Annotated in this window: 51 protein-coding genes, 1 tRNA gene and 1 pseudogene (2 of these 53 cut by a window edge); 28 read left to right on the plus strand and 25 right to left on the minus strand. The window is 67.4% G+C overall.

The window, feature by feature from the left end; genetic code table 11:
• The 7 genes from hpnH to CupriaWKF_RS18660 form a co-directional block, all read left to right on the plus strand.
• Positions 1-577, plus strand: the end of a protein-coding gene (gene hpnH, locus CupriaWKF_RS18630) for an adenosyl-hopene transferase HpnH (protein ID WP_276102245.1). The gene continues 584 nt to the left of window position 1, outside the view; the window shows 577 of its 1,161 coding nt (coding positions 585-1,161); its start codon lies off the left edge, out of view; it ends in the stop codon at positions 575-577.
• Between the two features lie 27 nt (positions 578-604).
• Entirely contained in the window at positions 605-1,708 is a 1,104-nt protein-coding gene (gene hpnI / locus CupriaWKF_RS18635; RefSeq protein ID WP_276102247.1) for a bacteriohopanetetrol glucosamine biosynthesis glycosyltransferase HpnI, read from the plus strand.
• A gap of 66 nt (positions 1,709-1,774) precedes the next feature.
• Positions 1,775-2,401, plus strand: a complete 627-nt coding sequence (locus tag CupriaWKF_RS18640) for a nucleotidyltransferase domain-containing protein (RefSeq protein ID WP_276102249.1) — start codon at positions 1,775-1,777, stop codon at positions 2,399-2,401.
• Positions 2,346-2,783, plus strand: a complete 438-nt coding sequence (locus CupriaWKF_RS18645; protein WP_276102250.1) for a DNA-binding protein — start codon at positions 2,346-2,348, stop codon at positions 2,781-2,783. The genes CupriaWKF_RS18640 and CupriaWKF_RS18645 overlap by 56 nt, the downstream gene beginning before the upstream one ends.
• Positions 2,784-2,804: 21 nt before the next feature.
• The gene (gene hpnJ / locus CupriaWKF_RS18650; RefSeq protein ID WP_276102251.1) at positions 2,805-4,229 is read left to right on the plus strand and encodes a hopanoid biosynthesis associated radical SAM protein HpnJ; all 1,425 of its coding nucleotides are present in this window, start codon (positions 2,805-2,807) and stop codon (positions 4,227-4,229) included.
• A 53-nt stretch (positions 4,230-4,282) separates the two neighbouring features.
• Positions 4,283-5,089 (plus strand): hopanoid biosynthesis-associated protein HpnK, encoded by an 807-nt coding sequence (gene hpnK, locus CupriaWKF_RS18655; RefSeq protein ID WP_276103314.1) that lies wholly within the window; start codon positions 4,283-4,285, stop codon positions 5,087-5,089.
• Positions 5,090-5,099: 10 nt separating this feature from the next.
• On the plus strand, positions 5,100-6,101 hold the full coding sequence (locus tag CupriaWKF_RS18660) for a lysylphosphatidylglycerol synthase domain-containing protein (RefSeq protein ID WP_276102253.1): 1,002 nt from the start codon (positions 5,100-5,102) through the stop codon (positions 6,099-6,101).
• Positions 6,102-6,133: 32 nt separating this feature from the next.
• Here the strand turns inward: CupriaWKF_RS18660 and CupriaWKF_RS18665 are convergent, their stop codons facing one another.
• Positions 6,134-6,772, minus strand: a complete 639-nt coding sequence (locus CupriaWKF_RS18665) for an ABC transporter substrate-binding protein (RefSeq protein ID WP_276102255.1) — start codon at positions 6,770-6,772, stop codon at positions 6,134-6,136.
• 196 nt (positions 6,773-6,968) lie between these two features.
• Between CupriaWKF_RS18665 and CupriaWKF_RS18670 the strand changes: the two genes are divergently transcribed.
• Both CupriaWKF_RS18670 and CupriaWKF_RS18675 read left to right on the plus strand, forming a co-directional pair.
• On the plus strand, positions 6,969-9,602 hold the full coding sequence (locus tag CupriaWKF_RS18670) for an MMPL family transporter (RefSeq protein WP_276102256.1): 2,634 nt from the start codon (positions 6,969-6,971) through the stop codon (positions 9,600-9,602).
• A 30-nt stretch (positions 9,603-9,632) separates the two neighbouring features.
• Positions 9,633-10,472, plus strand: a complete 840-nt coding sequence (locus tag CupriaWKF_RS18675) for a VacJ family lipoprotein (protein WP_276102257.1) — start codon at positions 9,633-9,635, stop codon at positions 10,470-10,472.
• A 19-nt stretch (positions 10,473-10,491) separates the two neighbouring features.
• Here the strand turns inward: CupriaWKF_RS18675 and CupriaWKF_RS18680 are convergent, their stop codons facing one another.
• Both CupriaWKF_RS18680 and ilvA read right to left on the minus strand, forming a co-directional pair.
• Positions 10,492-10,938 carry an FKBP-type peptidyl-prolyl cis-trans isomerase gene (locus tag CupriaWKF_RS18680; protein WP_276102258.1) on the minus strand — a complete coding sequence of 149 codons (447 nt, stop codon included), beginning with the start codon at positions 10,936-10,938 and terminating at the stop codon, positions 10,492-10,494.
• 85 nt (positions 10,939-11,023) lie between these two features.
• Entirely contained in the window at positions 11,024-12,607 is a 1,584-nt protein-coding gene (gene ilvA, locus CupriaWKF_RS18685) for a threonine ammonia-lyase, biosynthetic (RefSeq protein WP_276102259.1), read from the minus strand.
• A 669-nt stretch (positions 12,608-13,276) separates the two neighbouring features.
• Here ilvA and CupriaWKF_RS18690 point away from each other — a divergent pair.
• Together CupriaWKF_RS18690 and CupriaWKF_RS18695 are read left to right on the plus strand one after the other, a co-directional pair.
• Positions 13,277-13,648 (plus strand): hypothetical protein, encoded by a 372-nt coding sequence (locus CupriaWKF_RS18690; RefSeq protein WP_276102260.1) that lies wholly within the window; start codon positions 13,277-13,279, stop codon positions 13,646-13,648.
• Positions 13,649-13,738: 90 nt separating this feature from the next.
• Positions 13,739-13,825: transfer RNA gene (locus CupriaWKF_RS18695), tRNA-Leu, on the plus strand.
• 111 nt (positions 13,826-13,936) lie between these two features.
• Here CupriaWKF_RS18695 and CupriaWKF_RS18700 read toward each other — a convergent pair.
• Positions 13,937-14,512, minus strand: coding sequence for a recombinase family protein (locus tag CupriaWKF_RS18700; RefSeq protein WP_276102261.1), 576 nt, complete (start codon positions 14,510-14,512; stop codon positions 13,937-13,939).
• Positions 14,513-14,694: 182 nt separating this feature from the next.
• Here CupriaWKF_RS18700 and CupriaWKF_RS18705 point away from each other — a divergent pair, with 182 nt between their 5' ends.
• Positions 14,695-15,219, plus strand: coding sequence for a hypothetical protein (locus CupriaWKF_RS18705; protein WP_276102263.1), 525 nt, complete (start codon positions 14,695-14,697; stop codon positions 15,217-15,219).
• A 91-nt stretch (positions 15,220-15,310) separates the two neighbouring features.
• Here CupriaWKF_RS18705 and CupriaWKF_RS18710 read toward each other — a convergent pair whose 3' ends face one another.
• On the minus strand, positions 15,311-19,378 hold the full coding sequence (locus tag CupriaWKF_RS18710; RefSeq protein ID WP_276102265.1) for a CheR family methyltransferase: 4,068 nt from the start codon (positions 19,376-19,378) through the stop codon (positions 15,311-15,313).
• A gap of 379 nt (positions 19,379-19,757) precedes the next feature.
• On the opposite strand from CupriaWKF_RS18710, the gene CupriaWKF_RS18715 reads away from it, so the two are divergent.
• Positions 19,758-20,189: a PRC-barrel domain-containing protein gene (locus tag CupriaWKF_RS18715; RefSeq protein WP_276102266.1), complete on the plus strand. Its 432-nt coding sequence runs from the start codon at positions 19,758-19,760 to the stop codon at positions 20,187-20,189.
• Positions 20,190-20,351: 162 nt separating this feature from the next.
• Positions 20,352-20,864, plus strand: coding sequence for a DUF4142 domain-containing protein (locus CupriaWKF_RS18720; protein ID WP_276102268.1), 513 nt, complete (start codon positions 20,352-20,354; stop codon positions 20,862-20,864).
• Positions 20,865-21,037: 173 nt separating this feature from the next.
• Here CupriaWKF_RS18720 and CupriaWKF_RS18725 read toward each other — a convergent pair whose 3' ends face one another.
• The 4 genes from CupriaWKF_RS18725 to CupriaWKF_RS18740 all read right to left on the minus strand — a co-directional run bounded on the left by CupriaWKF_RS18725 (position 21,038) and on the right by CupriaWKF_RS18740 (position 22,899).
• The gene (locus tag CupriaWKF_RS18725) at positions 21,038-21,247 is read right to left on the minus strand and encodes a DUF2188 domain-containing protein (RefSeq protein ID WP_276102269.1); all 210 of its coding nucleotides are present in this window, start codon (positions 21,245-21,247) and stop codon (positions 21,038-21,040) included.
• A 293-nt stretch (positions 21,248-21,540) separates the two neighbouring features.
• Positions 21,541-21,798 (minus strand): hypothetical protein, encoded by a 258-nt coding sequence (locus tag CupriaWKF_RS18730; protein WP_276102270.1) that lies wholly within the window; start codon positions 21,796-21,798, stop codon positions 21,541-21,543.
• Positions 21,799-21,809: 11 nt separating this feature from the next.
• A complete protein-coding gene (locus CupriaWKF_RS18735) occupies positions 21,810-21,971 on the minus strand; it encodes a hypothetical protein (RefSeq protein ID WP_276102271.1) in 162 nt (53 codons plus the stop codon).
• Between the two features lie 358 nt (positions 21,972-22,329).
• Entirely contained in the window at positions 22,330-22,899 is a 570-nt protein-coding gene (locus CupriaWKF_RS18740; protein ID WP_276102273.1) for a phasin family protein, read from the minus strand.
• Positions 22,900-23,261: 362 nt separating this feature from the next.
• Here CupriaWKF_RS18740 and CupriaWKF_RS18745 point away from each other — a divergent pair, with 362 nt between their 5' ends.
• The 8 genes from CupriaWKF_RS18745 to mdcH all read left to right on the plus strand — a co-directional run bounded on the left by CupriaWKF_RS18745 (position 23,262) and on the right by mdcH (position 30,448).
• A complete protein-coding gene (locus tag CupriaWKF_RS18745) occupies positions 23,262-24,179 on the plus strand; it encodes a LysR substrate-binding domain-containing protein (protein ID WP_276102274.1) in 918 nt (305 codons plus the stop codon).
• Positions 24,180-24,288: 109 nt separating this feature from the next.
• A complete protein-coding gene (mdcA, locus tag CupriaWKF_RS18750; protein ID WP_276102275.1) occupies positions 24,289-25,947 on the plus strand; it encodes a malonate decarboxylase subunit alpha in 1,659 nt (552 codons plus the stop codon).
• Positions 25,947-26,870 carry a triphosphoribosyl-dephospho-CoA synthase gene (locus CupriaWKF_RS18755; protein WP_276102276.1) on the plus strand — a complete coding sequence of 308 codons (924 nt, stop codon included), beginning with the start codon at positions 25,947-25,949 and terminating at the stop codon, positions 26,868-26,870. The genes mdcA and CupriaWKF_RS18755 overlap by 1 nt, the downstream gene beginning before the upstream one ends.
• 9 nt (positions 26,871-26,879) lie before the next feature.
• Complete coding sequence (locus CupriaWKF_RS18760) at positions 26,880-27,197, plus strand: malonate decarboxylase subunit delta (RefSeq protein ID WP_276102277.1); 318 nt, start codon at positions 26,880-26,882, stop codon at positions 27,195-27,197.
• Positions 27,194-28,054 carry a biotin-independent malonate decarboxylase subunit beta gene (locus CupriaWKF_RS18765; RefSeq protein ID WP_276102278.1) on the plus strand — a complete coding sequence of 287 codons (861 nt, stop codon included), beginning with the start codon at positions 27,194-27,196 and terminating at the stop codon, positions 28,052-28,054. The genes CupriaWKF_RS18760 and CupriaWKF_RS18765 overlap by 4 nt, the downstream gene beginning before the upstream one ends.
• Positions 28,051-28,887, plus strand: coding sequence for a biotin-independent malonate decarboxylase subunit gamma (mdcE, locus tag CupriaWKF_RS18770; protein WP_276102279.1), 837 nt, complete (start codon positions 28,051-28,053; stop codon positions 28,885-28,887). Before CupriaWKF_RS18765 ends, mdcE begins: the two co-directional genes overlap by 4 nt.
• Complete coding sequence (locus CupriaWKF_RS18775) at positions 28,875-29,519, plus strand: malonate decarboxylase holo-ACP synthase (RefSeq protein ID WP_276102280.1); 645 nt, start codon at positions 28,875-28,877, stop codon at positions 29,517-29,519. The genes mdcE and CupriaWKF_RS18775 overlap by 13 nt, the downstream gene beginning before the upstream one ends.
• Complete coding sequence (gene mdcH / locus CupriaWKF_RS18780) at positions 29,516-30,448, plus strand: malonate decarboxylase subunit epsilon (protein ID WP_276103316.1); 933 nt, start codon at positions 29,516-29,518, stop codon at positions 30,446-30,448. The genes CupriaWKF_RS18775 and mdcH overlap by 4 nt, the downstream gene beginning before the upstream one ends.
• Before the next feature lie 10 nt (positions 30,449-30,458).
• Here the strand turns inward: mdcH and CupriaWKF_RS18785 are convergent, their stop codons facing one another.
• On the minus strand, positions 30,459-31,184 hold the full coding sequence (locus CupriaWKF_RS18785) for a Coq4 family protein (RefSeq protein WP_276102281.1): 726 nt from the start codon (positions 31,182-31,184) through the stop codon (positions 30,459-30,461).
• A 132-nt stretch (positions 31,185-31,316) separates the two neighbouring features.
• On the opposite strand from CupriaWKF_RS18785, the gene CupriaWKF_RS18790 reads away from it, so the two are divergent.
• A complete protein-coding gene (locus tag CupriaWKF_RS18790) occupies positions 31,317-31,703 on the plus strand; it encodes a hypothetical protein (RefSeq protein ID WP_276102283.1) in 387 nt (128 codons plus the stop codon).
• 35 nt (positions 31,704-31,738) lie between these two features.
• Here the strand turns inward: CupriaWKF_RS18790 and CupriaWKF_RS18795 are convergent, their stop codons facing one another.
• The gene (locus tag CupriaWKF_RS18795; RefSeq protein ID WP_276102284.1) at positions 31,739-32,701 is read right to left on the minus strand and encodes an alpha/beta fold hydrolase; all 963 of its coding nucleotides are present in this window, start codon (positions 32,699-32,701) and stop codon (positions 31,739-31,741) included.
• Positions 32,698-34,239, minus strand: coding sequence for an NAD(P)/FAD-dependent oxidoreductase (locus CupriaWKF_RS18800; RefSeq protein WP_276102286.1), 1,542 nt, complete (start codon positions 34,237-34,239; stop codon positions 32,698-32,700). Before CupriaWKF_RS18800 ends, CupriaWKF_RS18795 begins: the two co-directional genes overlap by 4 nt.
• A gap of 82 nt (positions 34,240-34,321) precedes the next feature.
• Between CupriaWKF_RS18800 and CupriaWKF_RS18805 the strand changes: the two genes are divergently transcribed.
• Positions 34,322-34,960 carry a TetR/AcrR family transcriptional regulator gene (locus CupriaWKF_RS18805; RefSeq protein WP_276102287.1) on the plus strand — a complete coding sequence of 213 codons (639 nt, stop codon included), beginning with the start codon at positions 34,322-34,324 and terminating at the stop codon, positions 34,958-34,960.
• A gap of 48 nt (positions 34,961-35,008) precedes the next feature.
• Here the strand turns inward: CupriaWKF_RS18805 and CupriaWKF_RS18810 are convergent.
• The 12 genes and pseudogenes from CupriaWKF_RS18810 to wecB form a co-directional block, all read right to left on the minus strand.
• Positions 35,009-35,524: pseudogene (locus tag CupriaWKF_RS18810) on the minus strand (tripartite tricarboxylate transporter substrate-binding protein); the annotation flags it as partial.
• A 562-nt stretch (positions 35,525-36,086) separates the two neighbouring features.
• Positions 36,087-36,566, minus strand: coding sequence for a PaaI family thioesterase (locus CupriaWKF_RS18815; protein WP_276102288.1), 480 nt, complete (start codon positions 36,564-36,566; stop codon positions 36,087-36,089).
• Between the two features lie 247 nt (positions 36,567-36,813).
• Entirely contained in the window at positions 36,814-39,207 is a 2,394-nt protein-coding gene (locus CupriaWKF_RS18820) for a CHASE2 and HATPase_c domain-containing protein (RefSeq protein WP_276102290.1), read from the minus strand.
• Positions 39,182-40,834: a FecR domain-containing protein gene (locus CupriaWKF_RS18825; protein ID WP_276102291.1), complete on the minus strand. Its 1,653-nt coding sequence runs from the start codon at positions 40,832-40,834 to the stop codon at positions 39,182-39,184. The genes CupriaWKF_RS18820 and CupriaWKF_RS18825 overlap by 26 nt, the downstream gene beginning before the upstream one ends.
• Before the next feature lie 22 nt (positions 40,835-40,856).
• Positions 40,857-41,567 carry a response regulator transcription factor gene (locus CupriaWKF_RS18830; RefSeq protein ID WP_276102292.1) on the minus strand — a complete coding sequence of 237 codons (711 nt, stop codon included), beginning with the start codon at positions 41,565-41,567 and terminating at the stop codon, positions 40,857-40,859.
• A gap of 188 nt (positions 41,568-41,755) precedes the next feature.
• A complete protein-coding gene (locus tag CupriaWKF_RS18835; RefSeq protein ID WP_276102293.1) occupies positions 41,756-42,583 on the minus strand; it encodes a hypothetical protein in 828 nt (275 codons plus the stop codon).
• Positions 42,580-43,497 (minus strand): YaiO family outer membrane beta-barrel protein, encoded by a 918-nt coding sequence (locus CupriaWKF_RS18840; protein WP_276102294.1) that lies wholly within the window; start codon positions 43,495-43,497, stop codon positions 42,580-42,582. Before CupriaWKF_RS18840 ends, CupriaWKF_RS18835 begins: the two co-directional genes overlap by 4 nt.
• A 69-nt stretch (positions 43,498-43,566) precedes the next feature.
• On the minus strand, positions 43,567-45,411 hold the full coding sequence (locus CupriaWKF_RS18845) for a polysaccharide deacetylase family protein (protein ID WP_276102295.1): 1,845 nt from the start codon (positions 45,409-45,411) through the stop codon (positions 43,567-43,569).
• Between the two features lie 8 nt (positions 45,412-45,419).
• On the minus strand, positions 45,420-46,484 hold the full coding sequence (locus CupriaWKF_RS18850) for a hypothetical protein (RefSeq protein ID WP_276102297.1): 1,065 nt from the start codon (positions 46,482-46,484) through the stop codon (positions 45,420-45,422).
• An 11-nt stretch (positions 46,485-46,495) separates the two neighbouring features.
• On the minus strand, positions 46,496-47,542 hold the full coding sequence (locus CupriaWKF_RS18855) for a polymer-forming cytoskeletal protein (RefSeq protein ID WP_276102298.1): 1,047 nt from the start codon (positions 47,540-47,542) through the stop codon (positions 46,496-46,498).
• A complete protein-coding gene (locus CupriaWKF_RS18860) occupies positions 47,539-48,876 on the minus strand; it encodes a glycosyltransferase family 2 protein (protein ID WP_276102299.1) in 1,338 nt (445 codons plus the stop codon). Before CupriaWKF_RS18860 ends, CupriaWKF_RS18855 begins: the two co-directional genes overlap by 4 nt.
• A gap of 52 nt (positions 48,877-48,928) precedes the next feature.
• Positions 48,929-50,080 carry a UDP-N-acetylglucosamine 2-epimerase (non-hydrolyzing) gene (wecB, locus tag CupriaWKF_RS18865; RefSeq protein WP_276103317.1) on the minus strand — a complete coding sequence of 384 codons (1,152 nt, stop codon included), beginning with the start codon at positions 50,078-50,080 and terminating at the stop codon, positions 48,929-48,931.
• 959 nt (positions 50,081-51,039) lie between these two features.
• On the opposite strand from wecB, the gene CupriaWKF_RS18870 reads away from it, so the two are divergent.
• From CupriaWKF_RS18870 to CupriaWKF_RS18885, 4 genes are all read left to right on the plus strand, one after another.
• Positions 51,040-51,243: a cold-shock protein gene (locus tag CupriaWKF_RS18870; RefSeq protein ID WP_011301065.1), complete on the plus strand. Its 204-nt coding sequence runs from the start codon at positions 51,040-51,042 to the stop codon at positions 51,241-51,243.
• A gap of 386 nt (positions 51,244-51,629) precedes the next feature.
• Complete coding sequence (gene hpnD, locus CupriaWKF_RS18875) at positions 51,630-52,496, plus strand: presqualene diphosphate synthase HpnD (RefSeq protein ID WP_276102300.1); 867 nt, start codon at positions 51,630-51,632, stop codon at positions 52,494-52,496.
• Between the two features lie 142 nt (positions 52,497-52,638).
• A complete protein-coding gene (gene shc / locus CupriaWKF_RS18880) occupies positions 52,639-54,609 on the plus strand; it encodes a squalene--hopene cyclase (protein ID WP_276103319.1) in 1,971 nt (656 codons plus the stop codon).
• Between the two features lie 56 nt (positions 54,610-54,665).
• Positions 54,666-55,316, plus strand: a complete 651-nt coding sequence (locus CupriaWKF_RS18885) for a phosphorylase (protein ID WP_276103320.1) — start codon at positions 54,666-54,668, stop codon at positions 55,314-55,316.
• A 58-nt stretch (positions 55,317-55,374) separates the two neighbouring features.
• Here the strand turns inward: CupriaWKF_RS18885 and CupriaWKF_RS18890 are convergent, their stop codons facing one another.
• On the minus strand, positions 55,375-56,235 hold the 3' portion of the coding sequence (locus tag CupriaWKF_RS18890) for an Hsp70 family protein (protein WP_276102301.1). Its footprint extends 396 nt past the window's final position; the window shows 861 of its 1,257 coding nt (coding positions 397-1,257); its start codon lies beyond the right edge, outside the window; it ends in the stop codon at positions 55,375-55,377.

Here is a 56,235-nt window from a genome sequence, read left to right on the forward strand (position 1 = left end):
CACGGTCTCGCCGGGCTACGCCTACGAGCGCGCGCCGGACCAGCAGCACTTCCTGAACCGCGGCAAGACCAAGCAGCTGTTCCGCGACATTCTGAGCCGCGGCCGCGGCAAGAACTGGTCGTTCAGCCAGTCGACCATGTTCCTCGACTTCCTGGCCGGCAACCAGACCTACCACTGCACGCCCTGGGGCAACCCGGCGCGCACGGTCTTTGGCTGGCAGCGGCCCTGCTACCTCGTCGGCGAAGGCTATGTGCAGACCTTCAAGGAGCTGATGGAAGAGACCGACTGGGACGCCTACGGCACCGGCAACTACGAGAAGTGCGCCGACTGCATGGTCCACAGCGGCTACGAGGCCACGGCCGTGGCCGACACGTTCGCGCATCCGCTCAAGGCGCTTGGCGTGAGCCTGCGCGGCGTAAAGACCGAGGGCGCGATGGCCCCGGACATCCCGCTCGACAAGCAACGTCCTGCCGATTACGTGTTCTCGCGCCACGTAGAGATCAAGCTGGCCGAGATCGGCCGGGCCCAGCCGCGCAAGGAACAGCCGGCCAGGGCGGAGACCACGGCGGCCCACTGAACACCGATGCCCGCGGAAGCTGCGGCCATGGCCGCGACCCTGCTTGGCAGTGCGCTGACCTGCGTGTCGGCGGGCTATGCCGTGGCCGCCGCCATGCTGACGCGGCGCGCGGCCGTGCGTCCTGATCTTCCCGCTACCGGCGGCGAAGTCCGCGCCAGCGTGCTCAAGCCGCTGTGCGGGGCCGAGCCGCGCCTGTACGACAACCTGGCCACGCTGTGCCGGCAATCAGTGACCGGCTACCAGATCGTATGCGGCGTACGCGATCCGGACGATCCCGCCATTGCCGTCGTGCGGCGCCTGCAGCAGGACTTCCCGGGCACGGACATCACACTGGTCATCGACCCGCGCGTGCATGGCAGCAACCTCAAGGTCAGCAACCTGATCAACCTGGCCGCGCAGGCGCGCCATGACCTGCTGGTCGTGGCCGACAGCGATATCGCCGTGCCGCCCGACTACCTGGTGCGCGTCACCGCGCCGCTGGCCGACCCCGGCGTCGGCATCGTCACCTGCCTGTACCGCGGGCGCCCCGTCGGCGCCTTCTGGGCGAAGCTCGGCGCGCAGTTCATCGACGACTGGTTCGCGCCGTCCGTACGCATTGCGCATGCGGGCGGTTCGCGCCGCTTCGCCTTCGGCGCGACCATCGCGCTGCGCCGCGACACCTTGACGCAGATCGGCGGCTTCGCGTCGCTGTCCGACCGGCTCGCCGACGACTTCTGGCTCGGCGAGCTGACCCGGCAGGCCGGGCTGCGCACAGTGCTATCCGACGTGGTCGTCACCACCGACGTGACCGAGACGCGGCTGGCCGAACTGTGGACGCATGAACTGCGCTGGCTGCGCACCATCCGCTCGCTGAACCCGGCGGGCTTTGCTTTTACCTTCATCACCTTTACGTGGCCGATGCTGGTGCTCGGCGTGGCGTTGTCGCCGACCCCGGCGATGCTGGCGGTTGCCCTGGCGGGACTGGTGGCGCGCTGCACATTGGCCGGATCCCTGTCGGCCGCGGTCAGGTCGCCGCTGCGCGACGTGCTGTTGCTGGCTGGATGGGGCAGTGCGCTGGCGGGCAGGCAAGTGCGCTGGCGCGATCGGATTCTCCCGGTGCGCGATCCAGTTCAGGATGGCAAGGTATTGTGATCACAACACCACCCGCACGCGGTCCTGTTGTCAATGAAGCTTTTTTAGCTACAATCGTAGCCATAAATGCTTCAATCACTCTCCGATACCCTCTTTGGCGAATATCGCCGCCGCGTGCTGGGTCTGCTCCTGTTGCATCCGGAGGCGTCCTATCACGTGCGCGAGATCGCGCGGCTGACGGACACCGCGCCGGGAACGCTTCACAAGGAACTGAGCAAGCTGGCACAAGCAGGCATCCTGATCCGGGAACCGCGCGGCAACCAGCTCGCATACCGCGCCAATCGAGCGTCGCCGGTGTTCGAGGAGCTGTCCAGCATCATGAGGAAGACTTCTGGGCTGGCAGACGTGCTGACCCAGGCGCTGCAACCTTGCGCGCACGAGATCGACGCCGCTTTCATCTACGGCTCGACAGCAAGCGGACGCGAGACGGCGCAGAGCGACGTGGATATCATGCTGATCGGCGACATTGGCTTCGCGCGGGCTGTACAGCTGCTGTACCCGGCGCAGGCCTCCCTGGCGCGGGAGATCAATCCGAAGGTGCTCTCCCGCCAAGAATGGCGCGCGGGGCTGGCGAACAACGACGCGTTTCTGCGCGGCGTGCTGGCCAAGCCGAAGTTATTCGTGATCGGAAGCGACCATGACCTTGGAGAACTTGCTGGGAATCAGCCTGGACGCAATCCAGCCGGATCGTGAACAGATCGCGCGCCTGCTCGCAGCGGCCGAACGCAATCTGAGCGACGCCGGCATCGAAGCGCTTAGCCATGAGAACCGGTTTGATGCAGCCTATAAGGCGATCATGCAAGCCGCGCTCGCGGCACTGCATGCCAATGGCTACCGGACGCTGACCAGCCGGCCCGACCATCACCAGACAACCTTGCAGTCCCTGACGAAGACGATCGGCTGGCCAGCCGACCGCATGATCCTGCTCGACGCCCTGCGCGAGCAGCGCAATCTTTCCGACTATTCCGGCGACCTCGTGCCGGCTTCGGCCGTACGCGAGTGCATTGCCAATGCCACCGCACTGATCGCTGACGTCAAGGCGTGGCTCCATGCCAACAAGCCGCAGCTGATCTGACCTGACAAAATCAAGGCCGCTATGAAAAAAACCCTCTTCCTCCAGGCCCCCTCCTTCGACGGCTTTGACGGCGGCGCCGGTTCGCGCTACCAGGCCAAGCGCGAGATCAAGTCGTTCTGGTATCCGACCTGGCTGGCGCAGCCGGCCGCGCTGGTGCCCGGCAGCCGCGTGCTCGACGCGCCCGCCGATGAACTGACGCCGCAGCAGACGCTCGATATCGCCGTCGACTACGACCTGGTCATCATCCACACCAGCACGCCGTCGTTCCCGACCGATGCCAAGTTCGCCGAGGAGCTCAAGAAGCGCAAGCCCGGCGTGATGATCGGCATGGTCGGCGCCAAGCCGGCAGTCGACCCCGGCGGCACGCTCGGCGCCAGCGACGCGATCGACTTCGTCTGCCGCGAGGAATTCGACTACACCTGCCAGGACGTAGCCGCGGGCAAGCCCCTCAAGGACATTCTCGGGCTGTCGTACCGCCTGCCCGATGGCTCGCTCGAGCACAACGGCCAGCGCCCGATGATCGAGAACATGGACGAGCTGCCCTTCGTGGCCCCCGTCTACCAGCGCGACCTGAAGATCGAGAACTACTTCATCGGCTACCTGAAGCACCCGTACGTGTCGATCTACACGGGGCGCGGCTGCCGTTCGCGCTGCACTTTCTGCCTGTGGCCGCAGACGGTCGGCGGACACCGCTACCGCACGCGCTCGGCCGAGAGCGTGATCGCCGAGGTGAAATGGATCAAGGAGAACATGCCCGAGGTGAAGGAGATCATGTTCGACGACGACACCTTCACCGATTTCAAGCCGCGCGTGGAGGAAATCGCGCGCGGGCTCGGCAAGCTCGGCGTGACGTGGTCGTGCAATGCCAAGGCCAACGTGCCGTACAGCACGCTCAAGATCATGAAGGAGAACGGCCTGCGCCTGCTGCTGGTCGGCTATGAATCGGGCGACGACCAGATCCTGCTGAACATCAAGAAGGGCCTGCGCACGGATATCGCGCGCCGCTTCACCGAAGATTGCCGCAAGCTCGGCATCCAGATCCACGGCACCTTCATCCTGGGCCTGCCCGGCGAAACGCAGGAGACCATCGAGAAGACCATCGCCTACGCCAAGGAGATCAATCCGCACACCATCCAGGTGTCGCTGGCGGCGCCCTACCCCGGCACCACGCTGTACCAGCAGGCGGTCGACAATGGCTGGCTCGAAGAGAACAAGGTCATCAACCTCGTCAATGACAAGGGCGTGCAGCTCGCGGCAATCAGCTATCCGCACCTGTCGAAGGAAGAGATCTACCGCGGCGTGGAGCGCTTCTATAAGCAGTTCTACTTCCGTCCCGGCAAGATCTGGGAGATCGTGCGCGAGATGCTGGGCAGCTGGGACATGATGAAGCGGCGCCTGCGCGAAGGCGTGGAGTTCTTCCGCTTCCTGAGTTCACGCGAGGCCTGATCCTGCCGTCCCATAGCACCACCGCCGCCTCCGCCACGCGTCGCGCGCGCGGCCTGATCATCACCGCCGACGACTTCGGCCTGCATACCGCCGTCAACGAGGCGGTGGAACTTGCGCATCGCGACGGCGTGCTCAACGCGGCCAGCCTGATGGTGTCCGCGCCCGAAGCCGGCGACGCGGTCGCGCGCGCGAGACGGCTGCCATCGCTGCGCGTAGGACTGCATGTCGTGCTGGCCGATGGTCCGGCAATGCTGCCGCGCGCGGCCATTCCCGATCTCGTCGATGCGCAGGGCCGCTTCGGCTCGGCCATGGCGCGCGACGGCTGCCGCTTCTTCTTCCTGCCGCATGTACGGCGCCAGCTCGCCGCGGAGATCCGCGCGCAGTTCGAGGCATTCGCCGCGACCGGCCTGCCGCTGGATCACGTCAATACGCACAAGCACTTCCACCTGCATCCGACCGTGCTGTCGCTGATCCTGTCGATCGGTCGCGAGTTCGGCCTGCGCGCCGTGCGGCTGCCGCTGGAATCCGACGCTCCGCTGCTGCTGCGCCCGTGGCTGGCGCTGCTGCGCCGGCGGCTGCGGCGTGCCGGCATCGCGCACAACGACTACGTGGTCGGCATCGCAAACAGCGGCGCCATGGATGAAGCCGTGCTGCTGGCCGCGCTCGCGAAGCTGCCCGACGGCATCGGTGAAATCTACCTGCATCCGGCGGTCACGTCGGGCGCGGCCATCGCGCCGACCATGGCAGGCTACCGCCACGCCGACGAACTGGCCGCGCTGCTGTCGCCGCGTGTGCGCGCCGCCCTCGATGCGGCCGGCGTGCGGCGCGGCGGCTTTGCCGACGTGCTGGCGACGGCCTGAGCCCACTCACATGAAACGCATTGCCTACCTGACCGGCCTGCTGGGCCTGCTCGCGCTCACCGCCCTTGTCGTCCATGAGGGCATTGGCGACATCGCCACCGTGATGGCGCAGGGCGGCTGGCTCCTGCTCCTGCTGGTGCCGCTGCACGCGCTGCCCCTGCTGCTCGATGCGCAGGGCTGGCGGGTGCTGCTGACCTCCGCCGACCCCGAAGAAAATGCCGGCCTCGGCTTCCTGACGTGGGTAGCCGCCGTGCGCGAAGGCGTGAACCGCCTGCTGCCGACCATGAGCATTGGCGGCGAACTGGTCGGCATGCGGCTGAGCCGGCTGCGCATCCGCGACACCACGGCGGTCACCGCCACCATCGTCGTCGAGGTCATGATCACGCTGTTCGCCCAGTACCTGTTCTCGGCGCTCGGCGTGCTGATGCTCGTCGCCGCGCTGCAGGACAGCGGCCAGGCCTGGGTCATCCTGACCGGGCTGGTGCTGTCGCTGCCGGTGCCCATAGCATTCGCGCTGTCGCTGCGCCACGCGGCGCTGTTCGAGAAGCTGGAAGGTGCCGCGCGCAAGCTGTTCGGCGAGGACCACCGCATCGTCGCCATGATCGACGGCGCACGGCTCGATGCCGAGATCCGCGCGCTCAACCGGCGCCCGCGCGAACTGCTGGCGGCGATGGGCTGGCAACTGGCAGGGATGGTCAGCGGCACGCTAGAAGTCTGGTTCGCGCTGATGCTGCTGGGCCACCCGGTGCCGTTCTGGCAAGCCATGGCCATCGAAGCACTCACGCAGGCTGTGCGCCACATGGCCTTCTTCGTGCCCGCCGGCCTCGGCGTGCAGGAGGCCGTGGTGATGCTGCTTGGCCAGGCACTGGGCATGGACGCCCATGTGTCGCTGGCCCTGGCACTGGTCAAGCGCGCGCGGGAAGTCCTGTTCGGCGTGCCCGCGCTGCTGTCGTGGCAATGGTTGGAACTGCGCCGCTGGCGGCGCGGGACAACGGGCGAGGTTGCACCGTGAGATAAGGCAAGATAAGGCCCGCCGCCCTGGGCCTAGCCTGCCTGCCGCGCGTTATGGTCGACGAGGTACTTCACCAGCCCATCGACGCCGCCACGCGAAACGATATCGGCAAACTGCTTGCGGTACACCTCGATCAGCCACGCGCCCATCATATTGATGTCATAGATCTTCCAGCCGCCGGGCGTGCGCTGCAGGCGGTAGTCGATCTGCATCTCCTCGCCGTTGTTGAGCACGCGCGATTCCACCACCACGTCGCCGGAACCGCCCCCGGCCTGCGCCGGCTTGAAGCGGAACTTCACATTCTGCTCGCGCAGCTGCGACAGGGACACGGCATAGCTGCGCACGAGCAGCGTCGTGAACTGTTCGTTGAGCTGCTTCTGCTGTTCCGGCGTGGCATTGCGCCATGCGCTGCCGACCGCCAGCCGCGTGGTGCGGCTGAAATCCGTATAGGGCAGGAACTGCTTCTGGACCACCGCGGTGATCTTCGCGAGGTCGCCGCCGCGGGTTTCGGGGGTGGTCTGGATGGTCGTGATCACGCCTTCCACGGCCGCCTGCACCAGGCGTTCCGGCGCTGCCTTGAGGTCGCCGGGCTGCACCGTCTGTGCCTGCGCCGTCGCTATCATGGCCACCGCCGCAACGGGCGCAAGGGAAATCAAACCGAATCTGTTCATGCCGATGTCTGCTGCAAGATGCGTTTGAAAATGGCCCCGGGGCCCGCTGCGCGTGGCGCCCGGGATGCCGGGCCAGTATAGCGGAACGCGACTTGCCGACCGGGTGCGGCGGCGGGTGCGGCTAGTGCGCCACGCAAGCAGGCCGATCCCGCGCCAGCCGGTATACTCGCGGATCGAGCCCTGTCCCGAGCACCCCATGCTGACTTCGCTGTTGACCCGCCTCGTCAGGCTCGCCACGACCCGCGCCTGGCTGGTGATCGTGGCGGCCCTGCTGCTCACCGCCGCCAGCGGCTTCTATGTGGCGCGGCACTTCGCCATCAACACGGATATCAATCGCCTGCTCGAATCCGATGCCCCGTGGGCCCGGCGCGACGCAGCCATCGGCAAGGCCTTTCCCCAGCGCGGGCAGATGGTCCTGGCCGTGGTGCAGGCCCCCGCGTCGGAACTGGCCGATGCCGCGGCCAACGAACTCGCCGAAGCGCTGCGGCGCCATCCGGAGCACTTCCGCTCGGTCAGCCAGCCGGGCGCGGGCGAATTCTTTGCCCGCAACGGCCTGCTGTTCGCGCGCACGACCGAAGTCGATGAGATCACGCAGCAGCTCGTCCAGGCACGCCCGCTGCTCAACCAGCTGGCGCACGACCCGACCCTGCGCGGGCTTTCCGACACGCTTTCCGTCACGCTCGGCCTGCCGCTGACGATGGGCCAGGTCAAGCTGGCCGATATGGACAGCCTGCTGGGCGCCAGCGCGGGCGCGCTGGAGCGTGTCCTGGCCGGCAAGCCGGCCGCGATGTCATGGGTGGGCCTGCTCGACGACAGCGTCAAGCCGGACAAGGAGGGGCGCGTCTTCAGCTTCATCTCGGTCAGCCCGGTGCTCGACTACAGCGACCTGCAGGCCGGCGCCGCCGCCGCCGACGCCATCCGCGCCGCGGCCGCCGAACTGAAACTGGCCCAGCGCTACCAGGCCAGCGTGCGCCTGACGGGGCCGCAGCCGCTGGCCGACGACGAATTTGCCTCGGTCAGCGAGGGCGCCGCGCTCAATGGCCTGCTGACAGTGCTGGTAGTGGTGCTGATCCTCTGGATGGCATTGCGCTCCATTCGCCTGATCCTGTCGGTGCTGGCCAGCCTGTTCACGGGCCTGCTGGTCACCGCGGCACTGGGCCTGGCCATGGTGGGCGCGCTGAACATGATCTCGGTCGCGTTCGCGGTGCTGTTCGTCGGCCTGGGCGTGGACTTCGGCATCCAGTTCGGCGTGCGCTATCGCGCCGAACGCCATGACCGCGGCCATATTACCGAGGCGCTGGAACACGCCGCGCAGGCTACCGCGATGCCGCTGTCGCTGGCGGCCGCGGCCACGGCGGCCGCGTTCTTCTGCTTCCTGCCGACCGATTTCCGCGGCGTCGCGGAACTGGGCCAGATTGCCGGCGTCGGCATGATGGTGGCGTTCCTGACGACGTTCACGATGCTGCCCGCGCTGATCCAGGTCCTGCAACCGCGCGGCGAAGCGGAGGCGCCGGGATTTGGCTGGCTGGCCCCGGCCGATGCGTTCTTCGAGCGCTACCGCAGGCCGGTGCTGCTGGCCACCTGCGCGGCGATCCTGCTTGGATCGCCGCTGTTGCTGCGCCTGCGCTTTGACTTCGATCCGCTGCACCTGAAGGACCCGCATTCGGAATCGATGGCGACGCTGCTGGCGCTCAAGGATGCGCCGGAAGCCGGCACCGACGATGTCACGGTGCTGGCGCCGTCGCTCGATGCCGCGCGCGGGATCGCAGCCAAGGTATCGCCGCTGCCCGAAGTGGCGCGCGTCGTCACGCTGCAGACTTTCATTCCCGACGACCAGCCGGCCAAGCTTGCGGCCATCGGCACGGCCCGCACCGCGCTGATGCCCGTGCTCACGCAGCAGACCGCCACGCCGGCCAGCGATATGGCGCGCGTCAACGCGCTGCGCAATGCCGCGCGCCAGCTCGCCATCGCGGCCGATGAGCACCCTGAGGTCGGCGCGGCGCAGGCCACACGCCTGTCAAAGGTACTGAAGCAGCTTGCGGACGCGGATGCCGCCACGCGCGACCGCGCCGAACAGGCCATTGCGCTGCCGCTGCGCCTCGCTCTGGGCCGCCTGCGCCAGATGCTCGACGCGCGCCCGGTCACGCAGCAATCCCTGCCGCCCGAGATCACGCGCGACTGGCTGGCGCAGGACGGACGCGCGCTGGTCAGCATCACTCCACGGCTGCCGCAAGAGGACGGCATCGAGCGCGAAGCCGCGCTCAACCTGTTCATGGACGCGGTGCTGCGCGTGGAGCCCGATGCCACGGGCGGCCCGATCGCCATTCGCGGCTCGGCCGACACGATCATGGGCGCCTTTGCGCAGGCGGGCGCCTGGGCCGTGCTGTCCATCACCGTCCTGTTGTGGATTGCCCTGCGCCGCTTTGGCGATGTGCTGCGCACGCTGATCCCGCTGCTGGTGTCGGCCATTGTCACGCTCGAACTGTGCGCGGCGTTCGGCATCGCTCTGAACTTCGCCAACGTGATCGCGCTGCCGCTGCTGCTGGGCATCGGCGTCGCCTTCAAGATCTATTACGTGATTGCGTGGCGCCACGGCAAGACCAAGCTGCTGCAGTCCAGCCTGACGCACGCCGTGCTCTACAGCGCCGCCACCACCGCCACGGCATTCGGCAGCCTGTGGCTGTCGCAGCATCCGGGCACCGCGAGCATGGGCAAGCTGCTGGCGCTGGCGCTCCTGTGCACGCTGGTAGGCGCCGTGTTCTTCCAGCCGATCCTGATGGGCCGCCCGCGCGAAGGCGCGCACCGGCCCCACGCCACACCCGCTGAATAACGATAACCACCCCGACTCAACCGTTGCACCATGTCGCTCCCCCCTCTGACACGCCGACCCGCGCGGCTGGCTTTGCTTGCTCCCGCAGTGCTGCTTGCGGCCGGCTGCGCCACCGGGCCGCAGGCCAATCCCGACGACCCGCTCGAACCGATGAACCGCGTCGTCTTCAAGGTCAACGACAAGCTCGACCAGTACGTCGCCACCCCGGTCGCAAAGGGCTACAAGGCGGTCACGCCGCAGCCCGTGCGCACCGCGGTGACCAACTTCTATTCGAATATCGCGGACGTCGGCAACTTCGCCAATAACCTGCTGCAGGGCAAGGGCGTGGACGCGGCCGAGAGCCTGATGCGGGTGGCGATCAATTCCGTGCTGGGGATTGGCGGGCTGATCGACATAGCCACGCCGGCCGGCCTGCAGAAGCATTCGCAGGACTTCGGGCTGACGCTGGGAACGTGGGGCGTGCCATCGGGGCCCTACCTGGTGCTGCCGTTTTTCGGCCCGAGCTCGTTCCGGGATGGCGTAGGCCTGTATGTAAATTTCCAGTTCGACCCGACCACCTACATGGATCCGGCCTGGCGTAATTCGCTGTTTGCCATGAACGTGGTGGACGTGCGCACCAACCTGCTGGGCGCGACCGACCTGCTCTCGCTGGCGGCGCTGGACAAGTACGCGTTCGTGCGTGACGCCTATGTGCAGCGCCGGCGCTACTTGCTGGATGGCGGCAGCAGCAAGCTGCCCAACTATGGCGACGACGAGGAAACGGAAGGCGCCGCCATGCCATCGCCATCGCCATCGCCGGCACCGGCATCCGCTCCGGCGGCGGAACCGGCAGTGCCTGTGGCGCCCGCCTCCGGGGCGCCGCAGCAGTAAGGCTCAGGAACGCAGGAACTCAGCCGCCGATGCCAAGCAGCACCACCTCGAACGTGAGCGTGGCGTTCGGCGGAATGGTGCCCGGCACGCCGCGCGCACCGTAGGCGGTGGCCGCCGGGCACGTCAGCTTGGCCTTGCCGCCCACCTGCATGGTCTGCACGCCTTCGGTCCAGCACGGGATGACGCGGTTCAGCGGAAACGAGATCGGCTGGCCGCGCTTGTACGAACTGTCGAACTCCGTGCCGTCGGCAAGCGTGCCGCGGTAATGCACCTGGACCGTGTCGGTGGCCTTGGGCGACGGACCGGTGCCCTTGACCAGGTGCTGGATGGTCATGCCCGAAGGCAGCGTCTGCGGCGCTGCGGCCGCCGGTGCCGGTGCCGGTGCCGGTGCCGAGGCACCCGGCGCGGCCGCCACGGCGGCACAGGCGAAGGTCATGGCGCTGAGGAGCAGAGCGATTCGTTTCATGGAGAATCCGGTTGCAGCGGCGTAGTGGAAAGAGCGGGCAGTGTAACCGACGCCCGCACCTGCGGCGCCTGCCCGGTCCACAGGCTTACGCCAGGAACAGCCGGTAGGCCGGACTTGCGCTCTCGTCCCAGTGCGGATAGCCGAGTCCGGCCAGCACGCTGTCACAGGTCGGCCGTGCGGCCTCGGGTACCTGGATGCCGACCAGCACCGAGGCCGCATCGCCGCCATCGTTGCGATAGTGGAAGAGGCTGATGTTCCAGTCTTCCGGCAACGCGCGCAGGAAGGTCATCAGCGCACCGGGCCGCTCCGGGAACGCAAAGCGGAACAGGCGCTCGCCGCCAGCCAGCGCGGAACGCCCGCCCACCATATGCCGCAGGTGCTGCTTGGCCAGTTCATCGCCAGTGAGATTGACCGTGGCAAAACCCTGCGCGCTGAACGCGCCGGCGATCTGCGCGGACTCGGCCCGGTCACGGATGCGCATGCCGACGAACACATGCGCAGTATGTGCATCGGCAATGCGGTAGCTGAACTCGGTGATGCTGCGGGTGCCCGCCAGGTCGCAGAAGCGCAGGAAGCTGCCGCGCGCCTCGGGCATCGTCACCGCGAACACGGCCTCGCGCGCATCGCCGATCTCGGCACGCTCAGCGACAAAGCGCAAGCGTTCGAAGTTGATATTGGCGCCCGATGTCACGGCCACCAGCGTCCCGCCCTGCATGCCACGCTGTTGCGCGTATTGCTTGGCCGCGGCGACTGCCAGCGCGCCGGCGGGCTCCAGTACGCTGCGCGTGTCCTCGAACACGTCCTTGATGGCCGCGCATACGGCATCGGTGCTCACGGTCATGACATCGTCGAGATACTGGCGGCACAGGCGGAAGGTTTCTTCGCCGACCAGTTTCACTGCGGTGCCGTCCGAGAACAGGCCAACCTCATCGAGCTCCACGCGCCGGCCGGCACGCAGCGATTGCGCCATCGCGCACGAGTCCTGCGTCTGCACCCCGATCACGCGGACTTCCGGGCGCACCGCCTTGACGTAAGTGGCAACGCCGGCGGCAAGGCTGCCGCCGCCGATCGGTACGAAGATCGCATCCAGCGGCCCGCGATGGCGCGCGAGGATCTCCGCGCCCACGGTGCCCTGCCCCGCGATCACGTCCGGATCGTCGAAGGCCGGGATAAAGGTCAGGCCCAGCTCCTTCTGCAGGTGCATGGCGTGACGCCACGCATCGGTGTAGGACGCGCCCGCCTGGACCACCTCGACCGTGGGCCCGCCATGCGCGCGCACGGCATCGACCTTGACCTGCGGTGCCGTGGTCGGCACCACGATCACCGCGCGCACGCCCAGGTGCGCCGCCGACAGCGCCACGCCCTGCGCGTGGTTGCCCGCCGACGCGGTGATCACGCCTCGCTGCAGCGCCTGCGCATCCAGGTTTGCCATCCGGTTGTATGCGCCGCGGATCTTGAACGAGAACACCGGCTGGTTGTCTTCGCGCTTGAGCCAGATGGCGTTGCCGGTGCGCGCGGACAGGTTGTGCGCAAGCTCGAGCTCGGTTTCGCGCGCAACGTCGTAGACGCGTGCGTTCAGGATGCGCTTGAGATAGCTGTTCTGGTCGGGAACGCCTGGTGAAAAAACATCGCGATGTTCGTTGGCGGGCTCGACGGCGTGTACGGACATGACGGGACTCCTGTGCTGGATTCGTGCCCAGGAGGCGGAAACGAAAAACCCGCCTCAGGGGCGGGTTTTGCGGAAACTGATCTAAGGACGCGCGCTAACCCACCATTCCAGGAATGGTGATAATAATCAGCGCGATGTCGTTGTGACGGCGGTCCATAGACGAAAGCTTGTCGGACCCGGGGCGATTTGTCAATCTTGCGATCCGGCGAGTGACGAGGCGTGACGCGGTGAATGGCCCGCGGCTGAACGTGCGGGCCGGTCAGAGACTCAGGTAATGATGTTGAAGACCAGGCCCAGCGCAATCGCTGCGCCGATTGTTTCCACTGCTGCCAGCGCGATCAGGTTCTTCACAATGAAGGCGTCTTCCTGCTTGGTCACCATGTTGTAGTCTCCGTAGGAATCCATATCCGACCGGGAGGCGATGGGCCAACACCAACACTAAACACTTGCAGCCCGATCTTCCGTCCAGCCACGTCTTGTGCGCGATTCCAGTAGACTCCAATGCCACCGCCGGCGAAAGCTGGCACAAACCCGAATATTGCGACGTCGCGAATGGGCGGAAAGTAAGGTGTTGCCGCAGGACGCTCGGCTTCAGTAAATTGCCGGAAGAACCGTAACTGTATAAGGCAGGCCCTGGCCTTTGTTTGCATCTTTTCCGAATTGACCGGCATGGAACCCATCTCATTTGAATTCGTCTCCGTGGAGGAAGCGAAGCAGATCCTGGACGGCGCACCACCCGCGCAGGCCGAGCCGGACTGGCCCAGCCTGCGGCGACCCGTGCCGCCCGACACGATGTCACTGACCCCCACGGCAATACGCTGGCTGGCCGCGCTGCCGCCTGAAGCCCGGCCGCTGGAACTGTGCCGCCGCTTTCCGCGCATCGGCAACCAGCTCGCTGCGTTGTGGAGCCACCCCGACGGCATCCTTGCGTACCTGGAAGACCTGCTGATCGACAAGCGCGGAGGCCGCCAGGGTTTTCCGGACGGCATCGCACTGGAGCTCTCCCGGCTGCAGGAACACCTGCGGCCGCCCCAGTCCTAGCGCGATATGGGTCTTAGGGGGTCTCAGCGGAGTCTTGGCGGCGCATCGCTTGCATTCTGCGAATCCTCTGGTACAATGCGCAGCTCACTTGCCCAGGTGGCGGAATTGGTAGACGCACTAGGTTCAGGTCCTAGCGGTGGCAACACTGTGGAGGTTCGAGTCCTCTCCTGGGCACCAAGATTTGAAAAAGGCTTGCTTCGGCAAGCCTTTTTTCATTGGCGCACAGGAAACACCTATGGAAGCGTCAAACGCCAATGACGTGCGCGGAGGGCAGAACCCGCGCGGTACTCATGACCAGCCGTCACGGATCCGCATGATGGTCTGGCGCGACACGCGCAGCGTACGGGCCAGTTCGCTGATCGGTGTGCCGACGCGAATCGCGGCACGGATTTCCTCGTGCGTGTGAGGCTCGAGCAAAGGCTTGCGGCCCAGCCGGGCACCGCGACTGACGGCTTCCTGCGCGCTCTGCTTCATGCGCGCGCTGCGCCCTTGCCGCTCCAGCCCGTCAACCGCTTGCAGCGTCCGCAGCACTGCGGAGCCGGGTGCACTCAGGTCTTCATCACCCACTTCCACGCAATGTACCCGGACGCCCAACTCATGGCAGCGCTGCGCCGTGGCAATGACGTCGCGCAGATTGCAGCCCAGGCTCGCGAGCGTCGCGGTCACGATAGTGTCTCCGGCGCGCAAGCGCTGCAGTAGCTGCAGGAATGCGGGCCGCTGCACGGCCGGGCCCGTCCCGGATGCGCGCTCCCACCAGGCGTTGCCGATATTGACCACGTAACCCGCGGCATCGAGCGCCATGCATTCGCTTTCGAATTCGCCAAGGCTGCCTGCCTGGTTCGTATAGAGATACACGGACGGCATTTGATCTCCTTGCCGCTTCCGGGCGGCACGCTACTGTCCGGAATCGTAGCATTCCTGACAGCTCGCTGATATGCCGGCGCCGATAACCTTCCTTACCATCTCTTCATCGAGCAGAAATAAATACAAGGCCCCTTTGCACCCATGCATGCGGGCCAACTGCCACTGGAGACAGAAAAGTGCCGATGACGACGCAACAGTACTACAACCATATCGTCGAAGGTTCCGCGACATTGCTGTCCGACGATACCTGGCAAGGGGCAGGTAGCGTGGTGCAAGCAGGCGCTGTGCTTGTGCAGTCGGGCACCCTGGGCCTCTTCCGGACCCGTGAACGCGCCCAGGCCCAGGGGCTGGCGTGGGCGAAGAGCTGGATCGACACGCACTCCGACTCGCCAGCCGCCTCGCCCGCTCCTTCCGGCAGCGACCATTCCGGTACGCCGGAGCCGAAAGCCACCCCCAGCACGCGCACAGCCCCAGACTGTGCGGCCAGGCAACTACTGGACATCGAAAGACATATCTGCGAAGTGCGCGGCAACCTCCGCAGGCAAATTCGTTTCGCGCGACAGCTTCGCGCGGATGGCCTGCCGACGGAGTTCACCGAGATGCTATTGCACACCTTGTGCCAGACCGTGACGTCGTTGCGCAAGCAGCGCAACCGTCTGCGGCAGCAGCTTGCCACCGCTTCGCGGTCCCGGCCGCGAAGCCGCTAGGCAGGGCGGCAGGGAGAGGAAAACAGATCGAGGCGTGGAACCAGCCCGAAGAGACCCGAAGTGCGGGCTGGTTCCAGACGCCGTGACAGCTTCAGCCCTTGCGAAGCCGCATCAGCGTGGTCAGCAAGGTGTCCAGCACGATGGGCTTGGACACATGGGCATCAAAGCCCGCTTGCAGCGCCGCGTCGACGTCGCGCTGTTGCCCGTAGCCGCTGAGCGCGACTGCGGTCAGGTTTGCCAGGCCAGAAAGCTGGCGGGCTGCTCGCAGAAGTTCGTAGCCGTCCATGCCGGGCATGCCGAGATCGGACAGCAGCAGGTCCGGCGGATTCGACTCCATTTCCCTGAGCGCCGCCTGGGCGTCCGTGGCAACCTGGACAACGGCGCCTTCCGATTCGAGCAGCATCCGGAACGTCTCGACCGTGGGCGCATCGTCGTCCACGAGCATCACGCGCATGCCGCGCAGCAATGACGCGGTCACCGGCGCCTCGCCATCGTCGGGTCGCAGGCTGGCACCTGCCGGCAACGCTACGGTAAAAGTGGCACCAAGGCCAACGCCGGCGGAATCCGCGCTGACCGTGCCGCCATGCAGTGTCACCAGTTCCTTGACCAGCGACAGCCCGATGCCAAGACCGGATTGCCGGCCGCGCGGGCCGCCCCCCTGGTGGAACATGTCAAAGATATGGGGCAACGCCTGCGGCTCGATGCCATGACCGCTGTCCCGCACGATGAGCCTGGCGCGCTCGCCCTCGTTCTCCAGCTTGACGTCGACCTTGCCGCCGTCACGCGTGAACTTGAGCGCATTGCTGATCAGGTTCCAGACCACCTGCTCGATGCGCGTGACATCCGCATGGATCCACACAGGCGTCTTGGGCAGTTCGCAGTGCAGCGTCAGGTGCTTGCGCGCCGCGTCATCGGACACGGCCTCGCACACGCGCTGCACGACTTCGCGCCAGTCCAGCGCCTCCCGCGTGAGCGAGAGCTTGCCGGTGCGCACGCGCGACATATCGAGCAGGTCGTCGATGATCTGCGCCTGGTTCTGCACCGTGCGCTGGATCGTCGCCGTGGCACGCGCAATCAGCGGATTGCGCCGGGCCTCCGTCGAGCGCGAGATCAGTTCGCTGCTCGCGCTGATCAGGTTCAGGGGGTGCTTGAGCTCGTGCGAAACCACGGCCAGGAATTCGTCGCGCCGCGCCTGGTCTTCGTCGTGCCGCCAGGCCGACTCATTGCGCGGCGCGCCCTGCGGCAGCGCCTCGTCGAGGTCACGCGCGATCTTGGCGTAACCGCTGATGCCGCCGCCTTCCAGCCGCGACAGCACGCCGCTGGAGCGAAAGCGCGTGCCGTCCTTGCGCACGTGCCAGCGGTCTTCCTCGACACGCCCGTACTTGCGGGCCTGCGCCATTTCCTCTGCCGGCACGCGTTCTTCACGGTCCCCGGGCGTGTACAGGACATCAGCCGCCCTGCCCAGCATCTCCGCCTCGTCGTAGCCGAAGATGCGCTGCGCGCCGACATTCCAGCTCGTGACGCGACCGTCGTCGTCGAACGTGATGATGGCGTAGTCGCGCGTGCTTTCCGCGACGATGCGCATGCGCTGCTCGCCATCGCGAAGACGCTCCTCCGCGGCACGGCGAGACGTGATGTCGATGAACGACAGCACGGCGCCGTCGATACGGTCCTCGGTGGTCCGGTAGGGCAGAAAACGCGCCAGATACCAGCGGCCGTCGCTGCTGCGCACCTCGCGCTCGATCAGCCGCAGCGAATCGAAGGCTTCGGCGGCATCGTCCGACAGCTTGTCGTACTCGAGCCGGTGCGTAATGTCGAGCAACGACCGTCCGATATCCGACGGGATGATGCTGAACACATCCGTGGCCCGAGGCGTATAGCGCTTGATGCGGATATTGCGGTCCACGAAGATCGTGCCGATGTCGTTGACCGTGATCAGGTTCTGCAGGTCGTCGTTGATCTTGCTGGTTTCCTCGACCTTCGACTTGAGCTCGGCATTGACGGTCGTAAGCTCCTCGTTGATCGATTGCAGCTCTTCCTTGCTGGTCTCGAGTTCTTCCGTGGCGGAACGCAGTTCCTCGTTAATGGCCTGCAGTTCCTCGTTCGACGCCTTGAGTTCCTCGGTCGAGGTCTCCGACTGCTCGATCGTGGCCTGCAGCTGCTCCTTGGTACGCTGCAGCTCGCTTTCCAGCTGGCTGACCATCGGGTCGCGCTGCGGCTTTGACGCGGTGGCGTCCGCCTCGGCCATGCTGTCCTCGACCTCATCGAACAGGATCAGCACGAAGTCCGCGTTGGCTTCGACATCATGGACGGGCCGCGCGATCATGTTCACGTAGAAGGACCGGCCATCGCGCTGGAGTTGCACGCGGCGCGCTTCCACGCTGTGGTTCGCCTGCAGGGCCTGGAAGATCGCGGTACGCAGCTCCAGCCTCAACTCCGGGCGCACCGCCGCGATGATGTTGTGCGACGGTTCACCGCCCGCATACTGCAGGAAACGGCCGGCACGGTCCGACAGGTGAACGATGTTCGACTCGCGGCTGACCAGCACGCTGGGCGGCGCATGCTGCTCGATCACGCGCTGGTGCAGGTCGCCGAACGAGAACTTGCGCCGCCCCGCGTAAGGCGCGACCATCATCGGCAGGCTGGAGACCATGGTCGCCGGCGCCTGCGGCATGGGCGCTTCGGCGCGCACCGCCACGTTGGCGCGATAGATCCGAGCCTTCTTGTCGACCACGCTGAACAGGTTGCCGACGCTGTCCGCGGCCTCCGAACCGCCCAGGAAAAGGTAGCCGCCCGGGCGCAACGCAAAATGGAAGGTGCGCAGCACCTCGAGCTGGGCCTCCCGGTCGAGGTAGATCAGCATGTTGCGGCAGCACACCATGTCCAGCCGCGAGAATGGCGGATCGCGCAACACATTGTGCAACGCGAACAGTACATGCTCGCGCAGCTCCTTCTTGACCCGGTAGTGCCCGGCATCCCGCGCCAGGAACTGGCGCATGCGGCCGGCATCGACGTCGGCAAGGATGGATTCCGGATACAGCCCGGAACGTGCCACTGCGATAGCCCGCTCATCGATGTCGGTCGCGAAGACCTGGTACGGCACGGCTTCCCCCGCGTCTGCGCTCGCCTCCTGCAGCAGCATGGCGAGCGAGTAGGCTTCCTCGCCGGTGGCGCAACCCGCGCTCCAGACGCGAATCGGATCGCCCTCGGCACGCTGGCGCTCGATGATCTGCGGCAGCACCTCCATACGCAGCGCATCGAAGGCCTCGCGGTCGCGGAAGAAATTGGTCACGCTGATCAGCATGTCCTGCAGCAGCAGCGGCGTTTCGTCGGGATTCGCGTGCAGGAAGTCGCGGTACTCGGCAAGCTCGCTGAGCCCGTTCACCTGCATGCGCCGCTCGATGCGGCGCAGGACGGTGGCGCGCTTGTACTGGCGGAAGTCATGCGAGGTGCGCGTGCGCAGGATCACCATGATCTCGCGCAGGACGTGCTCGGTATCGGGGGCAGCCGCCGCCACGCTGTCGCCCGAGCCCTCATCCGACGTCAAGTGGATGCGGTTGACGTTGGACCAGAACTCCATGAGCTTCTGCGGCATCTCCGGTACCGGCAGGATGATGTCGACGTGCCCGGTACTGACTGCCGCACGCGGCATGCTGGGAAACGCCGCATCCTCGGGCTGCTGCGCCAGCACGATGCCCCCCAGCTCCTTCACGCGCGTGATGCCGACCGATCCATCGGCCCCCGCTCCCGACAGCACGATGGCCGCGGCACGTTCGTGATGGGCCTCGGCCAGCGAACGGAAGAACAGGTCGATGGCGGCGCGGCGGCTGCCTTGCTGCGCTTCCGATTCGACGCGGAGGTAGCCATCGACCATCAACAACGTCTTGGACGGCGCAATGATGTAAACATTGTTGGGTTCGATGGCCGTGACGTCGCTCACTTGCAATACCGGCATCGAAGTCACGGCGCCGATCATTGCGGGCAGATGGCTCGCGTGATCGGGAGCGAGGTGTACCACGATCACGTAGGCCGCGCCGGTGCGCCCCGGCAAGGCCTCGAAAAATGTCTTGAGCGCTTCGATGCCGCCGGCCGACGCACCAATGCCGACAACGGGAAAGGAAAGCTGGCTTGGAAGCGACTTCACTTCGGAAGGTGCCATTGGTGCGTGAGTTCTTGCTGAAAATGGTGGGTAGAAGGAAATATTACTACGCTGATCCCTCGCCGGCGCATCCCGCGTGGCACCGCCAGCGCGGTGAAGCGGGACGCGGCATGGCGTGGCGCCAAAGAGCCTTGGCGCGGCAGCGAGGCAGGCGCGCGGGCCGCACTGCGCGACACGCCGCACCATTTCCCCCATTTTCCGCATTTCCCGCCTTGGCATTGATACGCGGCTGCGGCGTCATTACCGGCGGTTGTAGTTTCTTCCGCTCACACCAGCATGCCGGACGCCTGCGCACCGCATCGCGATGTCAAACCGGTGGCATGGCAGGCGGGCATGCGGGTTGCTCCACGAATGCACCTGCAACCGTACGGAGACTGCAATGGATCCCAATCTCACCTCGAATCAGGGCGCCGCCATCGTTGGCAGCGGTATCGGCGAAGGCCCCGGCCCCGAAGTCATGGCGGCATCGAGCCTGGACGACACCAAGGTCTATTCGTCCGACGACCAGCACGTCGGCGAGATCAAGGAGATCATGATCGACGTCCCGCGCGGCCGGGTGGCCTACGCGGTCCTCACGACTGGCGGGTTCCTCGGCATGGGCGATACGCTGCACGCGATCCCGTGGGGGGCGCTGGTCATGGACACGGACGCGAAATGCTTCCGCCTGGGCCTGACCGCAGACCGCATCAAGAACGCGCCGGGCTTCAACAAGAACAGCTGGCCCAGCATGGCCGACCCGCAATGGGCGACCGAAGTGCATCGCTACTACGAGCGCGAGCCGTACTGGATTGGCAATCCGCCGCTGTTGTGAGCCCTGTTGACGGCATGCCTGGCGTTGCACCCGGGGCCGTGGCGGGCGCCATGGGCCCTGGCTGCGATGCCAGGCACCGCGGCATCGCCACGGCGCGGCGGCCAGGGGCATGAAGCTTGCACAGGCATTGCATCCCGCCCGATGGCACTACAGGAGCTTGCCGTGACCGCTACCCGTTTCCCAGGACATCTCGCCGCCGCCATGGTGTTCTTCGTCGTCATCCCCGCACACGCCGCGCCATCTGCGTCCGACACCGAATTCATGAAGAAAGCCGCCCAGGCCGGGACCATGGAGATCGATGCCAGCAGGCTGGCCCAGCAGAAGGCCAATGACAGTTCAGTCAAGGACTTTGCGGCCCGGATGATAAAGGACCATCAGGCCGCGGCGGATGAACTCAAGCAGCTTGCCAGCCGCAAGCAGGTGGCGCTCCCGGCGGCGCCGGACACCTCGGACAGCGCAACGCTGGACGCGCTCAAGGGCCTGAACGGCGCGGCATTCGACCGCCGCTATACGGACAGCGTTGGCGTACAGGCGCACATGCAAGCCGTGGAGTTGTTCCGCCGGGCTTCCCAGACCGCTACCGATAGCGACGTCAAGTCCTTCGCGACAAAGACGCTGCCGACCCTCGAACACCACCTCGACATGGCGCGCAACCTGGCGGCGAAAAGCAAGTGAACGCGTGAGCAGCGCCCCGGTGCGCCATGGCCCCCCGGTGCGCCATGGCCATGTCCGGTCCGCGCGCCGGGTCATCTTCCGGATCAGCTCCCTGCTTCCTCTTCCGTGTAGTGGCTGACGTACTCGTCAGCACCGTGTAGCAGGGTGCGCCGAAGCGGCGGAATCCGACGCCGCTAATGAATCGACTCCGTGCCGGTACATTCGTCGCCAAGTCCCTCGATCAGCAGTACCGACTCGTTCTGCAGCGCGAGCCGGACGCCGGCAGCAATCGCAGCACTCCGGCATGCGAAGGTTTCGGTCTTCATGGTCTTGCCATCGTCCATCATGGCGACTGCCCACATCATGCCCGTCATCGGGATCACCTTTACGACACCGTCCGCCATCTTCAACTCCTCGGATGAAGCCACCCTCGCCTGGCCGGGCTGCCGCTATGCGGCCCTTCTGTAAGCGGATGATTGCTTGCCGCTGGCACCGGCTTCTGCAGCTGACTATTGCCGTGCATGCTCCATGCCACCGCTGCACGGGCATCCGGAGCGAGGCATGTCGGCCGCCCAATACCCCGTGCGGGCGGCACGCAAGAATGGTTGGCAAGGCCTGAAAGAATTACTGTGGTGCCGCGCAGCGAAAGCGGTCAGCGATCAGCGGCCATACGGGCGTGCGGGCGTGCGGCGCCAGCTCAGACCTGGCGCTTCTCGACTTCGGGGGCGTTCAGCGTGTAGGCTCGCCACGCGCCGATTGTCCAGCGCGTCCAGTGCTCGGGGGCAAAGGCCATTTCGTCATAGCCAGGCAGCCGGCTGTAAAGGACATCGCGGAGTTCCGGCTCCGCCATGAAGGCGGCCCGGATGCGGTAGATCGCAAAAACGCGTGCAAGCAGCACCAGGCCCGTAATGGCAAGCGCAACGCACCAAAGCTCCAGCGAACTCATCGAACTCATGTCGTGCCTCGCTACGCCCTGCCGGGCCGCGTCGAACTCAAGCGAACCTCCAGCGCCGCCAGCGCACGCTCAAGACTCGCAAGCATCTCGGCGGCCTTCATGGACTCGGCGGCATCCGTCAGTCGCGCGGCACGCTGCTGTTGCAGATGGATCTCGGCCTTCAGTTCGTTCATGTAGCGATCCAGAATGACCAGTTCGCGAAATCTTCCTGGCGTCATGGCGGTATCCGGAGTTGGCAGCAGTTGATTGCATGCTATGAAAACCAAGGGGAATCGTCATGGGCGGCTTTATGTTCGGAATGCAAAGATTTCGGACATCACAAAGCTTGGGTCGTGCCTGGCGCTTGGCCGCCAAGCAGCGTCGATTCCCGATGGTTGCCCGCTTGAGAGATTGAGCGGGCTCTTTTTTGTTCTTTGATGAAGCCGGGATGAGGCAATGAGGGGGGCAATGATGATTGCCTGGGCCCCTACGGCCAAGCCGATTTACCATCCAGGTGCGCTAGAGGCCAAGGCACAGGTGCAAGATCCCTCGCTACCTCTTGGCGACCGCCCTTTCCGACTGCGAGTTCCCCTTATGCGCGGCGGCCGCGGCCGCCGCGGCAACGTTCGCCACCTGGCTCTCCGCCAGCTCCACCGCCTGTCTCGTCGACGCCTGCATCGATTCGCACAGCGTGATACCGGAAGCCATGGCCGCCTGCCATGCGTTCAGTGCGCCATCCGAGCCACCCGGTGCCGTCAGCGCGATCTTGTCGAAGATCTCTTGCCACGCGCGCTTGTTCGCTTCGAGTTGCGCAGCTGCCACCTTCTGAAACTCCTCTCGCGTGGCGGCCGCAATTTCCTGGACCTGCTGGAAGTACGCCCGCGCCTTTTCGGCCGCGGGTTCGGCCGCGGTGGCCTGCAGCGCAAACAGATCCTGCGGATTCCTGGCGGCAAGTGCCTGGCGCACCGCCTCCTGGCTGTCGACGATCGTCCCCTTCATGGTCTGCATGCCGAGTTCAGTGAGCTTCTGGCAGGCGTCCAGGGTCTTTGTCGTCATGCCGAACACGATATCCATGGCTGCTGCCTGTGCTGCATATACGGGCTGCAGATTGACTTCTGGCATGGTGGTCTCCTTGAGGATGAGTCGCCACGGACCTGGCTGGCGACTGGTTGACGAGGCCGATGGGGTCGGCTTGTGCGTCGTGGAAAGAACGAGACTAGTGAAGTTCCGCGCGAAGCGATAGCGGGAAGCTTAGTCCGAAAGAGCCCGTTTATGGACAGCCTATTTTCGAAGAGAAGGTTGACTTGTCGTATTTACTGACGCACGCTGCAACGCTTACCGCACTTCGCCCTGTTCGAAGAATGCGCTAAAGGCCGCATCGGGTGGCCCATGCGCCGCACCATCGCCTGCCTGTTCGCGGTCATTGTCACGCTGTGGGCCCGCGCACGGCTAAGATGAGGGGCCTCGTCCTCACTACGCCCCCAATGAGAATCCGCATCGGCGAAGAGATCACCTTCCGCAAGCTCGAAGCGCTGCTGGCGTTCATGGAATCCGGCAACCTGGCCAAGGCGGCCGAGATCCTGGAAACCAGCACGGTCAGCGTCCACCGCGCGCTGCACTCGCTCGAGGAAGGCACGAGTTGCGCGCTGTTCCGGCACGAAGGTCGCAACCTGATCCCGACCGATGCGGCCCATGTGCTGGCGGACACGGCCCGCGAAGTGCTCAAGGCCATGGCCGACGGCATCCGCGCGACGCGCGAGGCCGCCGGCTACCTGGCCGACCATCTCAAGATCGGCTCGCTGTATTCGCTGACGGCGCAGACGGTGCCGCGAATCGTCATCGACCTCAAGGCCCGGCGGCCGGACCTGCAGACCGAGCTCGTGCTGGGCTCGAACGCCGACCTGCTGCAGATGCTCAAGCAGGGCGCCACCGACGCCACCCTGATGGCCACGCCCGAGCCGGACCCCGAGATTGAATCCATCCCCCTGTTCGAAGACGAGATATTTTTCGCGGCGCCGGCCGACTCGCGCTACGCAGCGATGCCGGCCGTGGACCTGCGTACCTGCCGGGACGAGCCGTTCGTGTCGCTGAGCGAAGGGTTCGCCACCTCGCGCGGCTTTACCGAGGCGTTCCGGATCGCGGATTTCCAGCCCAATCTCGTCATGAAGGTCGGCGATATCTTTTCGCTGATGAACCTGGTCGGCGGCGGCGTCGGGTACACCCTGCTGCCCGGCCGCGTGAAGGGCGTTTCGCCGCGCAATGTGGCATTCGTGCCACTTGCCGCCGACTACGACTCCATCCGCCAGACCATCGGCCTGAGCTTCCTGCGCCGCCGCGAGCGCGACCCCAACCTGCTGGCGCTGGCAGCCGTCTGCCGCATGGCCATGCGCGAAGGACAGTAGCCCCCAGCTCGCTTTCGCCAAGCGTAACGATCCTGCCGCCCGCGTGATTGTTCCGCGGTCTCCGCCTGTTTATGGTTGACGCCATCAGACAGACCTAGCCGGAGACACGATGACCAGCACCACCCCGGGGCGTCAGTGGAATACCCGCAGAGAAGCCAAGGCGCGGCGCAAGCAGCAAGGCGCCGCTATCGCGCAGGGCAAGCGCATACCGACCGGCGACATCGTGGCCTTCCTGGAGGCCGTGCTGCTCCCGGGCGATCGCGTGGTGGTCGAAGGCAACAACCAGAAGCAGGCGGATTTCCTGTCGCGCTCGCTGGCGCAGGTCAGCCCCGGGCGCGTCAACGGCCTGCACATGATCATCCCGAGCGTCAGCCGCGTGGAGCATCTGGACCTGTTCGAGCGCGGCATCGCGCGCAAGCTCGACTTCTCGTATGCGGGCGCGCAGAGCATCCGGATCTCGCAGTTCCTGGAAGACGGCCTGCTTGAAGTCGGCGCGATCCACACCTACATCGAACTGTACGCGCGCCTGTATGTGGACCTGGTGCCCAACGTCGTGCTGATCGCCGGCTACAAGGCGGACCGCGACGGCAACCTCTACACCGGCCCGAGCACCGAGGATACGCCCGCGCTGGTGGAGGCCGCCGCGTTCCGCGACGGCCTCGTGATCGCGCAGGTCAACGAGATCGTCGACGACCCGGCCGGCCTGCCGCGCGTGGATGTGCCGGGCTCCTGGGTCGACTACGTGGTGCAGGCCGACCAGCCGTTCTTCTGCGAGCCGCTGTTCACGCGCGACCCGCGCCTGATCAAGCCCGTGCACGTGCTGATGGCGATGATGGCGATCCGCGGCATCTACGAACGCCACCAGGTGCAGTCGCTGAACCACGGCATCGGTTTCAACACGGCTGCCATCGAACTGATCCTGCCGACCTACGGCGAGTCGCTGGGGCTGAAGGGCAAGATCTGCAAGTACTGGACCCTTAACCCGCACCCCACGCTGATCCCGGCGATCGAGACCGGCTGGGTCGAAAGCGTGCACAGCTTCGGCAGCGAACTGGGCATGGAGCCATACGTCGCGGCGCGGCCCGATATCTTCTTCACCGGCGCGGACGGCTCGATGCGCTCGAACCGCGCGTTCTGCCAGCTTGCGGGCCAGTATGCGGTGGACCTCTTCATCGGCTCGACGCTGCAGATCGACGGCGACGGTCACTCGTCCACGGTGACCCGCGGCCGGCTGTCCGGCTTTGGCGGCGCGCCGAACATGGGCCACAACCCGGGGGGCCGCCGCCACCCCACGCCCGCGTGGCTCGACCTGATCGAGACCGACGATCCGCTCGCACGCGGCCGCAAGCTCGTGGTGCAGATGGTCGAGACCTTCCAGGCCGGCGGCAAGCCGACCTTCGTCGAATCGATGGACGCCGTGGACGTCGCGCGCGAAAGCGGCATGCCGCTGGCGCCGGTCATGATCTACGGCGACGACGTCACGCACGTGCTGACCGAGGAAGGCATCGCCTACCTCTACAAGGCGCAATCGCTCGAAGAGCGGCGCCGGATGATCGCCGCCGTGGCCGGCGTGACCCCGATCGGCCTGAAGCACGATCCCGCACAGACGCGCCGCATGCGCAGCGACGGCCTGATCGCGCTGCCCGAGGACCTTGGCGTGCAGCGCAGCCAGGCCACGCGCAGCCTGCTCGCGGCCAAGAGCATGGCCGACCTGGTTGAATGGTCTGGTGGCCTGTACGCGCCGCCGGCACGCTTCCGGAGCTGGTAATGGGCGGCGCAGCGGCAAGCACCATATGGGCCGGAAATAATGCGGCCCCTGCGATCGGTGGCCCGTCCACGCATGCGCAGTTGCTGGCCGGCCTGGCGGTCGACGCCATCGTCGAAGAAGCACGGTTGTCGCCCAAGCCCGGGCTGGTCGACAGCCGCGGCAGCGGCGCGCATGCCGACCTGACGCTGGCGCTGATGCTGCGCTCCGCGCAGGCGCTGGGGCCATCGTTCGCCTCCATGGCAATGGCCGGCGCGCGCGCGGCACGCGTCGGCTACGCGCTGCGCGAGCGGCTCGGCGCGCTCGGGCGTGAAGCCGAAGCAGCCATGCTGGCCGCCACCGGCGGCGTGAACACGCACCGCGGCGCCATCTGGTGCCTCGGCCTGCTGGTCGGCGCGGCCGCGCAGCTCGCAGCCGCCGGCGAGCGGGCCAGCGCCAGCGCGGTCAGCGATGCCGCCGGCGCCATTGCGCGGCTGGCTGACCGGCATCGCCCCGCCATCACCGGCAACAAGGGCGAGCTGGCCTGCCTGGCGTATGGCGTGGGCGGTGCCAGGGCGCAGGCGCGCGCGGGCTTTCCGCATGTCATGCGGCGCGCATTGCCGGTCCTGCAGCACAGCCGCGCGCGCGGCGACAGCGAATCCGCGGCCCGCCTGAACGCCTTGCTCGCGCTGATGAGCGGGCTGGACGATACCTGCGTGCTGGCCCGCACGGGCCGCGCGGGGCTGGCCTATATGCAGGCCGGTGCGCAGGCCGTACTGGCGGCGGGCGGCACCGGCACGGTCGCGGGACGGCGCCTGCTGCGCGAACTCGACGCCGGCATGCTGGCCCGGCGCGCATCGCCGGGCGGCGCGGCGGACCTGCTGGCCGCGACGATCTTCCTCGACCGGCTGGCACGGGTGTCCGGCTCCGGCACGGGGCAAATCTAGGAGACCTCCATGGAACAACTGCGTTTTGAATTTCCGGCGGGACCGCCTGCCGCGGCCCGCGTGCTCGTCGGCGTCGTGGGCTCGGGCGATCTCGAAGTCCTGGTCGAACCCGGCACCGGCGGCGTCACCACCGTGGATGTCACCACTTCCGTCAACGGCTACGCGCGCGTCTGGGACGCGCAGCTCGCGCGCGTGTTCGCGGCGGAACCGCGAGCATCCATGCAGATCCGCATTCATGATTTCGGCGCCACGCCAGGGGTGGTCGGCATGCGGCTGGCCGAAGCCTTCGAAGCGCTCGGTGCGCACGGACAACCGGAGCAGCCATGAGCACCGCATCCTTGCTGAACCGCGACAGCTTCATCGAACTGGGCGCGCGCGAACGTGCCCGCGCCCTGCTGGACGCCGGCACCTTCCGCGAGCTTGCGGGGCCGTTCGACGGCCTGCATTCGCCATGGCTTGCGCGCCAGGGCATCGTGCCGCAAAGCGATGACGGCGTGATCGTGGCAAAGGGGCAGATCGACGGGCAGCCAGCCGTGGTGCTCGCAATCGAGGGCGCCTTCCAGGGCGGCAGTCTCGGCGAGGTCGGCGGCGCCAAGCTTGCCGGCGCGCTGGAGCTGGCCGCCGAGGACAACCGGCGCGGCGTGCCGACACGCGCCGTGCTGCTGCTCGAAACCGGCGGCGTGCGGCTGCAGGAGGCCAACCTGGGGCTGGCGGCGATTGCCGACATCCACGCGGCCATCGTCGACCTGCGCCGCTACCAGCCAGTGGTCGGCGTCATCGCCGGGCAGGTCGGATGTTTCGGCGGCATGTCGATCGCCGCCGGTCTCTGTACGTCGCTGGTGATGACGCAGGAGGGTCGCCTAGGCCTGAACGGACCCGCCGTGATCGAACAGGAGGCCGGCATCGCGGAATACGATTCGCGCGACCGGCCGTTCATCTGGTCCTTTACCGGCGGGGCGCAGCGCGTGGCCACGGGTTTCGCTGACGTCTACGTCGCCGACGACTGCGCCGCCATGCGCGACGCCGTCGCACGCGAGCTTCGCGCCGCGGCAGCGGCCACGCCCCGCAGCGAGCGCTGCCGCGAAATGCTGGGCGTGCTGCAGGATTATGACGCCGGCACCCAGCCTACGCCGGCTGGCGTGCAGCGCCTCCTTGGCCGTTTCCATCGGGAGTCTGACGCATGAACACCACCGTACAAACCCTGCCGGAGCAGGACGTGAGCCGTGGCGCGCGCTGGATGCGTGCCCTGGCGCCAGCCGCGTCGTATCGCGATGGCTTCCCGCGCTCCGTGACGGTCGCCGATGGCGAACTGGCCGGCACGCCGGTCCGCTGGATCGCCGTGGTGCCCGATGCGCAGAACCGCTTCCCACGCGCGCGTAATGGCGAAGTCGGGCTGGTCGAGGGCTGGTCGCTGGCCCAGGCCGTACGCGAAGTGGTGGAAGCGGATCGCGATGCCGCGGCCAAGCGCGCCATCGTCGCGGTGGTCGATACGCCGAGCCAGGCCTATGGCCGGCGCGAGGAAGCACTGGGCATCCACCAGTCGCTGGCCGCCGCGGCCGCCGCGTATGCGCAGGCGCGCCTGGCCGGGCATCCGGTGGTGGCGCTGATCGTCGGTAAAGCCATGTCGGGCGCGTTCCTCGCGCATGGCTACCAGGCCAACCGCATCATCGCGCTGCGCGACAGCGGCGTGCTCGTGCACGCCATGGGCAAGGACGCCGCGGCGCGCATCACCATGCGCACGGTCGAGGACCTGGAGGCGCTGGCCGCCACCGTGCCGCCGATGGCCTACGACATCGAAAATTTCGCCACGCTCGGCATCCTGTGGCGGCTGATCGACGTGGCATCGGCCGACGCGCCTCAGCCCGCGGACATCCATCTCGCGCGCGATGCCATCCTGGCAGCACTCGCGGATATCGGGCGCGACAGTGCGCGTGACCTCTCCGGCCGGCAAAACGGCGAAAATCGCCAGGCGTCGCGCGCGGTGCGCGACTGCCTGCGGCGGCAATGGCAAGCCTGAGCACGGCCCGCCCGGCGCCGCACGACCTGCTCTGGCTGGCCGATCCCCGGCGCAGCCTGGCAGGCGTCGCACTGCCGGACTGGGTGTCGCTGGCTGCGCTGGCCACCACGCCGGTGGTCGTGCGCCGCGACGCATGTCGCGCAGATGCCATTCCAATCGGGCTGCGCGGCGCGGTGCGTGCCGAGCGCTTTGGCACCTGGATCGCGCCCGCAGATGTGGCACGCGTGGTCACACCGATGGACATCGCGGCTTCGCGCGCGTGGCGGCGCCCTGAACTCATGGCGCTCGCCGCCATCCGCTCGCTCGACGCGGCCGCCGATGCGCTCGACGCGCGGCACATTCGCTGGGGCGTGGGCGGGAGCGCCGGCTTCACGCTCGCCAGCGGCATCAATGTCCTCCATGCGCAAAGCGACCTCGACCTGCTCGTCTACGCGGACCGTCCGCTGCTGCAGGCCGATGCCGAACTGCTGGCCACGCTGCAGGACGCCGGACCAGCGCGGATCGACATCCAGGTCGACACACCGCAGGGCGGCTTCTCGTTCCTCGAATGGCGGCGCCAGCGCGGCAAGGTCCTGCTGAAGACCTCGCAAGGGCCGAGGATGTGCGCCAACCCATGGCAGCCGCTGCCATGAGCGTGCTGCTGACCTTCCCCGGCCAGGGCTCGCAGCGGGCCGGGATGCTCGCGGATCTTCCCAACCACCCGGCCGTTGCGGCCGTGCTCGCGGAAGCGGCCGATGTCCTGCAAATGCCCGCCGCCGGGATGGATACGCCAGCGCGCCTGCGCTCGACCATCTGGGTACAGCTTTGCCTGCTGACCGCAGGGGTCGCCATAGCACGCTGCCTGGCGGACGAAGGCCAACAGGCCGATGCTGTCGCCGGGCTTTCGATCGGCGCCTATGCAGCGGCCGTCACGGCCGGCGTACTGTCATTTGCCGACGCGTTGCGGATCGTCCGGCTGCGTGGCGAACTCATGGAGCGGGCTTATCCGCATGGCTACGGCATGACGGCAATCCTGGGGCTGGAGCGCACGCGCCTCGAACCGCTGGTGGCACAGGTCCATGCGCCGCAAAGCCCGGTCTATCTCGCGAACTTCAACGCGCCCGCGCAGATCGTGATCGCCGGCAGCATCGCGGCCATGGAAGCGGTATCGGCCCTGGCGCTGGCGGCGGGTGCGCAGGCGGCCAAACCTGTCGCGATCCATGTGCCTTCGCACTGCCCTCTGCTGGACGACGCTTCCGCCGGGCTGGCGCAAGCCATGGCGGCCGTTGCGCTGTCGCCGCCCCGCCTGCGCTACTTCAGCGCCAGCCTTGCGCGTGAATTGCGCGACCCGCGCCGCATCACCGACGACCTGGCCCGCAACATGGCGATCCCGGTGCGCTGGCACGAGACCATGCTGCTGGCCTGCGCCACCGGCGCACGCGTGGTGATCGAAGCGCCGCCGGGCGATGTGCTGACGCGGCTGGCGCAGCCGGTGTTTGCGGATGGCATCGTCATGGCCGCGGACAGGACGCGCGTGGATACGCTGGCCGCGATCATGCGGCGCGGCCGGCAAATGGAGTGAATCCGCCCGCTCAGGCGTGCCAGTCCTGCAGCGGATGGCAGGTCATGTACCGCGGCGCTTCGCCGATGCCTAGCCGGACACGCGCGGCGCCAAGGGGTTCGTGGAGCAGGGCCTCGTAATCCTCGGCCAGCAGCCACTTCGCCGCGCGGCCGAGGCGGTAGCCTTCCAGCACCGCACGCGCGAAGGCGAGGCTGCGGGTCACGCGCAGGCTCTTGAGCGACGCCGCCACCGCGATCAGCGCCCAGCCCAGGCCACCGGTCTGCGCATAGCTGAACGCCACCAGCGCGGCCTCGCCCAGGCTCTCGTCGGCGCGGTAGCCGGTCAGCACATGCCAGATGTCGTGGATATCTCGTGTGCGGCGGCCGAACCACATGTAGGCATCTTCCACCAGGGGCTCGCGGCCGAGGTTGGAAACCTCGGCCAGCCCGTCGGCGCTGTAGCCTGTGTGCCGCAGGAAGTCCCGGTACGCGGCGCCCACCGTGCCAGGCGCAAAGCTCGCCACGTAGGCCGGGTCGCACAGCCGCTCCGCCAGTTCGGTGCGCTGGTAGACGAGCCGGCGGCCGTCGGGCGTGCCCAGCAGGCGCGCGAAGTTCTTCGGCATGGACGGCCCGTTCAGCGCGCGCATGATCAGGAACACCTGCGTGGTGTCGTGCCCGTCCGCGAGCAGCTTGCGAATGGCGCTGAACGCGGTGGAGAAATCGCGCTTGTAGGGATCGGGGGCAATCGCGGCAGCCATCGGCGTCTTCCTTTCGAACGTGGTTCAAGGGCACGGACGGTCGGCGTGCCCCGGCCCGGCGTGGTGTCCGGACGGACCTGCGCTACACATTCTCATGTAGCATGCAGCGTCGCATCCACAAAGGGAAATTGCATGTCCGCAACCCGCATCCTCCTGCTCGCGGCCGTGGCGGTGCCATGGCTGGCAGCCTGCGCCACCGGCGCCAACGTGGAGTACCTCGAGGCCCAGGAAGCCAGGCTGATCCACTCCGACGCCAGTGTCGGCGACCTGACGCTGTGCCTGAAAAGCAGGCTCGGGGAAGCGGCCAATATCGTCGCCTACCCGGAACCGGGCAAGGTCGACGTGCGCATCGGTTCCGCCACCCGCGCCGACACGGCCTATTTCTACCTGGTCAGCCTGCGCCAGGCGCAGCAAGGCACGGATGTCGAGATCCGCAGTTCGGGCGAATGGCGCCCGACCATGAGCCCGAGCCGGGTCGCCGGCTGGGTGCAGGACTGCAAGCCAGGCACGGCGCACTGAGGCCGCGCGCGTGACCCGGTCGCCTGGCGTCCGGTTCATGCGGTCGCCGACTCGGCATCGCGCAGCCGCGCCGCGGCCTCGCGCACGAAATCCACGCAGGTGCCGGGCGCCGTGAGCGGCAGCATATGCCCGCCGGGCACCATGGCCAGCGTGGCGCCCTCCACCTTGGCGACGAACGCCTCGCCATTGGCCGCCGGATCGAGGATGCGGTCTTCGCGGCCGAAAAGAATGCTCACAGGCCGGCGCAGCTCCGCGTAGCGCGCGACCAGCGGCGCCAGGCTCGGCGCGCCGGCAACCAGGTCTTCCGACGCCGCCACGAAATGGCTCGGCCGCAAGGCCAGCATGCCGCCGCCGCGCATGGCAAAGTCCACGGGCACGGGATCCGGGCCGAAGACAATCTCGAGTACCTCGTCGCGCCGCAAGTCGGACATCGGCACCGCCAGCGTCCATGCCACGAACTGGCGCACCCAGTGCCGCCGCATCGCCAGCGGCCGGAATACCAGCGGAATCTCCTCGGCCGGATGCGTCAGCGGCGCGAGCAGCGCCAGCCCGCCGACCCGGTCCGGATGACCAATCGCCAGCGCCAGCGCAATGGCGCCGCCCAGCGAATGGCCGACCACGAGCGGACGCTCCAGGCCCAGCTTGTCGATCAGCGCCGCCAGCACATCAGCCTGCCCTGCCAGGTCCGCGCGCGCGCCGGGGCTGCGCACGGAATAGCCCGAGCCGGGCCGGTCCACCGCCACCACGCGGAAATCGCGCGCCAGCGGCTCGATCATGCCGTAGCCGAAATTGCCGAGCTGGCCCGAAAGACCATGCACCAGCAGCAGCGCCGGGCCCTGCCCGCGCTCCACCACATGCAGGCGCGCGCCAGGCACATCGACAAAGCGCCCGTCGGGCGGCAGCGCGGCCTCGACACGGCGCACCGTGCGCACGGTGTAGACGAACAGGCAGGCGAACAGCGCCGCCACCGCCAGAACCACGTAGAACAAGATCATCATGGCTGTACCTCGCCGCCGGACAGGCTTACCGGTGTTTCGCGCGGCGCCGGCGCGCCGTGCGGCATATCGAACCGGAGCACGCCGTCGGCAATGCGGCCGTGGCGGAGGGTGAGCATGTCCATGATGTAGTTCTGGTACACGCGCCACGGCCTGCGGTCGCCCTGCCGCGGCAGCACGCCGGCGGCGCGCTGCACATAGCCGGAGGTGAAGTCCAGGAAGGGTGCGGGCTGCACGGCCGCGTCGCGCCGCGGCATGGCCACGCGGTGTCCGCGCCGGTCCATGTACCGCAGCAGCCGGCACACGTACTCGGCGGTCAGGTCCGCCTTGAGCGTCCATGAGGCATTGGTGTAGCCGAAGGCCAGCACCAGGTTCGGCACGTCATTGAGCATCATGCCCTTGTATGCCATCAGTTCGGCCGGAACGCGGGGCTGCCCGTCGACGCTGACGGCGATGTCGCCAAGCATATTGAGCCTGAGACCCGTGGCCGTCACGATGATGTCCGCCGGCAGGATCTGCCCCGAGGCGAGCACGATGCCGCCTTCGGTAAAGCGCTCGATGGTATCGGTGACCACCGACGCGCGGCCGTCGCGGATCTCGCGGAACAGGTCGCCGTCGGGGACCAGGCACACGCGCTGGTCCCACGGCTTGTAGCGCGGCGTGAAGTGCCGGCCGACATCGAAGCCGGGCGCGAGCTGCGCGGCGGCCATGCCGACCATGCGCTGGCCGACCCGCTCCGGCCGGCGGCGCGCGAGCTGGAAAAAGAACATGCCGAGCAGCACGTTCTTCCAGCGCGTGGCCGCGTAGGCCAGCCGTTCCGGCAGCAGCCGGCGCAGCCTGGCGGCAATCGCGTCCTCGCCGGGACGGGTCACGACGTAGCTCGGCGAGCGCTGCAGCATGGTCACGTGCGCGGCGCTGGCGGCCATGGCCGGCACCATCGTGACGGCCGTCGCGCCGCTGCCGATCACCACCACGCGCTTGCCGGCGTAGTCGAGCGAGGCATCCCAGAACTGTGGATGCACGATGCGGCCACGGAAGGTTTCCTCACCGGGAAAGGCCGGCCGATGGCCCTGCGCATAGCTGTAGTAGCCGGCGCACACATACAGGAAGCGCGCGCGCCACTGCTGGTGGCTGCCGTCTCCGGCGCGCTCCACCGTGACCGTCCAGCACGCTTCCTGGCTATGCCATGCCGCGCTGATCACCTTGTGGCCGAAACGAATGTGCCGGGTAATGCCGGCTTCGTGAGCCGTCTCGCGGATATAGGACAGGATCGACGGGCCGTCGGCGATGGCTTTCGCGCCCTTCCATGGCTTGAAGCGGTAGCCGAGCGTGTACATGTCCGAATCCGACCGGATGCCCGGATAGCGGAACAGGTCCCAGGTGCCGCCGATGGCCTGCCGCGCTTCCAGGATGGCGTAGCGCTTGCCTGGACAGCGCTGCTGCAGCTGCCGCGCGGCGCCAATGCCGGACAGTCCGGCGCCAACGATCAGGACGTCGAGCAGCGTGTGTTCGGGTGCAGCTTCGGGTGCAGCAACGGTCATGGCGGATTTCCCGGATGCGGTCACTTCTGACACCATAGGTTGTCAGATGCCATCTGACAATAGGGAATGTCATAATGGTCCGATGATGATCGAGCCGACCGAGACACCCGAGACCTCCACCGCCCGTCGCCGCTACCGCGGTGCAGCAGCCGACGAGCGGCGCACCCAGCGCCGTTGCCAGCTGATCGCCGCGGCCATCCAGGTCTACGGCGAGCGCGGCTACCAGAACTCCACGGTCAAGGCGGTATGCGAGGCGGCCGGGCTGACCGAGCGCTACTTCTATGAATCCTTCGCCAACAGCGAAGCCTTGCTGGAGGCTTCGTTCCACGCCGTGACCGACCTGCTGCTGCAATCGATCGGACATGCGGCGCACGAGGCCGGACGCGGGCGCCAGCAGCGCGCGCTGGCCATGCTGCGTGCATACTTCGGCGCCTTGCAGCGCGAGCCACGCTCGGCACGGGTGTTCCTGGTGGAGATCCGCGGCGTCAGCAAGCGCGTGGACGAGGCGCTCGACGCGTCGCTGCGCGCATTCGGCGGCCTGCTCGCACAGGCATTGCTGCCGCCGGGACAGAGTGCGGACCCGTTGCTGCTGTCCGGCATTGCCGGCGGCGTCGTCCATATCGCGCTGCGCTGGATCCGCGACGGCTATGCACCGGACGTCGACACGGTGGCCGCCACCGCACTGCAGCTGGCGATGGTGCTGACGCGCAAGCCGGCCTGATCCGGCGGCCATCCCTGCCGGACAAAGCCCGAGCCGGCGCGCCGCCGTCTACTGCAACGGTATGCCGGTATCCTTGACCGCGCGAGCCCAGCGCTCGCGTTCGCTCGTGATGAAGCCGGCGAAGTGGGCCGGTGTATCGCCGCCGGGAATGCCGCCCAGTTCAGCGAGCTTGCTCCGGGTACCTGGCTCGGCGAGGATGCTCGCGACGTTCTTCTGCAAGAGATCGATGATCGCCGCCGGGGTGCCGGCCGGGGCAACCAGTCCAAACCATGCGGTCACCTGGAAGTCGTCGAGGCCGGCCTCTTTCATCGTCGGCACGTCGGGAAGCTCGGCCACGCGCGTGGCGCTGGTGACGGCGAGCGCCCGCAGCTTGCCTGCGCGGATATGCGGCAGCGAGCTTGGCAGGTTGTCCACCATCATGCTGACCTGTCCGGCAAGCAGGTCGGAGACGGCAGGCGCCGCGCCCTTGTAGGGCACATGCACGACATCGATGCCGGTACGCTTGCGAAACAGCTCGCCGGCAAGGTGCGGAGACTGGCCGGTGCCGGAGGATGCAAAGGACAGCGTCGAACTCTGAGAGAGTACGGCGGAGCCTGCCTTTGCTTTGGCTCTTCGCCGGATTGCGGGGAATGGGGAATGATGGGGTTGTAGGGCTTGGCGGGCGCTGCTGTTTCGCTTTGTGGGGGTGACTGGCTCAGCGTGCTTGGCAGGCGCCGCTGTTTCGCCGGCGTAGCCGGCGAGTCACTTTTTGTCCGAGCGACAAAAAGTAACCAAAAAGCGCGTTTACTTGCCCTGGCGGGCGAATATTGATCGTAGTGTGCTGCGGGTGTTGTACGGGGATGGGCTTCAGAGTCTGCCTGGCTGCCTGCCGCGTGGTGCGCGTCCATGGGCGGGATTAGGGCGCTGATTGAACGAGCCCCGAAACTGTCCGTGGTCCCTGCTGCTACCGACATCGTGTAATCGCCTTCGGCTGCGCTACGCGCAGAGCCCTAGTCTGAGCACCCAGGCCGCAGGCGAACCGCGCCCCAGCGAAGCAGAGAAACCGAACCGTTGGCACTGGCGACGATGATGCCCGTCGCAGAAAACCCCAACCCTTCCCCAATTCCCGCAATCCAGCGAAGAACCTTTACTTTCCCGCAGGCGCCAGTACCAGCAGCGTGGAAGTGCCATGGGCCAGGATCCGGCCGTCGGCGGCGAGTACCCGCGCCTCGGCGGTGATGATCTGCCGGCCCTGGCTGACCACGCGCCCCTCCGCGCGAACACGCCCCGTGTCCGCCTTGACCGGCCGGGAGAAGTTGCCCTTGGTTTCGACCGTGGTATAGCCGGTGCCGGGCGGCAGCAAGGTGTTGGCCGCGCAACCCGTGGCGCTGTCGATCAGGGTCAGGGCCCAGCCGCCATGGACTGTGCCCATCGGGTTGAACAGGTGTGCGCCGGGGTCGCCCTCGAATACGGCAAAGCCGTCGCCGACCTCGGTCAGCCAGAAACCCAGCACCTGCGAAATCGGCGGTTGCGGCAGGCGGCCGTCGATGATGGCCTGCAGGATGGTCTTGCCGCTCATTTCCGCGACCTCGGCGGGGGATGCTACGCCGTAGCGATGGCTTGTCATGGTTGTCTCCCGGTTTCCGGTTAAAGGGGCTAGGTTACAGGGAGATGCGGGAATGTGTTGGGGTGGGGTGTCAGCCCAGCCTGAACCGTCCACTCACCAAAAAGAACGCCCGCGCCAGGGAACCACTGGGAGGGCTGGGCGGGCGTTGCAAGCCGTACGATGCGGGGCCGCACGGCTTCGATATCGTAAGCAATGACGGCCAGGGCAACTGCCAACAATTGTGTCTGACCAGTGTCTGACACAGGGGTCAGAGGCGCGGTGCCGGCAAGTGCAGCGTGAACGTGGCACCGGCCCCGGCATCGCTCGCCACGCGAATGCTGCCGCCGTGGCGCTCCACCACGGTCTTTGCCAGGACGAGGCCAAGCCCGCTGCCTGCGGGCGCGCCGGGGTCGTGCTCATGCAGGCGCGCGAACGGCTCGAACAGGCGCTGCTGCTGCGCGAGCGGGATGCCCGGACCCTGGTCCGTGACCGCTATGGCATAGCCGCCGGGCTCTGCCCGCAATGTCACCGTCACGGCGGCACCGCGCGGGCTGAACTTGACCGCGTTGCTGACCAGGTTGGCAATGGCGCGCGCGAGCAGCGCGGGCTCGGCGCGGATCACGGCGGGGTCGTCGGGCAGGTCCACGTTCAGCGGCACGCCGCGCGCGCTGGCCAGCGCCCATAGCTCGTCGGCGGCATCGAGCACCAGCCCGGCAAGGTCGGCATCCTGCAGGGACAGCGGCTGTGTCTCGGCACGCGCCACGCGGATGAAATCGTCGGCCAGCGACAAGGTGCGCCGGGCATGCGAGTCGATCCGCGCGAGCAGGTCGGCCGACCGTTCGTCGCCGGCCGCGCCGCGGTGCAGATCGATCAGCGCCAGGATCGATGCCTGCGGTGAACGCATGTCATGCGACAGGAAGCGCAGCATCTGCTCGCGCTGGCGTTCGGCCAGGCGGATCGCCGTGATATCGATGAAGCTGACGATCAGCCCGGCCACGGCGCCCTGCTCGCCATGCAGCGGCGCGCCGTGCATCAGGTAACGGCGCTCGTCGCGCGCGGCCAGTTCGATGCCGTCATCCTGCCCGCCCGGCGACGCGCTGCGCGCATGCAGCGCCTGCCAGTACGCCAGCGCCGGTTCGGGGGCGGCAAAGAGCACGGCCATCACGGCGCGGATGTCGGCACGAGCACTGTCGGCCCGGGCATCGGACATATCGCCTCCGCTCCCGGCGCTGGTGCCCAGCACGCCGGGCACCAGCGCCACGCAGCGCCGGTTCGCCAGCAGCACACCGCCTTCCAGGTTGCAGATCGCCGTCGCCTCGGGCAGGCTCTCCAGCCCGTCGGCCAGGAAGCGCCGCAGGTCGTGCAGCCGCGAGCTCATGCGATAGACCGCGCGCATGTGGCTTTCCAGCGTGGCGCCGATGGCGGCGGGTGCGGGCGGCAGTCCGGGCTCGCGCTCATGGCGTGCCAGCTCGTCCGCCAGGAAGCGCAACGCCGCTTCCTGGCGGCGCCAGCTCCACAGCGGATAGAACAGCAGGCAGCCAAGCAGCGCAGCGGATGGCGCGAACCACAGGCGTGCGCCGGCCAGCAGCAGCGGCGGCCCGGCCAGCAGCAAGGCGATGACCATCCCGCTCGCCAGCAGCGCCCCGCGCGGCGTCAGCACCAGCGCCGCCAGCGCGGCCGCCAGCACCGCCAGCATGGCGCACGCCAGTTGCCAGCCCGGCGGCACCGCAACGATGGCGCGATCCTCCTGCAGCGTCTGCAGCGTATTGGCCAGGATTTCCACGCCGCTCATGCCGCGCCCGTCGTGCGCCACCGGCGTGGGCAACACGTCGCCCATGCCGGTGGCAATGGCGCCGAACAGCACGGCCTTGCCGCGGAACAACGCCGGATCGGCGCGGCCCTCCAGGACATCACGCGCCGACACCCGCGCGAACGTCCCCGGCGGGCCCGCGAACGGAATCCGCAGCCGGTACTGGCGCTCCCAGCCGAAGGCGTCGACCGCGCTGGCCGCTTCATGCCGATAGGCATCGGCTGGCCGCGGCGCGCCGCCCCACGACGCCATCACCGCCGCCACGTGTGGCAGCCCGGCATATTGCGCGGGTTGCGGCCCTTCCAGCAGGTACACCTGCCGCGCCACGCCATCCGCGTCCACGGTCAGGTTGATGTGCCCTACCCCGGCGCCCAGTCCGGCCAGCGGATAGCGCACCACCATGCCGCCCGCCGAGGGTTCGGCCAGCGCGGGCAGTACCACGTTGCCCGCGGCGGCGAGACTGCGGGCGAGCAAGGCATCGTCCTGTGGATAACGCGTGTCGCGCTCGGTCAGGATCACGTCCACGCCGATCACGCGCGGCTGGCCTGCGGCAATGCGGTCCACCAGTTGTGCCAGCACCGCGCGGCGCCAGGGCCAGCGGCCGATGGCGGTGATGCTGGCGTCGTCGATGGCCACGATGACGATATCGTCGCTCGCGGCATGCTGCTGCGCACCGATGGAAAGGTCGTAGATGGCCAGGTCGGCGCGCCCGGCCCAGCCGTAGCGTGCGATCGCCGCCACCAGCGCCAGCACGGCGGCCAGCAGCAAGGCCCACTCGGCCAGCGTACGCCGCCCGAAGGCGATCCCGGGAGCTTGCCGCCCGGGCCTACCTGAGGCGGACGCCGTCGCCATGGCCGCCCTCGTCGCGGACACCGTTGCCCAGGCGGATCGCGCCGCCCTGTCCGTCGCGCAGGTAGCCCGCAATATCGATGCGCTGCGGCGCGGAGAAGGCGGCCGCGGGCTCCTGGCCGTCTGCCGCCGCGCGTGCGACGCGCACGTAGTATGTGCCAGCCGGTGGCCGAGGCAGCGCCACGTCGCTGTCGGCACTGCGCTGGTCTGCCACCAGGCGCGTGAAGGCGGAATCCTCGGCCATCTGCACGCGATAGCCGGCCGTTGCGCTGGCGTCCGCGGGCCAGCCGATGCGCAGGCTGTTGCCGTCATCCTTCAGCGACGGCACGGGCGGCGCCGGCTCGAGCGTGAATGGCACCGCCGCCGACCAGGGGCCGGGCCGTCCGCGCGCGTCCAGCGAGCGCACGCGCCACAGCCATGCCCCTGGCGCAAGCTTGCGCACGGCGTGCTCGGATTTACCCTGCAGCGTGACAGCCGTGGCGGCAAAGCCGGCATCGGCGGACACGGCGAGCTCATAAGACGCAGCGGCGCCCACGGCCGCCCATTCGAACTCGGCCGAGTCGCCATAGCGCACCGTCCCGGCGCCTGGTTGCAGCGTGAACGGCGCCGGCGGATTGAGCCGCACCGCAAACTGTGCCGATGCCGGCTTGCCGGACAGCCGCTGAGCGTCCACCGCGCTCACCGCCAGATAGAGCGGGCCTTCCGGCAGGCCTTCCAGGCCGATATGCGTGTCGGCCGTGTCGCCGGTCCAGACCAGCTCGGTATGCGCAGCGTCGCGCGCAACCGAGACCCGATAGCCCGCGGCCCCTTGCACGGGCTGCCAGGCCACCTCCGTGGCGGGGCCCACTACCGTGTCGGGCAGCGGCTGCAGTGACGGCGCCGGCAGCAGCGCGACCGGCCGTGACAAGCGGGCGCCAGCCACGCCGATACCATAGCCAGCCGTCACCGCGGTCGCGGAGGCCGTGGAGGTCGTTCCTGCGCGCGCCAGGGCGACGCCGACCTGGCCTTCCAGCACTTCGCTGCGGCTGCCGTCGGTATCGGCGGCCACACGGTAGCGCGTGCCCCGCACTCCGGTCACCATCATTGGCGTATGCAGCTCGAAGCGGCCCACGCCGCCACCTCCGGGCGCCACGCGCGATTCGGCCTGGCCGCGCTCGATGCCGATCACGGTATCGGTCAGGCCCGACTTGCGGAACGTGCGCAGCCGCCGCACCGCGACGGTGGTGCCCGGCGGCAGCGTGACACGCGTGCGGTCGGGCAGCTCCAGCGTGACGGTGCTGCCGGCGGCCGTGACGATGCGCGCGCTCTCGCGCAGCGCCAGGCCGGCGCGCAGCGGCTCGCCGTCGGCCTGTGCCGGCCCGTTGACGAACACCACGCGCGCCGCGCCAGGCTGCTCGGGAATCTGGTCCAGCGGGATGCGCAGGCGCGTGCCCGGTGCGAGCCGGTGCGGATCGGCCACGCCGTTGCGCGCCTGGAGCAGGCGCCAGCCGTCGGCGCTGGCCATGTAGCGCTCGGCCAGGGTGAACAGGTTGTCGCCCGGCTCGACCACGTAGATGAAGTCCGCGCCTTCGGCGCCGGCAGGCCCCGCCTGCGCCGGTGCTGCGGGCGCCAGGCACATGGCCAGGGCCATGCTGGTCACCGCAGCCGCCCTTCTAAGCATGGGGCTCGTCCTCGGCACTGGCTTCTTCGAAGCGGTAGCCGTGCGAATAGACGGAAGTCAACCGCACGCCGTTCTCGGGGCGCAGCGCCAGCTTGATGCGCAGGCGCGACATATGCGTATCGACCGTACGCGAACCCGCACCAATGGCGCGGCCCCACACGGCCTGCTCCACCACGTCGCGCGACAAGAGGCGACCCATGTTGCGGAACAGGAACAGCGCAAGCTCGTACTCGCGCGGCGACACCGTCACGGGCTCGCCGCCCAGCGTGATGGTGCGCGCGCGCGGATCGATGCAGTAGCTGCCACGGCGGATGAGGTCGGAATCCTGGGTGGCCTCGGGGTAGGCGCGGCGCAGCAGCGAGCGCGCGCGCGCCAGCAGCTCGCCGGCCCGGATCGGCTTGAGCATATAGTCGTCGGCGCCGACGCTCAGGCCGGCAACGATGTCCTCTTCAGCGGTACGGCTGGTCAGGAACAGGATGGGCGGCATGGGGCCAGACGTCTGGCGCACCCAGCTCACCAGTTCAAAGCCACTGGTATCCGGCAATTGCCAGTCCACTACCAGCAGGTCAAAGGCCTGCTCGCGCAGTGCGCGCAGCAGGGCCGCGCCCGTGGCATAGGATTCGCATTCGAATCCCGCCTCGCCCAGTATTTTCCGGATCAGTTCGGCCTGGTCCGGATCGTCTTCCACCGAGGCAATCTTCATCCTCACATCCTTCTGCCTGCTGCGACTGCGAATTGCTTCCGCGATCGTGCGGTCGTGCGCTATTGATCCTCTTTTGATCGCTCCCGCATACAACCACGGGAGCGCGGCTGTCGGGAATGCTCCGCGGCAAGCCTGCCCGAAGCATCGCCACAACCACAATGTTACTCAACCGCGGCTTGCGCCCGGTGTCAGTTGCGCGGCCGCCAGCTCATCGCCCAGGCGTACAACGCCACCAAGGTGCCGAACTGGACGAAGATCGACCCGAGCAGGAAGACCAGCGGATACCACAGCACCGAGAAATGGAGCAGCGACGACGCAGTCAACGTGTATTGGAGCGGAACCAGCACGACCAGGTATGCCATGGCCGTCGCCGACAGCAGCAGCTTGCGCAGGAAACCGAAGTCCAGCACGTTGTAGATCAGCGCATACAGCCACGGCGTGATCAGGATGACCAGCACCGAAGCCTGTGTCAGCGATGCAATGGACTTGCCGGCATCGTACGGAAAGCTCGCCGGCCAGAAATAGAAGTACGCCTGTGCGCTCGCCTGGATCAGGCCAACCAGCCGCAGACCGTAGGCCAGCGGCAGCGCCCGGCCCGAGGTCAGCCACCGCGTCCCGAACAACAGCACCAGCGTGATCGCCATGCCGCACAGCCACTGCACCGGCGTAGGCAGCGCGGCGTTGGCATGCGCATAGGGCACGGTCCCAAAGGCCGGCAGTAATGCCGGGTCAGCCCGCAGCGACACTTCTGCGCCGAGCGCCACGCTCCAGAACCCGATCACGCGGCGCCACAGGTCCGCCACCCATGGCCAGCCCATGCAGAAGGCGTAGGTCAGGAATGCGGGGAGCAGCAGCACGTCGATCCAGCGCGTCAGCGGAAAGGCCAGCCTGCGCATGGCGCGGTGCTTCTCGAAGCGGTCGCCGCGATAGCCCGTCACGCGCTGCAGGGCATCGCCGCGCGCGGTCGCGGGGCGCCGGGCCTGCTGCGGATTTTGTGGCACCGTGTTGCCACTCACCGGAAACTCCATCGGAAGCCCAGCTCACCCGCGGTGCGGCTGTAGTTGGGATTGTGGTAGTACTGCGCGCCAATCAGCAGCAGCAGCTGGCGGGACACGCGTTCGCGCCACTGCACGCTGAAGCTGTAGCTGTCAAAGTCGACGCGTTCCGTACCGGTCGTGAAGACCTGGTAGGCCTCGCGGGCATGTTCGGCGCGCACGATGAAGGCGCGTGTCTCGTCGCTGCCGATCGTGGCGGCCACGTACTGGCTCGGACCGAACACCTGGCCCGGGTTAGCCCGGTTGAAGCGCAGGCCGCCCTCCACCACCAGGGACGGGAAGTACGCCAGCCCGCTCAGCAGCACGCCATGGTCCGAACGCCCGCCGTCCTGGCCTTTCGCGTAGTACGCGCCGAGACCGGCAACGAAGCGACGGTCCGGACCAAACTTGCGGTAACCGCTCGCGTCGACGCGCCAGCTCGGGAACAGCTCGCTGCTGCCGGCGCCGGCGCCCACGGTCATGTAGTAGTCCTCGGACAGGTTGCGCGTCAGCGATAGTGCCCCGTACTGGCCGTTGAAGCCGAAGCGGCTCTGGTGGTCCAGTTCGCCCTGCACCACGCCCAGCGGCGTCACGGCCATGCCGCGCACCGCGGCGGCGGTCGCCGAACCGTAGCCGTTGGTCATGCGGCCATCGCCGAACACGACTTCGATCGCGCCCTTCTCCGGCTCAAAGGGCACCGGCAGCGGCTGCGGGATCGCCATCGGCCGCGGCGTGGGAACAGGGACCGGCATCGGCGTCATCGAGGACGAATCCTGGGCCAGGGTGGCTTCTGGCTGAACGGAAGCCGGCTGCACTTCGCCCTGCGCGCGGGCTACGTCCATGGCCAGGGCGGATGCTGCCAGCGAAGCACCCCACACGATTCGATTCCAATACACGCTCAGTTCATCCCAAATAGGCTGTGGTCCCACGGACCCAGGTCATTCCCGGCGATCGGTGTGGCGCCATCAGGCGCCCCCCTCCCGCAAGGCGGCTGCAATCACGATCCGGTTCCCGGGGCCCGCCACCACTTTCCAGCTGCTCCCCTGCATTGACACGCTGCCCTGTCCGCTTTCCACGCGTGGCCGCGCATAGCGGTCACTCGGAAACAGCCAGGTCAGCGCGTCGAGCGATTGCTTGTTCTCGGCGGTCACGCGGACATCGTTGCGGTCCGATGCCAGGCGCCAGACGGTCTGCTCGCGCCGCTGCGCGAACTCCGCCATCTGGGTCATCGTGCGCCACTGGAAGCGCTGGCGGGCCTGCTCGGCGTCGGCCGCTTCGAGCAGGGCGTCGATGGCGCGCAGGTAGCGTACCGCCCCGGGCGGATGGAAATAGATCAGGCGAATCTCGCCGGTACCCGCGGCAAAGCGCACCAGCGACGTCAGCCAGTCCGCGATCTCCGCCTCGGGAATACTGGACATGTACGCTTCTTCGATGGTGGAGTACTGGCCATAGGTCTGTACCGGGAAGGACCAGATATGCTCGTCGCGGCGGCCGTTGCGGTATGTGCGCGTCGGGCCCTGGCCGATATTGCCAGTGAAGTAGTAGGCCTTGACGTTGTGCTCGTCGAGCCAGCGCGTAGCCCACTCCGGCTGGTTGCCGGTCGGCGCCGAGTACTCGGTCTGCGGCTTGCCCGTCAGTGCCTGGATGGCATCCGCGTTCTTCTGCAGGTAGACCTCCATCGACGCCTGGTTCTTCTCATTGACATTGAGCCCGAACCAGTCGTGGATCCAGCCGCCGTGGCTGCCGACTTCGTGACCATCGCGCATCAGCCCGCGCACGATCTCGGCGAATGCAGGGTTGTTCGCGAGGTCCACGCCGCGCCCATCGTTGAACTGGCGCTGGTCCGGCCCGGCGGTGATGTGGAAGCTGAATGGACCGCGCTTGAACACGCCATCCTGGATCAGGCTGTCGACGGCGTCGATGCAGATCCGCGCATCGCAGTGCCAGTTCAGCACCAGGCCGCCGACGCCCTGCGGCGCGGGCGACAGCCGCGGCTGCTCCAGCATGCGGCCGGCAAAGTAGTTCAGGAAGCCGTGCAGCAGCACGCCGTCGGTGCGCAGCTTGAGATAGCCGAGCGGCAAGTTGACGAACAGCACGCGGCCCCTGCCCAGTGCGCGCTCGCCGGCAATGACCGACTGGTCCTCGGCCACCATCAGGACCTTGCCGCTGTAGCGACTGCCGGTATGCATGGCAGGGTAGCGCAGCATGTCCTCGCCATAGCCTGACAGCATCGCGCGTCCGTCCTTGACGATCCAGCGGCCAGGCGGAATGTGCAGGTCGATCATGGTCTGCGGGGCGCCATAGACGGTCGCCTGATGCGCGAGGTCGGCGCGCAGCTTCGAGTAGAAGCCATACGGCACGCCGACCAGGTCCGACATCCGCGATCCGCCCTGCTCGTAGAAGCCGTTCTCGTCGAGGATGCCCGCGTCATACACCTGCATCAGCGCGCCGCCCGCCTCGACGAACTGCCGGACCTTGTTGACGAACGCCGTCGTCATCGAACGGTGCACGGTATCGGGCAGGATCACCGCGGAATAGTCGCGCTCGCCGTTCAGGCCATGACGCACGAACTCCGAGGCCGTGACGGTGCTCAGGTGGACGCCCTCTTCGCGCGCGGCATCCATCCACGCCTGCGCGTAGATCCGGTTCCCGGCTGCCAGATTGTCTGGAACCACCAGGACGATGCTGTCGCTTTGCGGCTTGCCGGGGCCTTCGCTGATGCTGCGATACGCCAGCAGGCCACACGCCACGATCGCCACCAGTGCGAGTAAGCCAATGACATGCTTGCGCCACGCGGATACTTTCAACAAGTTCAACCTCATTGCATATTGGGCCCGTCGGCCGTGTCTGGCATGGCATGCAGGAGCCCGATGCGCACGCCTTCCTCCAATAGATTCCAGCGCCCCTGCGCCCGCCACCCCGCCGATGCCCGCAGCCACGCTGCAGCCGTCTGCAGGTCGCCGGTCTTGTAGGCCGCCAGGGCAATCAGGCCCCACGGATAGTGGTCACTCTTGCCGGCCAGCCAGTCCTCGGCGTGACGGTGCTTCCAGACCGCCCACTGACGCGTCTCCTGTGGGCCGGTGCTTACGTCGCTGAGCCACAGATAGACTGGTGCGACAACATTCGGATAGAACCCGTACAGCGCCGGCGGCAAGGTAGCGTGCGCCGGCTCCAGCGCCACCGCCGGGTCGTAGCCGTAGCTGCGCGCCAGTCCATCGAGCATCTGGCGCTGCGAGGGCAATTGCGACAGCTCGCGCGCGTAGCGCGCGGCCGTGTCGGGCCTCGCGCGCAAGCCGCCCAGCGCGCCGGCAACTTCGACGTTGTCGGCGAAGTACGCCTCGGGCCGGCCGAAGCGCGCGCGGAACGTGGCGCGCTGCGGATCCCACAGGGTCGCGAGGTTCTCCAGCGACCTGCCGCAACTGGCCTCCAGCGCCCGGTCGCCCTTGAGCACCTCGCTGGCCAGTGTGCACCAGAACACCGCGAGCGAATCGTCGGCATCTGCCGGGCCACAGGCGACCCATTGCGCGCCTCCACTGCGGCAGATGCGCGGGAACGGCCCGTTTGCCTGCTGGTACGGCAGCAGCCAGTGCGCCAGCGCATCGGCATGCGCATGCACATCCACGCCAAGCCGGTGCGCGACCAGCAGGGCATAGATCGCGGTGTAGGGCTCGACATAGTCGCCACGGGCAAATACGGTCATGGCGCCATTGGCCACCGTGAAGTCTTCGAACATGGGCGTTGCCGGCCTGGTGTCCGCGCCCGCGGCTGTCAACGACACGCCGAGCGCCAGCAGCGTCGCGGCACAGCGCCGTGCCAGCCGGCGTACGCCGCTGGCCGGCGACACGGCGGCGCGGCTGCGGAACGGGTTCGGAAGCCTCGACACGGGGGCGGCTCCTAGGCTGCGAAACGCGCAACTTCATGGGTGGTGATCACCCCATGAACGATGCAGCCAGGCGAAACGAACAGGCGGTTGCACACCAGCGTGGTCGGCGCGTCGGGGCGCCCGATCCGGCAATTGGGGCCGAGCACAATGTCCTCGAAGCCGATCAACGGCCCCAGAATGGCGCTGCCGGCCCCGATTTCCATATTCTTTCGCGCCGAAAGACTGCCGATGATCCTGGCACCGTCGCCCACATGCAACTGGCCGTGGCTCTTGATGCTGCCTTCGAGTAAAAGCCGGGCCGCCACGCGGCAATCCCCGCGCACCACATAGTCGCCCGCGGGCGCGCTGTCGTGCCCGATGTCCGCATTGCCATCGAGCACCTGGCGCGAAGCCACCGGTTGCGGCATGGGCACCGGCTTTGGCGCCAGCCCGGCCTCGCCAAACACCACGGAAGGTGCGCCCGCGCGTTCAAAGCGCGCCGGCGGCTCGAAGCTGACGACCTGTTCGGCAGTGACCCGACCGCCCACGCGCGCATCCGACGCCAGGCGCACCTGCCGCCCATGCACCCAGCGCTGCACCTCGGCCTTCTCGCCGAGCCGGACTTTGCCTTCGGCCAGGCACGCGCGCAGCTGCGTGCCGGCGCCCGCTTCGAAGTCATGCTCCACGTAAAGGTCGGCGCGCACGCGGCTGTCCTGCGCCAGCGAGGCGCTGCCGCGGAACACGACGATATGGTTGGCCTTGCCCAGGGCCCGGGAAAGCGCCTTCTGCTCGTCCGGCTGCAGCGTGCGGATATCGCGGCCCGCGCTGAGTGCCTTGCTGACGGGAATCTCGTAGCCATCGCCCGCCTGGCGCAGTGCGTCCAGGTCGACGCCGTGCTGCTCGACCAGGCGCGTGCGGAAGCCATTGGCAAAGAACGTCAGGCTGTTCGGCTGGTCGCGCCGCATCGGCAGCGGCGCGAAGTCGGTCGGACGCAGCCATTCGGCGAGCGCCGGCAGGAATGGCAGCAACAACAGGCCCAGCACGGCGCCGGCAAGAAGGAAATAGTCCGCGGTCATCATGCCTCCCCGGCCGGGCGGGTGTCGGAGGGCGAGGACACGCCGCCGGCGGTGCCCGCCGCCGGCGTGCGGAAGCGCTCGGTCTTGTCCCAGACCAGCTCGCGCTTGTGCCAGGCGTCTGCGACCTGCGTGACGGCCGCGCGCGAGATCGCCACCATGCTGACCAGGAAGCCGAACAGGTTCAGCGGCAGCAGCCGGATACGGTTGCGGTGGCCGTCCAGGTAGGTGGCTGCGGCAATCTCGAAGAACGCCGCGTTGCTGCCCAATCCGCCGTAGCACAGCAGGGCCGTCAGGAACACCCAGCCCGACACGATTGACTGCGCGGCTGTATAGAACAGGATTGCCGCAATCACCCAACCGAACAGCTGGATCGGCGGCATGATGAAGATCAGCAACAGGAGCGCCCCATCCACGCGCTCGCGCAGGCTGATGCGCGGGTTGGTGACCAGCTTCCGGATATTGTTCACCATCACCTGGTTGTGGCCACGCGACCAGCGGCTGATCTGCCTGACCCGCACTGGCCACACCTCCGGCACCTCTTCATAGCACTCGGACCGGTTCTGGTAGACCGTCTTCCAGCCGCGCTGGAGCAGGCGGAACGTGACATCGGTGTCTTCGGCGAGCGTGTCGATATTCCACCCGCCGATCTCTGCCAGCGCGCGGCAGCGGATGCCGCCGACGGTGCCGCCGTACTGCGGCACCAGCCCGAGGTTCATGCGCGCGGTCTGGTCCACCTGGTAGCCGCCCGCGCGTTCCAGGTCGAGCAGGCGGGTGAGCAGGTTCGCGCCGGCGTTCACCGGCACCACGCGGCCCATGATCGCCCCCACCTCCGGATCGAAGAATGGCGCCACCAGCTGCTTGATCAGACCGCGCGCCGGCAGATAGTCGGCGTCGAACACGATCATGATCTCGGCGTCGATCAGCGCGGTGGCATCGCGCAGCGCGGCCGCCTTGCCGGGACGCCCCTCGGTGCGGTGAAAGAGCGAGAAGCGGCCAGGGTGCTTCGCCGCGATGTTATCGATGATCTGCCGCGTGCCGTCGGTCGAACGGTCGTTGACGGGCATGATGGTCATCTTGTCATGCGGGTAGTCCACCTGCAGCAGGGCAGTCAGGCAGTCGGCGATCACCCGCTCTTCGTTGTGCGCGGCGACACAAACCACAACGCGCGGCCAGACCCCGTGCTCGATGTCGAGGTAGGGCTGGCGCTGGCGGCCGAACAGGCGGTTCAGCGTGAAGACGTAGTGCCGCACCGTGTAGATCGCCAGCAGCACGATGATGCAGAGCGCGGCCGCAAGCAGGACGCTGTTGACTAGCGACAGGATTTGCATGGTTGGCATCAGGATGCGGCCGGCCGGGCGTTCCGGCCAGAAGCACGGACGTTCATGGCGGTCATGCCGCCGCCTGCTGGTCGCAGAGGAATTCGCTCATGGGCGTACCCGACAGGGCCGCCACGATCCGCTCCGAAGCCAGGCCATCGCCGTAAGGATTCAGGCGTTGCGAGAACGCACGCCAGGCGTCATCGTCGTCATAGAGATGAGCGACCGCTTGCACGATGCTCGCGACTTCGGTACCGACCAGCCGCACCGTGCCCGCCTGCACGGCCTCGGGCCGCTCGGTGACGTTGCGCATGACCAGCACGGGCTTGCCCAGTGACGGCGCCTCTTCCTGTACGCCGCCCGAGTCGGTCAGGATCACGTGGGCCCGCTGCATCAGCCGCACGAAGCGCGCGTAGTCGAGCGGCTCGATCAGGTGCACATTCGCCAGGTCCGACAGCTTGGCCTGCACGGGGCCCTGGACGTTGGGGTTCAGGTGGACCGGGTAGACGATCTGGATATCGTCGCGCCGCGCAAGCTTGGCCAGCGCTTCGCAGATATTGGCAAACCCGGAGCCGAAATTCTCGCGGCGATGGCCCGTGACCAGCAGCAGCTTTCGGTCGTCGCGAAGGAAGGGGAAATGCGCATCGAGCCGTTCGCGGAACGGCTGGTCGGCCAGGATCCGGCCCGTCGTCTGGAGCAGGGCATCGATCACGGTATTGCCGGTCACCACGATTCTGCCGCCCAGGTTCTCGGCCTGCAGGTTGTTGCGCGAGGACTCGGTGGGCGCGAACAGCAGATCGGCACAGACATCGATCGTGCGTCGATTCATTTCCTCGGGCCATGGCTGGGACAGGTCACCGGTCCGCAGCCCGGCCTCGACATGGCCGACCGGGATGCGGCGATGAAACGCCGCCAGGGCAGAAACCATGGCCGAAGTTGTATCGCCATGCACGAGAATCCGGTCTGGACGCACGGTCTCCAGCACATCGTCGAACCTTGCCAGCAGCCGTGAACTCAGGCCATTAAGGGTCTGGTCGCGCGTCATCAGCTCGAGGTTGTACTGCGGGACGATCTCGAACAGGTCCAGCACCTGCTGCAACATCTGCTGATGCTGTCCGGTCACGCAAACGACGGATTCGATCTGCGTGTTGCCAGCCAGCGCCCTGACCAGGGGCGCCATCTTGATGGCTTCGGGACGTGTGCCAAATACAGATAGGATTTTCATCATGCCGTACAAAAGAACCTGACAACCCGCCACGGAGTGGCTGGGCGAGCACAGATTTTTACCTCGCAGCTCCCGCTTTTCCGTCGTATGACGCCTGCTGCGCACTGCGCCCCGCCTTGCGTGCACCGAATCTGGGCAACACAGGATCCTAGGCTAGCCCGACGCAACACACTGTCAACAATTGTGCCAAGGCCGATACATTGCCAGCGCACGCGACTGCACCCCGGCAAGGCATGGCCAGGGTGCAGGAACAAGTTGGGATCTTGCGATGGGCAAGGCGAACCGGCGCCCCTACCCCTTTGGAAGCTGCGTCCTATCGCGAAGACGCGGATGCGCTATTGTGAGCGATTCATTGTGATTCCCCGTACTCGATGACATTCGCGCGCACATGGCGGCGATGTTTTCGTCGTGGCCGCCGTCAGGCATTTCCACGCGATTTTATTTTTCACAACCCTTTTAGAGGGATCGTTTCCGCGGCCGCATCCCCCGAATGTGGTAGGCCGCGAAGTAAGCAATTGTAAAAGCGGTAGCAACCCAATGGCTTACAAGGCAGACATTATGCCCGACAACAAGTCCCGGTGATACTTCTGCATAAACCGAAGGTCAGTCAATACCCCTGGGACGCACTGTTGCAGTCAGGACGGCGTGTCTCTCAGGGAATTCACTGAATCGACGGTGATGTAGAAACCGCTAATATCTCGTGTCGGAACATCTCATCATGATTTGGCGCCTTGCCTGATTGACACGCCGGGAAAATTCGTCAGAATGCTCCCCACACAGTGCAGCGCCTTTCGATGTGTCGTTCCGTGGTGTTTTCTCGATTGTCATACCACCGACATTTGGAAGGCATAAACAATGCGCAAAGGCACCGGGCATTCACCAACCCTTGCGCGGTTCCAGCATTGGGCACGATGTACAGCGGGCAATTAAGCTCATTTGAAATTCAAGGTTGAAAAGATATGGAAACCGGTACCGTTAAGTGGTTCAACGACGCCAAGGGCTTCGGCTTCATCACCCCGGACGCAGGCGGGAACGATCTGTTCGCGCACTTCTCCGCGATTGAAGGCGCAGGCTTCAAGTCGTTGAAGGAAGGCCAGAAGGTCCGCTACGTCAAGGCGATGGGCCAGAAGGGCGAACAAGCCACGAAGATCCAGGCGGTCTGATCCGGTTTGGACACCGGCAGGCGCGCGCCCAAGCACGCGCCTGCCAACAGAGAGCCCCGCGAACGCGGGGCTCTCTGCATTTGGCGGCCCGCATCGGCGCCACCCGGAACGCGACGCAGCGGCTTGCCAGGCGAGCATCGAGGCTCTCTCCGTCATCCTCGCACTGCTGCTGCCGCTGGCGCAGGCCCGTGCCCAGGCCGTTGCCAATTTCGGCCTAGGCCACCTCCGCGTGCCACCGCCCGCGCGCCGATAAGGCACTCTGGCGCGGCCGGCCTATTACGAGGTTATTGCTATAATCGCCCGACCCCCAATCCACCGTGAGCGTGGCACGGCACTGTGGTCCGCCGATGTCACACGACGGGATAAAAAGCGTGTCGAGGAGTTACGTGGCCGGTACTCAAATCGCAACGCCAGATGCCCCCACTGCCGGCGCAGCCACGCCGGCCGCATCCTCGGGCAGTTCCTTCCACGCAGCCATGCGCATCCTGCCCGTGGCTCAGCGGCAGGCCATGTTCGAGATCTATGCCTTCTGCCGGGCAGTCGACGATATCGCCGACTGCGACGCACCGCATGCCGAGCGGCTTGCCGGCCTGGATGCCTGGCGGCGCGACATCGGCCTGTGCTATGCCGGCCTGGCCCCTGCCGCGCTACGGTCCCTGGCACAGCAGATTGACGCCTTCCATCTGCGCCAGCAGGACTTCCTGGATGTGATCGACGGCATGACCATGGACGTGGTCGCCGATATCCGCGCGCCCGACGCCGCTACGCTGGACCTGTACTGCGACCGCGTCGCGAGTGCGGTGGGCCGGCTTGCCGTGCGCGTGTTCGGCATGGACGAGGCCCCGGGCCTGGCGCTGGCGCATCATCTCGGGCGGGCGCTGCAACTCACCAATATCCTGCGCGATATCGACGAAGACGCCGCCATCGGCCGTCTCTACCTGCCGGCACCCGCACTGGTGGCCGCGGGCGTGCAAGGGCTGGAGCATGCCACGCCGCTGGAAGTCGTCGCCCATGCCGGCGTCGACGCGGCCTGCGCGGCCGTCGCACGCGAGGCGCAGGCCCACTACGAACAGGCCGATGCGGTCATGGCGCAGTGCCCGTCACGCGTGGTGCGCTCGCCGCGGATCATGTCCCAGGTCTATCACTGCCTGCTCACGCGCCTGCGCGCGCGGGGCTGGCGCGCACCGCGCACGCGCGTGCGCGTGCCGCGCGCGCAGATGCTGTGGATCGTTCTGCGCCACACCATGGTCTGAAGATGCTGCAAGCGGATCCGCTGCGCGGCGCACGGCGCCCCGCGGCATCCCGAACACCATCTTCGAGGCACGCATGCGTCGTGCCGCACAAGGAGTTTGCATGTTGATGAACGAGGCCGTCCTTGCCGCACCGCGAGCCGCCATGGCGCCCGCCGCGCCGGCCGCCCCGGACGCCCTGGAAACCGGTATCGGGCGTGCGCTCGATGCCCTGCTGGCCCAGCAGAAACCCGACGGGCACTGGATCTACGAGCTGGAAGCCGACGCCACCATCCCGGCCGAATACGTGCTCATGGTGCACTACCTGGGCGAGACGCCGGACCTGGCGCTGGAAGCACGCATCGCGCGCTACCTGCGGCGCATCCAGAATGCCGAGGGCGGCTGGCCGCTGTTCCATGAAGGCCGCTCTGACGTCAGTGCCAGCGTGAAGGCCTATTTTGCGTTGAAGATGGCCGGCGACGATCCGCAGGCCCCGCACATGACGCGCGCGCGCGCCGCCATCCTCGCCATGGGCGGCGCGGAAGCGAGCAACGTCTTCACGCGCACGCTGCTGGCGCTGTATGGCGTAATGTCCTGGCAGGCGGTGCCGATGATGCCGGTGGAAATCATGCTGTTGCCGCAGTGGTTCCCGTTCCATCTGTCGAAGGTATCGTACTGGGCCCGCACGGTGATCGTGCCGCTGCTGGTGTTGAACAGCCTGCGGCCGCAGGCGCGCAACCCGCGCAAGGTCGGCATCGACGAGCTGTTTGCCGCCCCGCGCGAAGGCGTGCGGCTGCCACCGAAGGCAGCCCACCAGCACGCCGGCTGGTATTCGCTGTTCCGCGGCGCCGATGCGCTGCTGCGCGCTGCCGAGCCCGTCATGCCGGGCGCGCTGCGCCGCCGCGCCATCGATGCAGCGGTTGCATTCGTGCGCGAACGGCTCAACGGCGAAGATGGCCTTGGCGCAATCTTTCCCGCCATGGCGAACTCGGTAATGATGTTCGACGTGCTCGGCATTCCGCCCGATGATGCCGACCGCGCCGTGGCGCGGCGCTCGATCGAGAAGCTGCTGGTCATCCATGACGACGAAGCCTACTGCCAGCCATGCCTGTCGCCGGTGTGGGATACCGCGCTGGCGGCCCATGCGCTGCTGGAAACCGGCGAGCCACGCGCCACGGCCGCAGTCAGGCACGCGCTGGACTGGCTGCGCCCGCTACAGGTACTCGATTTGCGCGGCGACTGGACGGTACGCCGGCCGGATGTGCGGCCGGGCGGCTGGGCGTTCCAGTACGCCAACCCGCACTACCCCGACGTGGACGACACCGCGGTCGTTGCCGCGGCGATGAACCGCGCCGCCCAGGCAGACCGCGCCGCAGACGCCGACCATGCGGACCCGAACGCCAAAGCGGTCACGCGCGCGATCGAATGGATCGTCGGCATGCAGAGCGGCAACGGCGGCTGGGGCGCGTTCGAGCCGGAGAACACGCACCTGTACCTGAACAACATCCCGTTCGCGGACCACGGCGCGTTGCTCGATCCGCCCACGGCGGATGTGTCGGCACGTTGCCTGTCCATGCTGTGCCAGACCGGAGACACGCCCGACAAGAGCGAACCGGCCGCGCGCGCGCTGCGCTACCTGCTGGCCGAGCAGATGCCTGACGGAAGCTGGTTCGGGCGCTGGGGCACCAACTATATCTATGGCACGTGGAGCGCCTTGTGCGCGCTCAACGCCGCGGGCCTGGACCGCGACGCTCCGCCGGTGCGGCGCGCTGCCGAGTGGCTGGCCGGCATCCAGAACGCGGACGGCGGCTGGGGCGAAGACGGCGACAGCTACAAGCTCGAATACCGCGGCTACGAACGCGCGCCCAGCGTTGCATCGCAAACGGCCTGGGCACTGCTGGGATTGATGGCGGCCGGCGAGGCCGGGCATCCCGCCGTGGCACGCGGCATCGGCTACCTGCTGCGCACGCAGCAGCCCGATGGCCTGTGGCGCGAGCCGCGCTTCACCGCCGTCGGTTTCCCGCGCGTGTTCTACCTGCGCTATCACGGCTACGCGCGCTACTTCCCGCTGTGGGCGCTGGCGCGCTACCGCAACCTGCAGCGCAGCAGCACGCGCCAGGTGGCGTGGGGATTGTGAACGGCACCCCTGATGCGCCTGTCGTGGGCGAGCCGTGCGTGCTCGTGGTCTGCGGCATGGACTTCGAAGCAAGGATCGCGGCTGGTCCGGGCAGCGAAGTGGTGGTCGGCCTGCGCGGTGCGGCACTGGCCGCGGCTATCGAGCGCAGCGCGGGCGAATGCGCCGGGATCCTCAGCTTCGGCGTGGCCGGCGGCCTGGATCCCGCGCTGGCACCGGGCGCGGTCGTCATTGCCACCAGCGTGCGCGACGAATCCAGCGGGCAATCCATGCCGGCCGATCCGGCCTGGATGCGCGCGCTGATGCGGGCGCTGCCGCAGGCGGCAGCCGGTGCGCTCGTCGGCTCGGACACCGCCGTAGCGACGCTCGCCGACAAGGCTGCCCTGTACGCCGCCAGCGGTGCGCTGGCCGTCGACATGGAGTCTCACATAGCCGCCCGCATGGCGCGCAGCCATGGATTGCCTTTCGCTGCCTGCCGCGTGGTGATCGATCCGGCCACGCGCGCCGTCCCGCCACTGGCGCTGGCCGGGATGGGAAATGACGGGCGCACCGATATCGGTGCGGTCATGGCGGGGTTGCTGAAGGCGCCGTGGCAATTGCCGGCGCTGATGCGGCTGGGGCGCGATGCCAGTGCCGCGCGTGCGAGTCTGTTGGCGGTACGGCGGGCTGTCGATCAGGACTTTGCGCTAGGCAACCAGCCTGCGAGCTAGAAGGTCTGACCAGCACTCGCCGGTACTGAATCCGACGAAGGCGTCCGTTCCCGGTGCCTCACCCAAACTTGCGCGCCGCATCCAGCGCCAGCCCCGACCCGATCCCGCCGAACAGGTCCCCTTCCACCCGCCGCGCCTGCGGCAGCAGTTCGCCGAGCCGCTGCCGCAGCAGCGGCACGCTGCTGGAGCCGCCCGTGAACAGGATGGTATCGACCGATTCCGCCTTCACGCCCGCCGTCACCAGCATGTCCTGCACGGTCTTCTCGGTCTTCGCCACGAGCTTGCCGATGGACTGGTCGAACTCTTCGCGCGTGATCGCAAGTCTCAGCTCGGGCTCGATGCGGTGCAGGTCCACGTCGGTGCGGTCCGTGCCCGAGAGCGCGATCTTGGCCGCTTCCATCTGGATGGCAAGCCAGTGGCCCGCGCGCTCGCGGATCAGGCGGATCAGCCGGTCGAGCATGGCGGTGTCGGCCGCGTCGCGATAGTTGTCCATCACGATCGACCACGCCTTGCGCGTGTAGACGAGGTTGATGGTGTGCCAGCTCGCCAGGTCGAAATACTGCCCGGAGGGCATTTCCTTGCCGTTGCGCAGCTTGCTGCCCAGGCCCAGCAGCGGCATGGCGCGCGCCAGGCTCAGCGCGCGGTCGAAGTCGGTCCCGCCGATATGCACGCCGCCATTGGCCAGGATGTCGTCGCGCCGGTCGGTGCGGCTGGCGCGCTCGGGCGACAGCCGCACCAGCGAGAAGTCCGACGTGCCGCCGCCGATGTCGGCAACCAGCACGAGTTCTTCCTGCGCGATCTTCGCTTCATAGTCGAACGCGGCCGCGATCGGCTCGTACTGGAATTCAATGTCGCGGAACCCCGCATCGCGCGCGATCTCCGCGAGCGTCTGCTCGGCGAGCTGGTCGGCCTTCGGGTC

The organism is Cupriavidus sp. WKF15, assembly GCF_029278605.1.
GTDB lineage: Bacteria > Pseudomonadota > Gammaproteobacteria > Burkholderiales > Burkholderiaceae > Cupriavidus.

Coding starts and splice junctions, on each gene's coding strand:
- CupriaWKF_RS18800 (WP_276102286.1), bottom strand. CDS start 34,239: ATGACCGTTGCTGCACCCGAAGCTGCACCCGAACACACGCTGCTCGAC.
- CupriaWKF_RS18725 (WP_276102269.1), bottom strand. CDS start 21,247: ATGGCGGACGGTGTCGTAAAGGTGATCCCGATGACGGGCATGATGTGG.
- CupriaWKF_RS18675 (WP_276102257.1), top strand. CDS start 9,633: ATGTCGCTCCCCCCTCTGACACGCCGACCCGCGCGGCTGGCTTTGCTT.
- hpnI (WP_276102247.1), top strand. CDS start 605: ATGGCCGCGACCCTGCTTGGCAGTGCGCTGACCTGCGTGTCGGCGGGC.
- CupriaWKF_RS18745 (WP_276102274.1), top strand. CDS start 23,262: ATGAGAATCCGCATCGGCGAAGAGATCACCTTCCGCAAGCTCGAAGCG.
- CupriaWKF_RS18735 (WP_276102271.1), bottom strand. CDS start 21,971: ATGAACGAACTGAAGGCCGAGATCCATCTGCAACAGCAGCGTGCCGCG.
- mdcE (WP_276102279.1), top strand. CDS start 28,051: ATGAACACCACCGTACAAACCCTGCCGGAGCAGGACGTGAGCCGTGGC.
- CupriaWKF_RS18665 (WP_276102255.1), bottom strand. CDS start 6,772: ATGAACAGATTCGGTTTGATTTCCCTTGCGCCCGTTGCGGCGGTGGCC.
- CupriaWKF_RS18740 (WP_276102273.1), bottom strand. CDS start 22,899: ATGCCAGAAGTCAATCTGCAGCCCGTATATGCAGCACAGGCAGCAGCC.
- hpnJ (WP_276102251.1), top strand. CDS start 2,805: ATGAAAAAAACCCTCTTCCTCCAGGCCCCCTCCTTCGACGGCTTTGAC.
- ilvA (WP_276102259.1), bottom strand. CDS start 12,607: ATGTCCGTACACGCCGTCGAGCCCGCCAACGAACATCGCGATGTTTTT.
- CupriaWKF_RS18830 (WP_276102292.1), bottom strand. CDS start 41,567: ATGAAGATTGCCTCGGTGGAAGACGATCCGGACCAGGCCGAACTGATC.
- CupriaWKF_RS18815 (WP_276102288.1), bottom strand. CDS start 36,566: ATGACAAGCCATCGCTACGGCGTAGCATCCCCCGCCGAGGTCGCGGAA.
- CupriaWKF_RS18690 (WP_276102260.1), top strand. CDS start 13,277: ATGGAACCCATCTCATTTGAATTCGTCTCCGTGGAGGAAGCGAAGCAG.
- CupriaWKF_RS18795 (WP_276102284.1), bottom strand. CDS start 32,701: ATGATGATCTTGTTCTACGTGGTTCTGGCGGTGGCGGCGCTGTTCGCC.
- CupriaWKF_RS18775 (WP_276102280.1), top strand. CDS start 28,875: ATGGCAAGCCTGAGCACGGCCCGCCCGGCGCCGCACGACCTGCTCTGG.
- CupriaWKF_RS18755 (WP_276102276.1), top strand. CDS start 25,947: ATGGGCGGCGCAGCGGCAAGCACCATATGGGCCGGAAATAATGCGGCC.
- CupriaWKF_RS18670 (WP_276102256.1), top strand. CDS start 6,969: ATGCTGACTTCGCTGTTGACCCGCCTCGTCAGGCTCGCCACGACCCGC.
- CupriaWKF_RS18705 (WP_276102263.1), top strand. CDS start 14,695: ATGACGACGCAACAGTACTACAACCATATCGTCGAAGGTTCCGCGACA.
- CupriaWKF_RS18710 (WP_276102265.1), bottom strand. CDS start 19,378: ATGGCACCTTCCGAAGTGAAGTCGCTTCCAAGCCAGCTTTCCTTTCCC.
- CupriaWKF_RS18700 (WP_276102261.1), bottom strand. CDS start 14,512: ATGCCGTCCGTGTATCTCTATACGAACCAGGCAGGCAGCCTTGGCGAA.
- CupriaWKF_RS18825 (WP_276102291.1), bottom strand. CDS start 40,834: ATGGCCCTGGCCATGTGCCTGGCGCCCGCAGCACCGGCGCAGGCGGGG.
- CupriaWKF_RS18730 (WP_276102270.1), bottom strand. CDS start 21,798: ATGAGTTCGATGAGTTCGCTGGAGCTTTGGTGCGTTGCGCTTGCCATT.
- wecB (WP_276103317.1), bottom strand. CDS start 50,080: ATGAAAATCCTATCTGTATTTGGCACACGTCCCGAAGCCATCAAGATG.
- CupriaWKF_RS18660 (WP_276102253.1), top strand. CDS start 5,100: ATGAAACGCATTGCCTACCTGACCGGCCTGCTGGGCCTGCTCGCGCTC.
- CupriaWKF_RS18855 (WP_276102298.1), bottom strand. CDS start 47,542: ATGATGACCGCGGACTATTTCCTTCTTGCCGGCGCCGTGCTGGGCCTG.
- CupriaWKF_RS18680 (WP_276102258.1), bottom strand. CDS start 10,938: ATGAAACGAATCGCTCTGCTCCTCAGCGCCATGACCTTCGCCTGTGCC.
- shc (WP_276103319.1), top strand. CDS start 52,639: ATGGCGCCCGCCGCGCCGGCCGCCCCGGACGCCCTGGAAACCGGTATC.
- CupriaWKF_RS18870 (WP_011301065.1), top strand. CDS start 51,040: ATGGAAACCGGTACCGTTAAGTGGTTCAACGACGCCAAGGGCTTCGGC.
- CupriaWKF_RS18885 (WP_276103320.1), top strand. CDS start 54,666: ATGGACTTCGAAGCAAGGATCGCGGCTGGTCCGGGCAGCGAAGTGGTG.
- CupriaWKF_RS18805 (WP_276102287.1), top strand. CDS start 34,322: ATGATGATCGAGCCGACCGAGACACCCGAGACCTCCACCGCCCGTCGC.
- CupriaWKF_RS18860 (WP_276102299.1), bottom strand. CDS start 48,876: ATGCCAACCATGCAAATCCTGTCGCTAGTCAACAGCGTCCTGCTTGCG.
- CupriaWKF_RS18760 (WP_276102277.1), top strand. CDS start 26,880: ATGGAACAACTGCGTTTTGAATTTCCGGCGGGACCGCCTGCCGCGGCC.
- CupriaWKF_RS18715 (WP_276102266.1), top strand. CDS start 19,758: ATGGATCCCAATCTCACCTCGAATCAGGGCGCCGCCATCGTTGGCAGC.
- mdcH (WP_276103316.1), top strand. CDS start 29,516: ATGAGCGTGCTGCTGACCTTCCCCGGCCAGGGCTCGCAGCGGGCCGGG.
- CupriaWKF_RS18790 (WP_276102283.1), top strand. CDS start 31,317: ATGTCCGCAACCCGCATCCTCCTGCTCGCGGCCGTGGCGGTGCCATGG.
- mdcA (WP_276102275.1), top strand. CDS start 24,289: ATGACCAGCACCACCCCGGGGCGTCAGTGGAATACCCGCAGAGAAGCC.
- CupriaWKF_RS18820 (WP_276102290.1), bottom strand. CDS start 39,207: ATGGCGACGGCGTCCGCCTCAGGTAGGCCCGGGCGGCAAGCTCCCGGG.
- CupriaWKF_RS18640 (WP_276102249.1), top strand. CDS start 1,775: ATGCTTCAATCACTCTCCGATACCCTCTTTGGCGAATATCGCCGCCGC.
- CupriaWKF_RS18645 (WP_276102250.1), top strand. CDS start 2,346: ATGACCTTGGAGAACTTGCTGGGAATCAGCCTGGACGCAATCCAGCCG.
- CupriaWKF_RS18765 (WP_276102278.1), top strand. CDS start 27,194: ATGAGCACCGCATCCTTGCTGAACCGCGACAGCTTCATCGAACTGGGC.
- CupriaWKF_RS18785 (WP_276102281.1), bottom strand. CDS start 31,184: ATGGCTGCCGCGATTGCCCCCGATCCCTACAAGCGCGATTTCTCCACC.